At 48.6% G+C, this 57,671-nt stretch carries 50 protein-coding genes (2 of these 50 cut by a window edge); 20 read left to right on the top strand and 30 right to left on the bottom strand.

Annotation, left to right across the window (positions count from 1 at the left end; all coding sequences use genetic code 11):
• The 3 genes from GJR95_RS19015 to GJR95_RS19005 all read left to right on the top strand — a co-directional run.
• A protein-coding gene (locus tag GJR95_RS19015) for an SMP-30/gluconolactonase/LRE family protein (protein ID WP_162387365.1) crosses the window boundary here: on the top strand, nt 1-793 show its 3' portion. 20 nt of this gene lie to the left of the window's left edge; only the last 793 of its 813 coding nucleotides appear in the window; the start codon falls outside the window, past its left edge; the stop codon is at nt 791-793.
• A 299-nt stretch (nt 794-1,092) separates the two neighbouring features.
• Nucleotides 1,093-1,905 (top strand): alpha/beta fold hydrolase, encoded by an 813-nt coding sequence (locus GJR95_RS19010; protein ID WP_198424864.1) that lies wholly within the window; start codon nt 1,093-1,095, stop codon nt 1,903-1,905.
• Nucleotides 1,906-2,225: 320 nt separating this feature from the next.
• On the top strand, nt 2,226-2,663 hold the full coding sequence (locus GJR95_RS19005; RefSeq protein ID WP_162387364.1) for an acyl-CoA thioesterase: 438 nt from the start codon (nt 2,226-2,228) through the stop codon (nt 2,661-2,663).
• Nucleotides 2,664-2,720: 57 nt separating this feature from the next.
• Here the strand turns inward: GJR95_RS19005 and GJR95_RS19000 are convergent, their stop codons facing one another.
• Complete coding sequence (locus tag GJR95_RS19000; protein WP_162387363.1) at nt 2,721-3,356, bottom strand: HAD-IA family hydrolase; 636 nt, start codon at nt 3,354-3,356, stop codon at nt 2,721-2,723.
• 490 nt (nt 3,357-3,846) lie between these two features.
• On the opposite strand from GJR95_RS19000, the gene GJR95_RS18995 reads away from it, so the two are divergent.
• On the top strand, nt 3,847-4,038 hold the full coding sequence (locus GJR95_RS18995) for a hypothetical protein (protein ID WP_162387362.1): 192 nt from the start codon (nt 3,847-3,849) through the stop codon (nt 4,036-4,038).
• Between the two features lie 93 nt (nt 4,039-4,131).
• Here GJR95_RS18995 and GJR95_RS18990 read toward each other — a convergent pair whose 3' ends face one another.
• A complete protein-coding gene (locus GJR95_RS18990) occupies nt 4,132-5,061 on the bottom strand; it encodes an aldo/keto reductase (RefSeq protein WP_198424863.1) in 930 nt (309 codons plus the stop codon).
• A 31-nt stretch (nt 5,062-5,092) separates the two neighbouring features.
• Nucleotides 5,093-5,467: a response regulator gene (locus GJR95_RS18985; RefSeq protein WP_162387361.1), complete on the bottom strand. Its 375-nt coding sequence runs from the start codon at nt 5,465-5,467 to the stop codon at nt 5,093-5,095.
• 549 nt (nt 5,468-6,016) lie between these two features.
• Between GJR95_RS18985 and GJR95_RS18980 the strand changes: the two genes are divergently transcribed.
• The 5 genes from GJR95_RS18980 (at nt 6,017) to GJR95_RS18960 (ending at nt 11,794) form a co-directional block, all read left to right on the top strand.
• A complete protein-coding gene (locus tag GJR95_RS18980; RefSeq protein ID WP_162387360.1) occupies nt 6,017-6,208 on the top strand; it encodes a hypothetical protein in 192 nt (63 codons plus the stop codon).
• Between the two features lie 177 nt (nt 6,209-6,385).
• Nucleotides 6,386-6,967: a DUF4468 domain-containing protein gene (locus tag GJR95_RS18975; RefSeq protein ID WP_162387359.1), complete on the top strand. Its 582-nt coding sequence runs from the start codon at nt 6,386-6,388 to the stop codon at nt 6,965-6,967.
• A 273-nt stretch (nt 6,968-7,240) separates the two neighbouring features.
• A complete protein-coding gene (locus GJR95_RS18970) occupies nt 7,241-8,818 on the top strand; it encodes a M81 family metallopeptidase (protein ID WP_162387358.1) in 1,578 nt (525 codons plus the stop codon).
• A 146-nt stretch (nt 8,819-8,964) separates the two neighbouring features.
• Nucleotides 8,965-11,124, top strand: coding sequence for a hypothetical protein (locus GJR95_RS18965; protein WP_162387357.1), 2,160 nt, complete (start codon nt 8,965-8,967; stop codon nt 11,122-11,124).
• Nucleotides 11,125-11,281: 157 nt separating this feature from the next.
• On the top strand, nt 11,282-11,794 hold the full coding sequence (locus GJR95_RS18960) for a hypothetical protein (RefSeq protein ID WP_162387356.1): 513 nt from the start codon (nt 11,282-11,284) through the stop codon (nt 11,792-11,794).
• 56 nt (nt 11,795-11,850) lie between these two features.
• On the opposite strand, the gene GJR95_RS18955 is transcribed toward GJR95_RS18960, so the two are convergent.
• Nucleotides 11,851-12,363 carry a dihydrofolate reductase family protein gene (locus GJR95_RS18955; RefSeq protein WP_162387355.1) on the bottom strand — a complete coding sequence of 171 codons (513 nt, stop codon included), beginning with the start codon at nt 12,361-12,363 and terminating at the stop codon, nt 11,851-11,853.
• Nucleotides 12,364-12,420: 57 nt separating this feature from the next.
• A complete protein-coding gene (locus GJR95_RS18950) occupies nt 12,421-13,287 on the bottom strand; it encodes a helix-turn-helix domain-containing protein (RefSeq protein ID WP_162387354.1) in 867 nt (288 codons plus the stop codon).
• 167 nt (nt 13,288-13,454) lie between these two features.
• Between GJR95_RS18950 and GJR95_RS18945 the strand changes: the two genes are divergently transcribed.
• From GJR95_RS18945 to GJR95_RS18930, 4 genes are all read left to right on the top strand, one after another.
• Complete coding sequence (locus GJR95_RS18945) at nt 13,455-15,383, top strand: sensor histidine kinase (protein WP_174260214.1); 1,929 nt, start codon at nt 13,455-13,457, stop codon at nt 15,381-15,383.
• A 67-nt stretch (nt 15,384-15,450) separates the two neighbouring features.
• Nucleotides 15,451-16,704, top strand: coding sequence for a DUF819 family protein (locus tag GJR95_RS18940; RefSeq protein WP_162387353.1), 1,254 nt, complete (start codon nt 15,451-15,453; stop codon nt 16,702-16,704).
• A gap of 81 nt (nt 16,705-16,785) precedes the next feature.
• The gene (locus tag GJR95_RS18935; RefSeq protein WP_162387352.1) at nt 16,786-17,151 is read left to right on the top strand and encodes a glyoxalase superfamily protein; all 366 of its coding nucleotides are present in this window, start codon (nt 16,786-16,788) and stop codon (nt 17,149-17,151) included.
• A gap of 4 nt (nt 17,152-17,155) precedes the next feature.
• On the top strand, nt 17,156-17,716 hold the full coding sequence (locus GJR95_RS18930; protein ID WP_162387351.1) for a DUF6624 domain-containing protein: 561 nt from the start codon (nt 17,156-17,158) through the stop codon (nt 17,714-17,716).
• Nucleotides 17,717-17,753: 37 nt separating this feature from the next.
• Here the strand turns inward: GJR95_RS18930 and GJR95_RS18925 are convergent, their stop codons facing one another.
• From GJR95_RS18925 to GJR95_RS18910, 4 genes are read right to left on the bottom strand one after another with little or no spacing between them, the layout of a single operon-like run.
• Nucleotides 17,754-18,260 carry a hypothetical protein gene (locus GJR95_RS18925; RefSeq protein WP_162387350.1) on the bottom strand — a complete coding sequence of 169 codons (507 nt, stop codon included), beginning with the start codon at nt 18,258-18,260 and terminating at the stop codon, nt 17,754-17,756.
• Complete coding sequence (locus GJR95_RS18920; protein WP_162387349.1) at nt 18,257-18,784, bottom strand: hypothetical protein; 528 nt, start codon at nt 18,782-18,784, stop codon at nt 18,257-18,259. The genes GJR95_RS18925 and GJR95_RS18920 overlap by 4 nt, the downstream gene beginning before the upstream one ends.
• A gap of 54 nt (nt 18,785-18,838) precedes the next feature.
• Nucleotides 18,839-19,318, bottom strand: a complete 480-nt coding sequence (locus tag GJR95_RS18915) for a hypothetical protein (protein WP_162387348.1) — start codon at nt 19,316-19,318, stop codon at nt 18,839-18,841.
• A 12-nt stretch (nt 19,319-19,330) separates the two neighbouring features.
• Nucleotides 19,331-19,882 carry a DUF4468 domain-containing protein gene (locus GJR95_RS18910; protein WP_162387347.1) on the bottom strand — a complete coding sequence of 184 codons (552 nt, stop codon included), beginning with the start codon at nt 19,880-19,882 and terminating at the stop codon, nt 19,331-19,333.
• Nucleotides 19,883-20,169: 287 nt separating this feature from the next.
• On the opposite strand from GJR95_RS18910, the gene GJR95_RS18905 reads away from it, so the two are divergent.
• Together GJR95_RS18905 and GJR95_RS18900 are read left to right on the top strand one after the other, a co-directional pair.
• A complete protein-coding gene (locus GJR95_RS18905; RefSeq protein ID WP_162387346.1) occupies nt 20,170-21,939 on the top strand; it encodes a purple acid phosphatase family protein in 1,770 nt (589 codons plus the stop codon).
• A 131-nt stretch (nt 21,940-22,070) separates the two neighbouring features.
• The gene (locus GJR95_RS18900) at nt 22,071-22,721 is read left to right on the top strand and encodes a hypothetical protein (RefSeq protein ID WP_162387345.1); all 651 of its coding nucleotides are present in this window, start codon (nt 22,071-22,073) and stop codon (nt 22,719-22,721) included.
• Nucleotides 22,722-22,746: 25 nt separating this feature from the next.
• On the opposite strand, the gene GJR95_RS18895 is transcribed toward GJR95_RS18900, so the two are convergent.
• The 8 genes from GJR95_RS18895 to GJR95_RS18860 all read right to left on the bottom strand — a co-directional run bounded on the left by GJR95_RS18895 (nt 22,747) and on the right by GJR95_RS18860 (nt 33,566).
• On the bottom strand, nt 22,747-24,786 hold the full coding sequence (locus GJR95_RS18895; protein ID WP_232541240.1) for an alpha/beta hydrolase domain-containing protein: 2,040 nt from the start codon (nt 24,784-24,786) through the stop codon (nt 22,747-22,749).
• Between the two features lie 140 nt (nt 24,787-24,926).
• Entirely contained in the window at nt 24,927-26,324 is a 1,398-nt protein-coding gene (locus GJR95_RS18890; RefSeq protein WP_162387344.1) for an FGGY-family carbohydrate kinase, read from the bottom strand.
• A gap of 104 nt (nt 26,325-26,428) precedes the next feature.
• Complete coding sequence (locus GJR95_RS18885) at nt 26,429-27,703, bottom strand: TIM barrel protein (RefSeq protein ID WP_162387343.1); 1,275 nt, start codon at nt 27,701-27,703, stop codon at nt 26,429-26,431.
• 54 nt (nt 27,704-27,757) lie between these two features.
• The gene (locus GJR95_RS18880; protein ID WP_162387342.1) at nt 27,758-29,878 is read right to left on the bottom strand and encodes a bifunctional aldolase/short-chain dehydrogenase; all 2,121 of its coding nucleotides are present in this window, start codon (nt 29,876-29,878) and stop codon (nt 27,758-27,760) included.
• 354 nt (nt 29,879-30,232) lie between these two features.
• On the bottom strand, nt 30,233-30,613 hold the full coding sequence (locus GJR95_RS18875) for a hypothetical protein (protein ID WP_162387341.1): 381 nt from the start codon (nt 30,611-30,613) through the stop codon (nt 30,233-30,235).
• A gap of 40 nt (nt 30,614-30,653) precedes the next feature.
• The gene (locus tag GJR95_RS18870; RefSeq protein WP_162387340.1) at nt 30,654-31,622 is read right to left on the bottom strand and encodes an extracellular catalytic domain type 1 short-chain-length polyhydroxyalkanoate depolymerase; all 969 of its coding nucleotides are present in this window, start codon (nt 31,620-31,622) and stop codon (nt 30,654-30,656) included.
• A 115-nt stretch (nt 31,623-31,737) separates the two neighbouring features.
• Complete coding sequence (locus GJR95_RS18865; RefSeq protein ID WP_162387339.1) at nt 31,738-32,535, bottom strand: LytR/AlgR family response regulator transcription factor; 798 nt, start codon at nt 32,533-32,535, stop codon at nt 31,738-31,740.
• Entirely contained in the window at nt 32,535-33,566 is a 1,032-nt protein-coding gene (locus GJR95_RS18860; RefSeq protein WP_162387338.1) for a sensor histidine kinase, read from the bottom strand. Before GJR95_RS18860 ends, GJR95_RS18865 begins: the two co-directional genes overlap by 1 nt.
• A gap of 230 nt (nt 33,567-33,796) precedes the next feature.
• Between GJR95_RS18860 and GJR95_RS18855 the strand changes: the two genes are divergently transcribed.
• The gene (locus GJR95_RS18855; protein WP_162387337.1) at nt 33,797-34,465 is read left to right on the top strand and encodes a hypothetical protein; all 669 of its coding nucleotides are present in this window, start codon (nt 33,797-33,799) and stop codon (nt 34,463-34,465) included.
• Nucleotides 34,466-34,587: 122 nt separating this feature from the next.
• Here the strand turns inward: GJR95_RS18855 and GJR95_RS18850 are convergent, their stop codons facing one another.
• The 4 genes from GJR95_RS18850 to GJR95_RS18835 all read right to left on the bottom strand — a co-directional run bounded on the left by GJR95_RS18850 (nt 34,588) and on the right by GJR95_RS18835 (nt 41,437).
• Nucleotides 34,588-35,136, bottom strand: coding sequence for a DinB family protein (locus tag GJR95_RS18850; protein WP_162387336.1), 549 nt, complete (start codon nt 35,134-35,136; stop codon nt 34,588-34,590).
• A 92-nt stretch (nt 35,137-35,228) separates the two neighbouring features.
• On the bottom strand, nt 35,229-37,955 hold the full coding sequence (locus GJR95_RS18845; protein WP_162387335.1) for a M14 family metallopeptidase: 2,727 nt from the start codon (nt 37,953-37,955) through the stop codon (nt 35,229-35,231).
• Nucleotides 37,956-38,012: 57 nt separating this feature from the next.
• A complete protein-coding gene (locus GJR95_RS18840; RefSeq protein WP_162387334.1) occupies nt 38,013-39,479 on the bottom strand; it encodes a serine hydrolase domain-containing protein in 1,467 nt (488 codons plus the stop codon).
• Between the two features lie 86 nt (nt 39,480-39,565).
• Nucleotides 39,566-41,437, bottom strand: a complete 1,872-nt coding sequence (locus tag GJR95_RS18835) for a CocE/NonD family hydrolase (RefSeq protein ID WP_162387333.1) — start codon at nt 41,435-41,437, stop codon at nt 39,566-39,568.
• Between the two features lie 272 nt (nt 41,438-41,709).
• Here GJR95_RS18835 and GJR95_RS18830 point away from each other — a divergent pair, with 272 nt between their 5' ends.
• Entirely contained in the window at nt 41,710-43,608 is a 1,899-nt protein-coding gene (locus GJR95_RS18830; RefSeq protein ID WP_162387332.1) for an AAA domain-containing protein, read from the top strand.
• A gap of 125 nt (nt 43,609-43,733) precedes the next feature.
• Here the strand turns inward: GJR95_RS18830 and GJR95_RS18825 are convergent, their stop codons facing one another.
• Nucleotides 43,734-45,104 (bottom strand): amidohydrolase family protein, encoded by a 1,371-nt coding sequence (locus tag GJR95_RS18825; RefSeq protein ID WP_162387331.1) that lies wholly within the window; start codon nt 45,102-45,104, stop codon nt 43,734-43,736.
• Nucleotides 45,105-45,390: 286 nt separating this feature from the next.
• Here GJR95_RS18825 and GJR95_RS18820 point away from each other — a divergent pair, with 286 nt between their 5' ends.
• Nucleotides 45,391-46,014, top strand: a complete 624-nt coding sequence (locus GJR95_RS18820; RefSeq protein ID WP_162387330.1) for a hypothetical protein — start codon at nt 45,391-45,393, stop codon at nt 46,012-46,014.
• 26 nt (nt 46,015-46,040) lie between these two features.
• The gene (locus GJR95_RS18815) at nt 46,041-46,703 is read left to right on the top strand and encodes an NAD-dependent epimerase/dehydratase family protein (protein ID WP_162387329.1); all 663 of its coding nucleotides are present in this window, start codon (nt 46,041-46,043) and stop codon (nt 46,701-46,703) included.
• Nucleotides 46,704-46,878: 175 nt separating this feature from the next.
• On the opposite strand, the gene GJR95_RS18810 is transcribed toward GJR95_RS18815, so the two are convergent.
• The 7 genes from GJR95_RS18810 to GJR95_RS18780 all read right to left on the bottom strand — a co-directional run bounded on the left by GJR95_RS18810 (nt 46,879) and on the right by GJR95_RS18780 (nt 56,308).
• Entirely contained in the window at nt 46,879-47,652 is a 774-nt protein-coding gene (locus tag GJR95_RS18810; protein WP_162387328.1) for an SDR family oxidoreductase, read from the bottom strand.
• Between the two features lie 177 nt (nt 47,653-47,829).
• Nucleotides 47,830-48,714, bottom strand: a complete 885-nt coding sequence (kduI, locus tag GJR95_RS18805; RefSeq protein ID WP_162387327.1) for a 5-dehydro-4-deoxy-D-glucuronate isomerase — start codon at nt 48,712-48,714, stop codon at nt 47,830-47,832.
• A 604-nt stretch (nt 48,715-49,318) separates the two neighbouring features.
• Nucleotides 49,319-49,687: a DUF1801 domain-containing protein gene (locus GJR95_RS18800; RefSeq protein ID WP_162387326.1), complete on the bottom strand. Its 369-nt coding sequence runs from the start codon at nt 49,685-49,687 to the stop codon at nt 49,319-49,321.
• A gap of 2 nt (nt 49,688-49,689) precedes the next feature.
• A complete protein-coding gene (locus GJR95_RS18795) occupies nt 49,690-50,148 on the bottom strand; it encodes a GyrI-like domain-containing protein (RefSeq protein WP_162387325.1) in 459 nt (152 codons plus the stop codon).
• Between the two features lie 195 nt (nt 50,149-50,343).
• The gene (fucP, locus tag GJR95_RS18790; RefSeq protein WP_162387324.1) at nt 50,344-51,588 is read right to left on the bottom strand and encodes an L-fucose:H+ symporter permease; all 1,245 of its coding nucleotides are present in this window, start codon (nt 51,586-51,588) and stop codon (nt 50,344-50,346) included.
• Between the two features lie 358 nt (nt 51,589-51,946).
• On the bottom strand, nt 51,947-54,835 hold the full coding sequence (locus tag GJR95_RS18785; RefSeq protein ID WP_162387323.1) for a M16 family metallopeptidase: 2,889 nt from the start codon (nt 54,833-54,835) through the stop codon (nt 51,947-51,949).
• Between the two features lie 102 nt (nt 54,836-54,937).
• A complete protein-coding gene (locus tag GJR95_RS18780; protein WP_162387322.1) occupies nt 54,938-56,308 on the bottom strand; it encodes a glycoside hydrolase family 88/105 protein in 1,371 nt (456 codons plus the stop codon).
• Between the two features lie 429 nt (nt 56,309-56,737).
• On the opposite strand from GJR95_RS18780, the gene GJR95_RS18775 reads away from it, so the two are divergent.
• The gene (locus GJR95_RS18775; protein ID WP_162387321.1) at nt 56,738-57,544 is read left to right on the top strand and encodes a GNAT family N-acetyltransferase; all 807 of its coding nucleotides are present in this window, start codon (nt 56,738-56,740) and stop codon (nt 57,542-57,544) included.
• Between the two features lie 36 nt (nt 57,545-57,580).
• On the opposite strand, the gene GJR95_RS18770 is transcribed toward GJR95_RS18775, so the two are convergent.
• Nucleotides 57,581-57,671: the 3' portion of an SMP-30/gluconolactonase/LRE family protein gene (locus GJR95_RS18770; protein WP_162387320.1), read on the bottom strand. 908 nt of this gene lie beyond the right edge of the window; the window shows 91 of its 999 coding nt (coding positions 909-999); the start codon falls outside the window, past its right edge — the gene reads right to left on this strand; the stop codon is at nt 57,581-57,583.

The raw sequence follows: 57,671 nt of genomic DNA, 5'->3' as shown, positions 1-57,671 counted from the left end.
GTGCTGCCTGCTGTTTGGCATCAATAGCCAGGGCCAACATCAACTGAAAAAAATTTGGGAAAGTGATAGCACACTGGCCATTCCTGAATCAGTATTACCCGATAAAGATGTTCTCTATGTATCGCTGATTGATGGTAGTCCCTGGGACACAGATGGTAAGGGTGGAATTGCCAAGCTGGATAAAAATGGCAAAATTATAAATCCAGGTTGGGCCACTGGCTTAAATGCTCCAAAGGGAATGGGGATCTGGCGTGGAAAATTGTATGTAGCCGATGTATCGGAGGTCGCTGTCATTAATCTGTCCAATGGGAAGGTAGAATCAAAAATTCCCGTTGAATCGGCCACTGGATTGAACGATATTACGGTTGATGATAAAGGCACAGTCTATGTATCAGACAGCAAGCTTGGCACAGTTCATCAACTGAAAAATAACCAGGCAACTCTTTATCTAAGCAATTTAAAAGGAGTGAATGGTTTAAAAGCGGTTGGTACAGATCTCTATATTCTGACCGCTAAAGAAGTATACAAAGTGGGTACTGATAAACAGCAAACTGTGGTTGGAATGATGGAGTTAGGTGGAGATGGTATTGAGCCTGTAGGTAAAGGAGACTTCATCCTCTCTACCTGGGCCGGTGTCGTTTATTACATGGGCAAGGATGGAAAAATGGAAACCTTATTGGATACGCGTGCTCAGAAAAAGAATACGGCTGATATTGGTTACGATCCGGCTCAGCGCATCATTTACATTCCCACCTTTATGGCTAAGTCGGTCGTTGCTTACCAACTTAATTGATTCAGGATTAATCGTTCTACCCCCTGTTTCAAAAATCGGCCTTACCCGGATCGTTGATGACAATTGCCAGCTTAGCTGGACGTTGCCGTCAACGATCCGGGTATCCTATTTTTACACAAAAGACCTCTTCTTTGAGCATTGGACTGGAACAGGTAGTATCAGTATCATTCTGCAACGAACCGCTTAGATGGCGTGAGTACCCCCGCACATTGTCGTATTTGCAACCGCCCGAGTTAGCCTCAGGCAACTACTTTTGAGGAACAGATACTAATTCAATTTAGCTAGCCAATCGGATTGTAATGATGGAACTTCATGACGACGACCTGAAGAAATTCGAAGCCTATGGTGCGCCACCGCTTCCTCAGGCAAGTGTAGAAGGCTACGTCGACCATGACAATGCTCGAATCTGGTACGCCGTTTACGGGTCTGGTCCGGCGGTGATCTTATTGCACGGAGGGTTGGGTCATAGTGGCAATTGGGGTAATCAGGTACCCAGTTTGATCAGTTCGGGTCGTAGTGTTGTACTCATCGACAGCCGCGGCCATGGTCGAAGTTCGCGCGATTCGAGACCCTATACCTATGAGTTAATGGCCACCGATGTGCTGGCTGTCATGGACACATTGCGGTTGGAAAAGGCACCCCTGGTTGGCTGGAGCGACGGTGCCTGCATCGCATTGATCCTTGCCATGAAAGTTCCGGCGCGTATTGCGGGTGTATTCTTCTTTGGCTGTAACATGGATCCTGGCGGCACTCGGGAGATCGAATGGCCTAATCCAGTTATCGACCGTTGTCTGGCCCGCCATACCAAAGATTACCACCAACTGTCGACTACTCCGGACCAATTCGAGGTATTTTTCGAAGCGGTCGGCCTGATGCAGCGGACCCAGCCTACTTATTATGAACACGACCTGGCGGCTGTCGAAAGTCCAGTGGTAATCGTACAAAGTGAGTTTGATGAGTTTATCAAAGCCGAACACGCTCACGATCTGGCCCGAAGTATTCCCGGAGCCGATTTAATCATCCTGCAAGGGGTAAGCCATTTCGCTCCTTTACAACGACCGGAGTTGTTCAACAAAGTAGTAGAAGCCTTTCTGCAGAATGTCGCTTCCTGACACGTTGAACCTATCAATCTTTCTAATTAATACGCATCAATAAAAAAACTCTGCAAGGGAAAGGGCATAAAAAATGCCTTTGTAGTTAGAATACAGAGGCAGAGAAGCGATAACAAATTTAAAACGCAGTGAAAAACTTTTTATTGTGTAGTCTGCAACCAATTAGACCTAATTTTTCACTTTATTTTTAAAAAGGTTGGTTCTGGCTAAACGATGAATGTACCCAAACTAGCCAGTTATTATAAACAGGCGTTTTTTGTAAACTTGGAGCTGAAAGCTGGTCAACAGCCGAGTGTGTTCTAAACTTTTGCCCGGTCCTGATGCGTACAGCAGCCAAAACACGTAGCGATTTCTGCTATTTTCAATCCATAACCACGCGATGGATGGACAACGATATGTATGGACATGTCAACAATGTAATTTATTACAGTTGGTTTGATACCGTTGTCAATCAATTCCTGATCATAAATAAGGCGCTTGATCTTCAGAAGAGTCCTATTATCGGTTTAGTTGCCGAAACCCAGTGTTCCTATCTCCGTTCCGTTTCATTCCCGGATCGCATCACCGTAGGGCTTGCCGTTTCCTATATCGGAAATTCCAGCGTACGCTATGAACTGGGTATTTTCAAAAATGACGATGATCAGACCGCTGCCCACGGACATTTCGTTCATGTTTACGTGGATGGGGATACCCAGCGCCCTACACCGTTGCCCGAATCACTCCGTATTCTGTTAGAAACCGTTCAGCTTCCCGGTTAAAATCACCGGTTTACCGCTTGGTGTTAATAGTAAAGGATATTTATTGAAAAGTACGACTCAGTTGATACCAAGCACGGCCCTGGATATAGCAGATGCTGTGTAGAAAATGGAAATATCAGTATGAGCTTCCAGTACATCAGGGCGGGTATACCCCCAGGCAACTGCCCCAAAGGCAATAGAAGCTTCCCGAGCGGCTTCAATATCCCGGATCTCATCGCCTACGCAAAGCGTTTCAGCAGGCAGAACACCACACGTTGCCATTGCCTTTCGGAATTTGGGCTGCTTGCCGAAAATCGATGTGCCACATCCATAAAACGTAATCAACGAGGCACATTCCCGACCTAAGACCTGGCGAATATTTGCTTCACTATTCGAGCTGACAATGGCTAGTCGGACCCCAGCGTCAGTCAATTCCTTCAATAGTTCAGCTATATTCTCGAAAAGTTTGATCTGGTCAATATCGCGGGCCATAAGCCGGATAAATGATCGGGCAATCAGCGGAATTTTCCAGGCAGGCAGCCTGGCCTGCTTCATCATCTGTCGGGCGTCAAGTCCACGCAACTGGTCAACGTTTTCTGGATCGATTTTTGGGAAATTGTACATACTGGCCAGCGTGTTAACTGTACGTAGAAAATACGGAAAGGAATCAGCTAACGTACCGTCAAAATCAAAAATTACCAGCTTGTAGATCATAAGTGCGATGTGTAATCTGGGTTGGTTTGGGTTCACCTGAATCGGGCAATCAGGCTGGCTGGCAATTTAGCCAGATTCAATTTGATCAGACTAATCTTTATCGCACGAAAATTTTTATTGCAGGCCTTTGTGCCACGGTTTTACACCGTGGCACAAAGGCCTGTACTATTGAAACTATGAATGACAGTCGTCGATGAACGGCCAATCGCTGCGATTGGCACTAACTTTGTAAGTATATGATTTATTGTAATTTGTACATCTTTTTTTAGGAACTACTTTTTACGATTCAGCAAAGCTCAGGTTTGGCAGAAGAGGGCATTGAGGTCATGGTCTAATGCTTACCGTTGACAGCCAGTGAACTAATATAAAGCTGGAAGAAAGCTATGGGCTCTTCCTTTTATAGCCAGGGGGGACATGGCTCGTTTCGGATCTTTGTAAATGGCATAGCTATTGCTTATTTGGATTGATTCACAATACAATAATTCACCGTATGGATCCAACGAACTACGAAACTCTTCAACTAAAAGGTGAAAGCACGCGCCAATATTGCTTTCGGCTTCTTCACTTTGCTATCAAATACCGTATCAATAAAGCCAGTAATTATCGATTCGTTGCCGATCAAATCGTAAAACAGGATCTGATTATCCAATTTACCCAGTTTGTTCCCCCGCCAGTCCATTAAATGGACAGTTTAACGGTTAGAAACCTCATGCTGCTCTGGCTGAATCAGTCGGTTACTACCAGGTTCATGGCTGAGAATCTAACCCCATTGTATTTACAAACTGGCCAGATAAGCAGCCAGCTTAGCCTGTCCTTTTTCATCAGGTAATCGACCGTAACCAGCCCCCATATTATCGAGGAGGTGTTTGGGGTCGGATGTGCCAGGGATCACGCAGGTAACAGCGGGATTGGACAGGATAAACTTGAGAAAAAACTGTGCCCAGCTTTTGATATCATACTCTGCCGACCAGGCAGGTAATGCTTTTCCTTTGACCAGCTGAAACAGTGAACCGCTTTCAAACGGTTCATTGATAATAACGGCCACTCCTTTTTCGCGGGCGGTCGGTAGCAGACTTCGCTCGGCATCACGAACGCGGATGGAGTAGTTTACCTGCAAAAAATCAATAACATCGCTTTTAATGACGCGTTCGAGTTGATCATGGGCCAGGGTTGTGTAATGAGTCACCCCAATGTATCGAATTTTACCCGACCGTTTCCATTCCCGGAGTGTCTGTAGCTGAGTTTGCCAATCCACCAGATTATGCACCTGAACTAAATCCAAGGTTTTTCGGCGCATCTTACGAAACGAATCGTTTAACTGATCGATACCCGCCTGCCTGCCAGTAGTCCAGACTTTAGTGGCGAAAAAAAAGTTCGTATTTAAGCCTGCTGTTGTGGTTAGATCACCGATCACTTCCTCGGCTCTACCGTACATCGGAGAGGCATCAATCAATTTGCCGCCCTGCTGCTGCATTAGGGTAAGTACCTGACGAAGAGGTTGCCGTTCGGAATCAGATGAGCCAACATCGAACTGTTGCCAGGAACCCAGGCCAACAATGGGCAGTAATTCCTCCGAAGAGGGAATAGGTCGTTTCAGCATCAATTGATTAGTAATTGCCTGGTGTGGAAACGGATCAAACAACCCACCTAAGCCTGCTACTATTGTCTGCTTGAGCATAGCCCGCCTGGAAAGCTGCTTTTTCATGGCATTTACGTCAATAACCTAAGTTACACGGTTAGTTAAACTGGTCAGGCAATTCGATTCCCAGCGTACGATCGGAGTTGCCGGTTTGGCGAAACAGGCTTGTGTACTTCTTCTCCGTGCCGAGCTCAATTGAGGTTTTTTGCCGGGTAGCAATAGCCCTTAACATCAGAACCGGCACGCTGCGTAAAACGGGATGCGCCTTTAGTTCTTTCAAAAAAGAGAGACTATCAACACATGAATCGACAAGAATCATTAGTGGGGGAAGACCATTCAGTAAATCCGTCAAAAGACTGGCATCGATCTGTCGGACTTTCAGGGTAAAGCGGGCATAGATCCGTTGAAACGTTGGGCCAAGCTGCTCATTGAACTGCTCGCGATTGTCAGTCAATACCAGTATCGTTTCCATGTCAATTGCCCCAAACGTTCAGCCCAACCACCTGTTATTTTGAGTAACTAATTAGTCGTAATAATGTTTGCTAATTGATCGAAATTCTGCGAAAATTATCTCTGGTACCCACAAGACTTTACATTCTAGGACTTTCGCATCGAGCCGTGCCACCGCACGGCGGACCGTGGTTTGTATGCACATCACTAGTAACCACCATCCGCGGCTCGATGCGAAAGTCCTAAATTGAACAGGAGTTTCAGTATCTGGAAACATACGTGGCTCTGCCATGTGCCCGATTCTCTCGTACGATGTCTTTCAACTTAAAATCTGGCTGAATTGGGATGGAAGCCTATCCGGAAGAAACACGGTAGGTACATAAAATTTAGTATTCTTTGCTAAATACAAATGACTTACCCGCTTCAGCTTAGTCATAATACTGACATCGTTCTCCAAATAAGCTAGTTAATCCCAACAGTTAAATATTATTGACCTTATCACACATGACCAAAAACCTACGAGGTCTGATCTTTCTGGGTTTTGTTATAAACGGGTGAGGCAACTACTGCTATGAGTCTATTCATTACCTTCTATGTTGCCCCAATGCTTTTCATCCTGATATGTGGTTGGCTGACCGATTCTCAGGAAGCAACCATGCAAATAGCCATACCCATCGCCATTATACCCGTTCTAAACGTTTTGGCTACCATTGGCTGCATAGGTGTTACAATTCGCACAATGATGGATTGGGTTAATCGCTAGAAACCAGTACTTTAGCTGACTGGGCAATCGCGTTCACGGACAATTGAATGCCAGAAGTCTCAGAAAATGGGAGTTGGTAGAAAGACCCTTTTTCTACCGGTTAAAAAGTGCTTTACGCCCGGTGCACGATTTAGTACGTTCTTTATCGACGAATATACCTGATAAAGAAATTAGCTGATGAAGCACTATCTATGGTTGGCTTTTTACCTGCTGGCAGGAATTAGCTATGCCCAGAAGAGAACCTATACACTCGCCGATATGCCGTTTGAGATTGATTCAATAACGGGTGGGGTCGTCTACAAGGGTGTTATTAAAACTCCGGGGGTTACTGCCGATCAACTTTTTTCCCAGGCGAAATTGGTTTTATCGACCCTTTATCCGAAAGATAACCAGATTAATCAGGCTGAAGATCAGGCGAAGGGATTGATAAGAGGCAGAGGCCGGGTATTTATTCCCATGAATAGCACACGAGTTGGTGAAACCAATTGGAAGGCCTATTACGAAGTACCTATCGAAATACAGGTGAAAGACGGCGAATACAGCTACCTTATTTCGTCTATTGATATGGTAAATAAAGGGAAAAAGACCAGCCTGAATACGGAGATCAGTAAGGATTTGCCAACAATACGTCAACAGGTTCTTTCGCTGGAGGAATACGATCGATCCCTCCGCAGTGTAAGGCCATTTATCAAGTTCATAAAAGAATTAAAGCGGGGTATGAAACCTCATTCAAGTGATCTTTTTAGCTGGCTTCGCTAAAAAAAACGGCTGAAATTCTTTTCTCGGATGTAATGTCGGTTTCTCGGATGTAATGTCGGTTTCTCGGATGTGGTGTCGGTTTCTCAAAACCGACACCACATCCGAGAACGGTTCGACGATGCAACGATTCACCGTTACGATTCTCAAAATCTCGCTGTTCATACCAGGGTCGGTTTGGCGTGAGGTCAGGTTCTTCAACCTGACCTCACGCCAATGCCTGCTAAACCTTCTCAAACGAATTGCCTACTCTACAGAATGAATTAACTTGGGGGCATGAAACTTGTCCTCTTTACTCTGATAGCCGGGTTTACGTTCGCTGGTTCGGCAGTTGCCCAATCAACCAGTAACCCTGGAGTAACCCGATTGCCACGAATTGCAATCGCTGGTTTAGGCATTGAATCCAGTACATTTTCTCCGGCGGTTACCAATGAAGAAGCATTTCACGCCCGTTATGGCGCTGAAGTATTCAACGCGTATCCATTTATGGTAGCCATTGCTCCATTACGAAAAAAGGCAGTCTGGCTACCGGCCATCGTGGGTAAATCATTGCCTGGAGGGGCCGTAACAAGGGAAGCCTATGAGTCGCTGGTTAACAAAATGCTGGATTCTCTTAAAAAGTACGGCCCTTACGATGGCCTGTATTTTGATATTCACGGCGCTATGAGTGTCATCGGCCTCGACGATCCGGAAGGCGACCTGATTACCCGAATCAGGCAAGTGATCGGCTATAAAACCCTCATTTCTACATCCATGGATTTGCATGGGAATGTCTCCTGGCGATTGGCTCAAAATACAGATTTAATGACCTGTTATCGTATGGCCCCCCATGAAGATGCCATGCAAACCAAGGAACGGGCTGTGGTCAATTTGCTCGAACGAATTAAGAGCGGGAAAGGGAAGCCTGCTTATAAAGCCTTGATTACGGTACCAATTCTGTTGCCGGGCGAAAAAACGAGTACACGCATCGAGCCCGGTAAGAGTCTTTATCATGAGGTTGAGCCCCTGGCCGATCATCAGCAGGGCATTGTTGATGCAGGCATATGGATAGGCTATGCCTGGGCAGATGAACCGCGCAATCATGCAGCCGTCATGGTGGTCGGCGATGACAAGTCCAGCGTAACCCAGGCCGCGGAGAAATTAGCCCTTAATTTCTGGAATGTACGCTCAAAATTTGATTTTGTAGCACCTACTGGTACACTGGAGCAATGCCTGGCTAAAGCCATACCCAGCCAGAAACGTCCTTTTTTTATCAGTGATACGGGCGATAATCCGACAGCTGGTGGCGCTGGCGATGTGACCTGGACACTCACCCAGCTACTGTCAAAGCCGGAGTTTCGGCGGGCAGATGGCCCCTCGTTAATCTATGCATCGATCCCTGATCCGGGATTAGTGAAAAAGGCAATGGCAGCGGGCGTGGGCGGCCAGGTAGAGGGTACGGCGGGAGCCATTGTCGATCACCGTTTTGCCGCACCGGTTCCGCTCAAGGGTACGGTAGAGTCGATTGTCGAGGGCGACAAAGATGCTGAGGTGGAAGTAGTCGTGAAAGTGGGTAGTATTCACGTAATCGTTACCCGGAAACGTAAACCGTATCACAAAGAAAAGGACTTTACCCGCTTAGGTCTGGAACCAAGAAAATCGGATATCGTAGTGGTAAAAATTGGGTATCTCGAACCTGAACTTTACGCCATGCAAGCCGACTGGATTATGGCCTTGACGCCCGGTGGCGTTGATCAGGATTTATTTCGTCTACCGTACAAACGGATTGAGCGTCCGATGTTTCCGTTCGATAAAGACATGAAAACCCCTGACCTTTCGGCCAAATTTGTGCCTTTGTCCGGTACAGCGAAGTAGGTTTCGATTGTGGATCTAGAATCGAAATGAATATGTATCCCGCGATTCGAACTGTTAGCCCGGTATAAGATCGGGCTGAAAGGAACGCGTTACGTTCACGCCTGTCGGGAGTAGGGAAATTCCTGCCCACCTGCCTTTTTACAACTATGATCTATCGTTTTTTTTTGCTGATTCTGACCGGATTGTTTGGCCATTTGATTGCGCCGTCTACGACAACATTCCGGCCATCCAACACGCGCATTGACCGAAAAGCGGTCGTAGCACGTCATAATGTTGTTGTGACCCGCTTTGATTCGATGCAGTCTGTATCGGTCGGTAATGGCGAGTTTGCCTTTACAGTTGACCCAACCGGTCTTCAAACCTTCCCAGACCTGTATCAGCATGGAGTGCCGCTCGGTACCCAGTCGCAATGGGGGTGGCACAGTTTTCTTAATCCGCAGCAGTATCGGATTGAGGAAGTATATAAAGACTATGAATCACATGGTCGTAAAATACCCTACACGTATGCCTATTCGCAGCCGGAACGGAAAAAGCTTGCCTCTGACTGGTTTCGTGAAAATCCGCACCGCTTACACCTGGGGCAAGTTGGGTTTGGGTTGACGAAAGCGGATGGAAAGAGTGCCAAACCCCAGGATTTGAAAAACAGTCACCAGGTGCTTGATTTATGGACTGGCGAAATTCGAAGCCATTTCGAGCTTGACGGACAATCGGTAGATGTGTTGACCGTTGCTCACCAAAATCAGGATCAACTCGCGATCCGTGTCAAATCGCCCTTACTGAAAACCGGGCGATTGACCGTGACGTTCCGTTTTCCGTACGCTTCCGGCGACTGGGAAAACAATACGGACTGGGAAAGCACCCAACGGCACATATCCCGACTGCAACCACTAACCAGTAAGTCGGCCGTGATCGAACGAACACTCGACACAACGCACTATTCGGCCAGTATCGGCTGGAGTTCATCCGCATCGCTGGTACAGGAAGGTGCTCATGCGTTTGTGCTGAAACCAACAGGACAACTGACTTCAATTGATGTAAGTTGTCGCTTTTCGAGTCGCCCCACCGGCGAAACACCCGCTTCGTTTACCGATACACAAAAGAACAGTTACCGAAGCTGGGAACAATTCTGGACGTCGGGGGGCGCTGTTGATTTTTCGGGGAGTACCGATCCGCGGGCTTCCGAACTCGAACGACGGGTTGTTCTGTCCCAATATTTAACCCGGATTCAGTGTGCAGGTTCGATACCCCCACAGGAAACGGGGCTAACGTATAACAGCTGGTATGGGCGACCACACCTCGAAATGCACTGGTGGCATGCCGCCCATTTCGCCCAGTGGAACCGGATCGATTTGCTGGAACGAAGCCTCGGCTGGTATCAGTCAGTACGGAAAAAGGCGAAGGCAATTGCTGCCCGTCAGGGATTTAAAGGCGTACGGTGGCAGAAAATGACCGATGCAGAAGGGAACGAAAGTCCATCGACCGTTTCTCCATTTCTGATCTGGCAACAGCCTCATTTTCTGTATTTTGCTGAGTTGTGCTATCGCCATCATCACAATCAGGCCATTCTGGAAAAATATAAGGAACTGGTATTCGATACGGCCGATTTTATGGCGTCGTATGCGTACTGGGACCCCGCTACGAAGCGGTATATTCTGGGCAAAGGCTTGATTCCGGCACAGGAGCGGTTTAAGCCCGAAGAAACCTATAACCCAACCTACGAACTGGCTTACTGGCATTGGGGGCTTACGGTCGCGCAGCAGTGGCGGCAGCGGCTGGGGCTGCCCCGTAATCCGGAATGGGATGATGTGCTGGCTAAACTATCGCCACTGCCCGTGCAGGAAGGCCTGTATCTGGCAGCGGAGAGCGCCCCGAATTCCTACACATTTGAACCCTACATTACCGATCATCCAACGGTGCTGGGAGCATACGGCTTTCTGCCGGCATCGGCTCAGCTTGATGTGCCGACCATGCAGCGCACCTTCGACAAGGTTATGTCTGTATGGCATTGGGAAGATACCTGGGGGTGGGATTATCCACTGGTAGCCATGTCTGCCGCCCGGCTCGGAAGGCCGAAACAGGCCGTGGATGCCCTGATGATGAAGGTTACCAAAAATACCTATCTCCCGAATGGGCATAACTACCAGCGGAATAATTTGCGAATCTACCTGCCCGGCAATGGTGGTTTATTGATGGCCGTTTCGATGATGTGTGCGGGTTGGGATGGGTATGCCGGATCGACTACGCCCGGATTCCCGACCGATGGTAGCTGGAACGTGAAATGGGAGGGACTCAATCGAATGCCGTAAGGTTTGGCCTTGATAAACTGCAAATCAGGACATGATTTTGTTGGTTGATACGGCGTTCTGGCCGCTTGATCCAGATGTTGGTTGATGAGGGTGGCTTAGGAACAATAACTTGCCCCTTTCCAGAACCATAAACCAGCCGAATCGGCGGTTATTCTATATGATACGTTTTTATCTAAATCACATCGATGAAATCGTGCTGATCCTTTGCCTGGTATTTACTTTTATCAATACCATTCGGCTCGTTCGACGCGCTACCGTTTCTGTACGAAAAGTACCTGCCTATTTTGTCGTTTTTGGTGCTACGGCCATTGCCACGTTTATCGGTGGTGGGCATTTGTTTGAAATCAGCTACCGGGCCATCGAGCGAGCTAACAATGGGACATTTGTATACGATTACCGATTCTATTCGCTGATTCTGATGGGCATGGTCCTGTTGTCGCTCAGTATCCGTATGCTTCGTGAAATCGGAGCTTGGTTTCGGGGAATTCCTGGTAGTCAGCGCAGCGCCATCAGAACCGCACTGTTGATCATTGCTATCAGTGCTCCTACAGGGGTATTTACGCCCATTGGCTATGTGCCATCAATCGGATGTGCCATCACGTTGCTGTTCTTTCCGTTTGCGGTCAGAAAAAGAGTTGCTGATGTAAGAGAAGACGTAGTAGTCTGGTAATTAATATTTTATGGTCAGGCGAAGAGCTAGTAGATGGCCTTCGCCTGACTAGTCATTTACACTTTCAAATACTGTAATTCAACCAGTCCACGCTCATAGGCTTTGCTGGCAACAAACGTCCAGTTATGTCGTGTTTCGGTTGGTTGAAATAGGGGTATACCGTTTCCCAGAATAATCGGATGGACGAAGATCTGGAGCTCGTCGATCAGTCCTGCGTTGAGCAGAACGGTGTTTATGTAGCCTCCGCCGACTAAAAAAATAGCCTTGCCACTCTGTTCTTTCAACGATTGAACAAAAGCAGCAATTTCGCCCGTAATAAACTGTACATAAGGCTCCTCCGGATGCGCTGTGTTGCGCGTAAAGACATAATTTTTCAGGTCTTTGTATGGAAAGTCGCCGAATGTTTTTGTCAGCTTGTAGGTTTCGTTGCCCATCAGAGTTGTATCAACACCCTCTAAAAAAGCATTGTAGCCGTATTCACCTTCAGTAAACAACCAGTCAATTTCGCCGTTGGGTCCGGCAATGTAACTGTCCAGGCTGGTAGCAATGAACAATTTTATCGTTCGCATGTCGGTTCGTTTTTGCGCAAAACTACCGGAACGGGAATCCGTAAAATTGTATAAAAGTTACGTTGTCTGGCGAATGTAACAGGGATCGTTTTTGTCGATCGTTCCGGCCAGAACCTGTTTCTGATATTGGCCAGGTGTCAGGTTAGTTAAGGATTTGAAGAGATGGTTCAGATGGGCCTGATCAAAGAAGCGATGGCGATGAGCGAGTTCCGTTAAGGATTGGTTTGGGTTGTTGGCCAGATCGGCAGTTACCTGATTTAGAAGTCGTATGTGCAGAAATCGACCGGGCGAAACCCCAACGTATTTGTTGAATGCCTGCGTTAATGATTTGGCGCTAATTCCAATTGACCTAGCCAGATCCCGAACGATTCCGTCGTGCCACGGCCGTTTTTGCAAGTAATCCACCGCGAAAGGCAGGTAAGCGGGCAGGTCTTTGCCCGAGAAATGATTCAGCAGAAAACATTCGAGCAAGGCAAGTTTGCCCTGCATGTCATTTGTTTCCCGCAACTGTTCGGTCAGGTCTTTAATGGGCTGGTGAAAAATCAGACTGCTTTCAACAACCTGATTGGTAAATTCTGAAGCCGGAATATTCGTCAGGGAATAAAGAGCCCACGGTTTCAGGAAAATGCCAAACGTTTCGTGTCGCCCACGGGTTGCGCTGCGTTGTGGGTGCGTATAAAGGCTGTTGACCCAGGTTGTCTGATCGTCAATTAACGGTTTACTGTCGGTTTGGCAAATCGAAAAATGATCCGAAAAGTTGAACATAAACTCGTGCCGCATCACGGGTAAACCAATGTCCTGCTGGTCGAACTTTTCGGCTGAAACTGCCCAGAATTTGTCGATAAACAGCCGAAGCGGTGCAGAAGGATGGCGGGCAATAATGTTCATAAACGAGATCGAAATCTGTTTTGACAACAGCTTCACAGGGAGTTGAGTTTCGGGCTAGTTCCTGATTTTTATCGGAAATTTCCTACTTATACTCTATGGTTTATCGATGAAAAAAAGTAACTAGTGACGTTTCCGTTGGTCCCTCCACAGATCTTCGATAATTTGCCCTGGCAATCTCTCTATTTTTAGATACAATCGTACGAATGAAACGGTGCTCTCGCTTTACTATCCCGATTGGCTTTATGGTGCTTTTGTGGGTAGTTGTCGTTCCTGGCTGGTCGCAGGTCGTTTCGGATAACAGCAATCCCGTCGATACGCAGCAGTTGGAAAAGGGAAAAGAAATTAGTCGACTGAAAACGGCCTTACAAAAAAAAATGAGCACCGTTGGTGAGGCCGATTCGCTGTTAAATGTGGCTCGCGAGCTGAATTATGCACCCGGACAGGTCATCGCATTATGCCACCTGGCAACGCTTCATATTCAGCAGGAGCAGACTGAAGAGGCAATGAAACTTTTCGCAAAAGCCGGGGAAGCCGCCGGACAGATTCAGGATGTGGAAGAAGCAGGCTGGGCACTGGGATATATAGGACGTATTCAGCACGATTATCGCCGAACATCGCCTGAGATAGCCGTTGCGTTGAGTAAGGTGATGACTGCAACAGGGGAGGCTATGAAAAAGGCTTCGAAGCGACTGGGCAGGAAGTCGTTGCGGACAGACCGAACGATTCCCGTTGATATAACGATAGAGGCTAATCCGATGGCCCTAAAAAAACGGTTTGATAATCGATCGTCGCCTGCTATTTCGACTGATTATCTGAGTTCAATTCCCATCCCAACCTATGATCCTGGCCTGAATCGGCACATTCGAATTAAGGCGGAAACGATTGATCGATGGGTCGATACATTAATCAATTCGGCCAGAAGCAATCCGAAGGTTGTGGAGCAACTTACGACCCGCAAGAAACTTCGCGATTCAACCAAAGCGTTAAGCAAGGCGTTTGCAAAAGAGGGCGATTATGCGCAGGCTTACCGGTATTTTTTGCAGTACAGTGCCTATAAAGATAGCTTAACCGCCGAAGCGACCACGCGTCGACTGGCTTCGCTGGAATACAGGCAGAACCTCCTTAAAAAAGAAGCCCAGATTCAGCTATTGACAAAAGATCGCCAGCTACGGGATCAGGAGTCGCATCGGCAACGCCAGTATGTTTTTATCCTCATTGGCTGCATCGCGCTTTTGGTGGCTTTTTCGCTGATCCTGACCCGTAACAACCGGGCAAAGCAACGAGCGAATCGTCAGCTAAATGAACAGAAGGAAGCCCTTCAGCAAACGCTTGTCAAATTGAAATCAACCCAGGATCAGCTTATACAGGCGGAAAAAATGGCTTCGCTGGGTGAACTGACGGCTGGCATCGCTCATGAAATACAGAACCCCCTGAATTTCGTCAATAACTTTTCGGAGGTCAGCACCGAACTGGTCACGGAACTGATTGAAAACCGCCAGAGCGACCAACACGATGAGGAACTGGATACTGAACTCATTAACGATCTACAGCAGAATCTACTGAAGATAAACCAGCATGGTGGCCGGGCTTCGGCGATCGTAAAGGGCATGCTGGAACACGCCCGTACGAGTAGTGGTGAGCGACTGCCTACGGATCTGAATGCGTTAACCGACGAGTATTTTAAGCTGGCTTATCACGGCATACGGGCGAGAGAATCTACATTTGAGGCCAGGTTGATTACCGACTATGCCCCTGATTTGGGGCCGGTTACAATCGTTCCGCAGGAAGTGGGTCGGGTACTGCTCAATGTGTTCAATAATGCGTTTTATGCTGTCCAAAAGCGGCAGCAAAGTAATGAGCCAGACTACCAGCCAGTCGTTGCGGTATACACTAGCCAGGAAGCGGATCGTGTCAAAATACGAATTCGCGACAATGGCACAGGTGTTCCTGAATCGATAAAACAGAAAATATTTCAACCATTCTTTACAACCAAACCAACCGGACAGGGCACAGGTTTAGGCCTTTCGCTAAGCTATGATATCATAACCAAGGGTCATGGTGGAACCTTTACGCTGGAAAGCGAGGAGGGGGAGTTTACAGAACTGATCCTGACCTTACCAATGTCTGTTTAAGCGCCGTAGGGCTTTGGCTTAGTCAATACCAGAGAGCAAGTAACCCAATGGATTTGTCCAGATTCTGATGCCGAAAGAACCTCTGATTACTCACGATGCCATTATTGTGGGTATCCTGCTTGCACTGCTGGCTCTCATCTTTCACACCTCCCGATCTGAACATCGGGGCTGGCAGAAATTCTATAACTGGGTTCCTGCTCTCCTGCTTTGTTACATTTTTCCGGGAGCGATGAATAGCTTTGGTATTATTTCGGGTGAGCAATCGAAGCTCTATACAGTTGCCTCGCAGTATCTGCTGCCTGCTGCGCTGGTATTGCTGACATCTACCGCCGATCTGCGCTCTATACTACGGTTGGGCAACAAAGCATTACTGGTTTTTCTAGCTGGAACATTCGGTATCGTCATAGGAGGTCCAATCGCGTTGGCGCTGGTCAGTTCGTTATCGCCGGAGTTTCGCCAGCAGGCCATTGACCAGCAACTCTGGAAAGGGCTGGTCACAATTTCGGGTAGCTGGATAGGGGGTAGCAGTAGCCAGATCGCCTTAAAAGAAATTTATGGTTGCAGCGAAGCCCTGTTTGTCATTATTCTGGTCGTTGATGCGATCGTATCAAACGTCTGGACGGCTTGTCTGATCTATGGAGCAGCCTTTTCGGAGCGAATAGATCGGTTTCTGAAAGCCGACACATCGAGTATCGAAGAGGTAAAAGCGAGGATTTTAAGCTACCGGGAAGAACGCGATAAACCGGCCGATTTAACCGATTTAACGACCATTCTGGCCCTGGGTTTCGGCGGAGCAGCAGTTGCCCATGCCCTGGCTTCCTGGCTAACCCAAACGTTTCAACCGCATGCCGACTGGATGCGGGCACACGGGCTGGAACCGTTTCTGTCGAACTTCCTGTGGGTGGTGATTCTGTCAACGACACTGGGTATTGGGCTGTCGTTTACCCGCGCCCGACAGCTCGAAAAACTGGGTACAACGGACCTCTCGACCTTGTTTATTTACTTTCTGATCATGACAATCGGCATGCGGCTCGATCTGTCAACTATCAGCGGCAATCTCGGATTATTTGCTGTGGCCATAATCTGGATGCTCATCCACATCCTGATCATGTTTATAGCTGCCCGCGTCCTGAAGGCCCCTTATTTTTTCGTAGCAGTGGGCAGTCAGGCCAATATTGGAGGGGTTGCAACCGCTCCGGCGGTCGCTTCTGTTTTTCACCCGGCGCTGGCACCGGTTGGCGTTTTACTGGCCGTACTTAGCCATGTGCTGGGCACTTATGGAGGTATAGCCTGCGCCTGGATGATGCAACTTGTACAATAAAGTTAGACCAATCGGAGTGTACGGCGTAAAAAGATTACGTTGAGTGGAATTTAGTATTGCGTCTGCTAAACGACAATACGCATGAAACTAGCGAAAACCGTACCTATTCTATATTCGGCCAGCGTGACCAGGAGCCTTGCCTATTACGTCGATGTGTTAGGCTTTGATAATAAATGGGAGTGGGAAAATCCACCCACCTTCGGGGGCGTGGTGAAAAATGACGTGGAGATTTTCTTCTGTCTGGACGGTCAGGGTCATCCTGAAACATGGATTTACCTGATCATCGATGACGTGGATGCCTACTATGAAACCATCAAAGCGAAAGGGGCTCTGGTTGTGTCTCCACCCGAAAGTATGCCGTGGAACATGCGGGAGATGTTCGTCAACGACCCCGACGGACATATCATTCGGATTGGTCATCGGATAGAATGCCACCCTATTCCGTAAGGAGATGGAAGTCAAAATCGCTCAGGAACTCATTCAATTGGCTACCCATGATTTGGCCGTTCGGGAGCAATTGCTTCAGGAAAACAAGCTGTCGAACGGCTATAATCCGAGCATGGAAGCCGTTCATCGGGCCAATGCTGTCCGGCTCAGGGAGATCATTGGTCAGATTGGCTGGCCAACCCGATCGAAAGTAGGCGAAGAAGCCAGCGAAGCCGCCTGGCTCATTGTGCAACATGCTATTGGCGAGGCTTTGTTTATGAAATCCTGTTATGAGTTGATGATCGTTGTTGGCGATGACATCAATCCGCAGCATTTGGCCTATCTATATGATCGAATCTGCTTTTTTACCGGCAAGCCGCAACGGTATGGCACCCAGTACGATAAGGATAAACTATTTCCCGTTGAGGATAAGGCAGCGGTAAATAAGCTACGGGCTGAAATCAGCCTCCCGATCATCACCGAACAACGTATTGCTGAAGCAATTGAAGCGGGCAACCCGGCTGATCTTCACACCGATGCAGACTTCCGTGAATGGCGTCGGAAAGCCGGGTGGCTTTCTGAATGAATAGGTTCTTACCAGACCACACTGTGAAATCGTCAGGTTAGGAAGCTTTGCCTGTTTTCAGGGATGCCAGCCAATTAATGGATATGCCAAACGCAATGAGAATGCCGACAATGATTAGTAGCCATTTTAATACTGGTAGAAACGGCCATTTAGTTAGTAGAAAAATGGCGCTAATAAACATCATACCAATAAGCGCCATTATCCCCAGGCTGAAAAACATAATCCAGGCGGTTCCAACACCCGAATCGCGGCTGTCGTGATACTGGACCGAACTGCATAGATAGGTGACAAGGAAGGCAATGCCGAGGCTACTGACCAGGCCAATACGAATTAACCATAACCAATGGTTACCAGGCGCCCAGAATAAAGGTATAAAAGCCATGACCACACCAATGAGCGGCAAAAACCAGCCATAGTTCAGTAACTGCTCTTTAGAGGAGTCGGTGGCCAGCGGCTGATAGAAGGCAACAAGCCCCATTGTCAGCAGAAAGAGGATGAGCCAGCTTAGTTCAGGACCAGCCAGATAAGCAGCGGTGCGGTTCATGGCTTAACCAGTGTTATTATGAAAACAATCGATCCGCCGATGAACAAAACGCCCGAAAACACGACGCCCAAAATGGATAAAACGCCCGTAATTCCAGCCTTGGGCCTGATGAGTAGTTTATCGGTTTGATTAAAATCGTCGTTCGCCGGGTTGAAAAGCCTGAATGTGCTGGGTTGGTCGATCGTAAACTCTGCAATTGGGACAATCCGGTTGCCAGACATATCCCGGCGGCCGGAAAGCAGAAAGTTATAGTTTTCGACGGCAATACTTTTTTCAGCCTGACGATCGAGCACCTCGAAGGGAATTTGTTTAGGAATTACGCCAAATATGGAAGGGCGCATCACCGAGATTTCATAGATACCAGGATCGCGGAGGTCAAAATAACAGGCAGGAGATTGAGCAATCCACTCAACTTTAGGAGCCGTTGCATAGATATCCATGAGCCGGGTGATACTTTTTATCAGTAATATAAAACCGACTACCGCCAGAGTTGCGAATAAAACGGTTGATGGAAGGGTGTACATGGGCGTACGAATAATAATTTTCTTAAAAAGAGGAAGGACCGTAGTGACGTTGTTTCAGGGGTTGTCCCACTTGAACTTCATCACGAGCAGAAAGAGGCTAAACAGAACCAGCAAACATTTTAGGGCGGGCAGGAATGACCAGTTCGCTAATTGAAAAAGGATAGCGATCAATCCTATGGACGCTAACAGTGTCCAGCCGATAGCGACGAAAAACAGAAATCCCATGCCAACGCCCAGATCGCGGATATCTGAATAGCTGGCCGATTTACACAAATAGCCCACGAGCAGAACAACACCAATCAGACTTGCCAGACCTATCCGTACCAGCCACCACCACAGGTTGCCCGTTGCCCAGAACAGGGGTACAAAGGCCAGCATGACGCCAATGGCGGGTAGATACCAGTTCAGCCAGATGATCTTCAGGTGACTCATTCCCGTTACGGGCTGGTTCTGGGCTACAAGAATTCCAGCTAAAGCGAGCAAAAGCAGCCAGACCAATTCGGGGCCCAGCAAATACGTGACAGTTCGGTTCATGGAGCCGGATTCCTAGAAACCTTTATAGTTTTTAACGTTTTCCTGAAGCAGTTGCAGCGTGCCTTTAAGCTGCTTATCAAGTTCCTGATAGATAAGCTGAAGGTCTTTTTCGTTGCGTTGCGAATAGACCTCGATCGGTGTTAATTTATCACTGTTCCCATCTTCTACGTCGATCTGCGTAATGGTTGCCCGGTATTTACGGTTGCTGCATTCGATGACGAAACTATAGCGGAAGGAAAACACACCACCGGCAAAACTCTCCGAACGGGGCATACTGACGACCTGTTTTCCCCGACTTACCAGATCGCCGGTTTCTTTGTCGTTCAGTGAAAAGGTACTGGTCGACGACGACGACGACTGAGCAATCCATAATCTGGCGCGCCGGAACAGGTCGACCTGCGACACACTGCCACAATCGACGACCTCGGAATACGTCACTTTCTGGTTGACTACTGGTAGTATGCCGTGCAATTTCCCATCAGTTACCGACGATGGGCTTAGTGTGGTTGCGAAAACAGAGCTTAGTAAACTGGCCATCAATAAGCCAAAGGATAATGTATGCATGGTTAAAGATTGATTTATAGTAGTGATTCTTTATTTAGGCTCAACTCTTACTAATGCAAGGCTCCTGAGGAATATAAAGAACACCCAAAAGTAGACGAGCGAAGGGGAGACATCCAGCCAGAGTTGACAACAGGTTGCCTCTGGTTAACAAGTGGTCGCGAAAAGGAAATAGTCTACTTACCGGAAGCAGACCTTATTGGTTTTCCCGTGCCTGCGGTTCCCATTTTTGCTGTATGTCCGAAGTGTCATCAAAGTTGTGTACTTTTAATGAAGCCAACTAGTAGTATATGATCCGTCTAACTCTCCTTCATGTCATTTGGATTGTCAGCCTGACAGTGGTTGTAACGGCTTCGGTGGCGCAAACCGTTACGCGTTCACCTTATCTGCAGACGGTTACACCAACGGGCATAACGATTCGCTGGCGTACCGATCAACCGACCAACAGCCGCGTTCGCTTTGGTAGTAACGCCGGTCAGCTTAATCAGGAAACTACCGATCCCACTGCAACGACTGAGCACATTGTTACACTAACCGGCTTACAACCGGCGAGTCGTTATTATTATGCCATCGGCTCGTCGGCGGGTGATTTAATGACCTCCAGTGATCAGTATTTTCAAACATCACCAACTTCAGGGTCTACGGTTCCTGTCCGTATCTGGGCGCTGGGCGATTTTGGCGTTGGTACGGCCAATGCCAACCAAAATGCCGTTTTAAATCACTACCGGCAAGCCGCGCAAAGCCATCCCGCCGATATCTGGCTCTGGCTGGGCGATAATGCTTATAATCAGGGATTTGACGCGCAGTACCAGCAAAACCTCTTTGATATCTATACCGATATTTTGAAGCATGTTCCGGTCTGGTCTACACCGGGGAACCATGAATACATCGATAACCCCAACAATTTAAATATTGACTATTTCAATCTGGTCAGTGTTCCGCAGCAGGCCGAAGCTGGTGGGGTGCCTTCCGGATCGAAACTCAACTATTCGTTCAATTATGCGAATATTCATTTCGTTTCGCTGGATTCTGAAGGAAATGATGGTTCACGACTCTACGATCCGGCGGGTCGGCAGGCGCAATGGCTTGTCAGCGATTTAGCCGCTAATCATCAGCCCTGGACAATTGTTTTTTTTCACCATCCGCCCTACACCAAAGGCTCGCATAATTCGGATACCGAAAACGATTTAATTCAGATACGCCAGCAACTGCTTCCTATCCTGGAGCAGTATCAGGTCGATCTGGTCTTATCAGGGCATAGCCATCTTTATGAGCGCAGCTATCTCATGAAAGGACATTATGGTCAGGCCAATACATTCGATCTAAACCAGCATGCTGTATCGACAAGCAATGCCCGGTATGATGGTTCGCCCAATTCCTGCCCGATAATCAACAAACAGGCCGGTACGATCTATGTGGTCAGTGGCAGCGGTGGGCAACTGGGTGGGCAGTCGGTTGGTTATCCGCACCAGGCTATGGTTTATTCGGATAATCAGGTGGGCGGTTCAATGCTGATCGATGTAAACGACAATCGACTCGATGCACAGTGGTTGGCTGCCGATGGAACCGTACGAGACAAATTCACCGTTTTTAAAAAGGTTAGCCAGCGCCGTTATTTCCTGACAATTCCCGATAAACCGCTGACACTGGCGGCTTCATGGCCCGGAAATTATACGTGGAATTCCGGGCAAACCAGCCGAACCGTCAGTGTGTCGCCCGCGGTGTCAACAACCTATACCGTCACCGATCAGTCTGGTTGTTTAACGGATGTTTTTACAGTCGATGTCGACAATTCGACGGATACGAACCTGAAGTTTGAGGGACAACTGACGATCAATCCAAACCCTACCACAGGAGCAACGGCCATTAAGGTGTCGATTCCCGCTCCCCAGACTATTGATTTGCACGTGACCGATAATCAGGGGCTTGTCATCTTCGAGAAACAATACGTCAACACCGCCGAAGTCAATGAGCAGATTAACCTTACGGTTCCTGGTGACTATCTGTTCATTGCGCGTGTTGGATCGCAGGTGCTCGCCCGAATGAATTTCAAGCTATAAGGCAGTTCTTCAGGGGTCATAAACGGCCTTCGATCCAGTTCAAACGCCCTATTTGACGGTTCAATCAGAATTGTTTATCAGAAACAATCCGGTGCTGGTAGCTTCGTTGCCACAAACGATCAGCGACCAGAATGAAAATTTTAACTGTACTTATTATCCTGCTGCAGAGTTCCCTTGGCCTGGCCCAGTATATACCAGTGGGTGCCATCACGATGTGGACTGATGGATACGTCGTCACGATGACGAACGATACGATCCGGGGAGAAATGCGCATTGGAACACTCGTAAATGATTCACCGGCTGGTGTCATTTTCCGCAATGCCGACAAGGCTAAAACCAAACTGAAAGGCGATGATCTTCGTCTTATTGCACAGCGCATTCCTGATTTCGCTTATTCGAGCGGGTATATTTCACGTGACCGGGAAATGGTTATTTTTGAACGGGTGCCCAATCCACGACGAAGCAATAAGCCGATGTTACTGGAACGCCTGAGCCCGTTGGAAGGACGAGTGGCGCTTTATTTCGATGTATCGGGCTGGAAGAAAACAACCGAGTATACATTCGGGAATTTCGTTCTGGAAAGTAATCGGCAGGAGTTGAGCTACATTGTTCTAAAAAACGGGCAGGAACCGGTGCTTGCAAGGCGTGGTGATCTGGAAGCTGTTCACGAAAAACTGTTTGGCGATTGCCCAACTTTCATCCGTAACTACCCGATAGCCACCCGTCGCGACTGGAATCAATTTGGCGAAATGGTTGCCGCTTATAACGAGCTTTGCCAATAAGTACCGGTTCGTTTTCTGATGCCTCCTACTTCAACACGTTACTTGCCGCTGCGGTATGAATATACAGCTCGACATCGTCCTGTAGCAAAAAACGTTGCTCGGCTAGTTTTCTGGCTGCTTTCTCCACTGCTTTCACGTAGCCATCGTGTGTCTGGTAACGCTCCAGTAACGATAAGCGAGGATCATTGACCGACAGCCGTTCGGCTTGTGTTGATTTAAAAGGAATATACTGACCGGCTCCTTCGCAGCCTTCATTTTCACCGTAACCAGCCCGACGCAGCGCCCAACCCGTTGTTGTAGCGATGGGCGCGGCAACGGGTGGCAACCGAATCCCGGCTATCTCATTCCCATCCTGATCAACCTTAGAAACAAAGTTTATGTAAACAGGCCGCTCACCGATACTGGGCGGATACTGGCTCATGATTCCGTGTCCAAACGAAGAACCAAAATCAAGCTGGTAGCGAGTGGTGATGAGGCCCGTATACGTCACGCCCGGAATCGTAGGCCAGCCGAGTGCTTCCTGTGCAATCTGTCCGGTTTGCCAATTCTGATGAGCATTGGCGACAACTGCCGTGCCCGTTGATCGCCGGGGAACTTCACTTTTGGGCGGAGGAGTGCCTTTCGTTACCCAGTCGTCCAGGGCAATAAACAGAGCCCGTAGCATTGGTTCGGCATTCGTAGGATTCTGGAATTGCTGGCATAAACCACGGTTATTCACATTGCCCGCACCATGCTGGGCACCTGATACGAGGAAGAAACGAACATTTTCCGGGTCTGGCAGGTCATTTCCTGTGGCATCGGTATGCAGTAGCGAAGCCGCTTTTACCCAATATTCGTTGGCCGAATTGATTTCGAAAACGTTGGGGCACGTATGGCTGGTTGAACAGGCGGCTATCCGTCCTCCCGTTTTCCCCGTAAATGGGTCCTTGGTAACGGGATAGGCAAATGGAAAAACGCCTTCCGGATAAAGGTGGTTTTGCCGATTACGCTCGGTTCGTGAGGGTTGGGCAAACCGAACGTTCAGCCCAATACCACTGCCACCGCCCAGCCAGTTTTCGATGCCATCGATGACCCGCCGGTTATTTTCATCGGCATTGAAGCCAAGGGTCTGAAAGTCATTTAAATAGCGGGCCGGTTGCGAAACGGCGTACGAGAAGGTATACTGCAAATCGCCAGCCAGTGGATTAACGTTGCCAAAATCGTCGGCTCTTGCGTACCGTAAGAACGAGACAAAATCACGCGTGGCCGCAAAACCAATTCCGGCCGCAATGGGATCGCGGGCCGGATAGACAAATTCATAAATCGCACTTTGCCGGAAAGTCGTTCCGGCGGGCAACAACCGGATCGTACGCTCATTGACATACTCCCAGCCTCCTGCCGGAATAACAGTAGGCGAGTCCTGCAAATGGTCGCGCACGGTGAGGGTTGCCTGTGCGGTGTTCAACGTGGTTGCTGGATAAGCGAGCGAATATGTTGTTGACGGTTTATCGTCGAAAACGATGTATTCGTAGGATGGCCCCGTGATCGGTGAACCGTCCGGGTTCCTGACAGTCGGAGCGCTGATTGTCAGGTTATTATTGGCGGCTGAAGCCGAGGGGTCCCAACCGTTCCACGCGATTGTGTAGCCCCTGTTCATCAAAAAGCCATCGCCCGCGTGTGCGGCTGTGGTAGGATCATTGCCACCACTGCTGTTGTTGAAACCGCCGAACAATTTCCCGCCACGATTATTGACTTCCAGAAAGAGTTTATGGTTGCCATTGGCCAGATTGATCGGCTTCAGGATGTAAATGTCCATTACATACTCCACTTTCCCTCTGGCATTGCGAGGAGCTAGCTGGATGTCGGTAATGACGGCATTTTGTGGAGCCGTCGGATCTAGTTCGCCATAGGCTTTTCCCCGTAATTTCTCGTAAACGCCCACCTTTCCAAAGACCTTCCCCTCGAACGTTGGCGATTGAACACTGGTAATTTCAATCCGAACAATCCGCGCCTGAAGTTGTGGGGCTTTGCCAACAAAACCGAGCACGAACAGAAGTACTCGGCTAAAGCGAAATGGTACGTTCATAGGTGTTTGAATGAGATGAAGAGTTTGGTCACGAAAAGCACAAAAGAGATACGAAAGCCTCCGGTTCGCCAAGTACGGGTAGAGGCCTTCGTATCCCAAAAGGAGCTTATGAAATCTCGAAAATCAGAACAAATTCCGGGTTAAATGGCCACGGAATCTGTTGAATATAACTTCAGATCAACAATTTCGGCAGGAATAGCCTTCGTGTTCCAGTGCTGGTGAATAGACAGGGCTGCCCCCAGCGCCGTTGCCTGGGCCACCGACGCGGCAAAGACTTCGGTTTGCGGAAAGGCGGCTGCCAGCAATGACATATAAATTGGGTTCTTGCTGAATCCTCCATCCACGAATAGCCGCTTGACGGGTGAGTTTTCCAGCACCAGATCCGTTGAAATCAATTGTTGGGCAACCAGATCCAGCATAAGCTGATGGTAGGCTTCTTCGTAGTTCTGAAAATGAGACAGATTCCGGTGGCCAAACAACGACTCCTGCATGGGCGGGTTTTTTACCAGATCGAAGTTGGTTCCAGCGTCGGGTCGGTGCATCCTGAGCGACTGGATCAGCAGGGGATCATATGCAACCGTTTTGTAGTAATCAGCGGGCGTTTTGAAATGCTCGGCCAATCGTTTGGTTTGCTGTTCGTGTTCATAACCGGCAAATAAGCGCGATGCCTTCACGGGCTGACCTTTGTAATGCAGAAAACACAAACAGTCATACTGCAACTCTTCGGGTGTAACGGGACTGGCATTGAACGGATTCATGCTAATCGACCAGGTGCCCGTCGAAATCAGAATAAAGGGTTCACGAAACGACGCCAGATACGGAATAAGAGCCGCCGAACTATCGTGCAGACCGATGCCGACCGGATAAGGCCGATTGAGTTCTTCCGGGCTAATGACACTATCGGACGGGAATGTAGGAGCGAGAATCTGGTCAATGCCTTCATTCAGAACCCACTGGTGATAATCGTTTCGCTGAAAATCCCACAACATGGTATGACAGCCAATGCTGGTCAAGTCCGAGAAACACTTTCCGGAAATGAGATAGCTCACAAATTGCGGTAAATGAAGCGAATAACGGATGCGTTCGTATAGCTCGGGCTTATCATACTTGAGCCTGTACAGCATCAGGCCAGAGTTCAGGCTATCCAGCGCTGGTGAAGCCGTTTGTTGGGATAGATCGCTCTGGGTTCCGTAGGTGTCGTAAAATTGCTGCCGGATAGCTGCCGGAAAAGGCTTGAGGTAATTATATAAGTACCCAACCGTTTGCCCATCGGCACCCAGGTGGACAAAACTGGCCCCGTATGCAGAAAAATTGACGGCCTTTACCGAGAACTCGGGTAATTGTAAAACATCGTTCAACGATGATTGTACCCAGTCACTTAGCTGAATGACATCTTCGCAGGGATCGCCATCATCGTCGGTTGTTTCAGGAAATTGCGTCGTCTTTTCCCAAACAATTTCATAGTCTTCATTGAAGAGAAACAGCTTCTTGTTTGTCTTACCGACGTCAAAAATGGCGATAACAGGCCTTTGGGTCATGGGAAAGGGAAAAATTAGATAGAATGTAGCATGTAGGCTATAGCGTGTATGATATCAAACAAAAGAATCATACACGCTATAGCCTACATGCTATATTGCTTCGCTTACAGTCCTGTGGCAATTGTTTTGGTGCCGCGTTCGCCAATGAGCTTCTGCCGAACGTTTAACTGCCGGTATAGAGCCAATGGCTGAATGGCACCACCAGCCCGCAAACGGGCCTCGGCTACGAGCGGCCGAACGTCGGTGCGGAAGGCTTCCTGAAGAATTTCCTGCGCCCGAACGACATCATTGGCTTCCCGTGCTTCTTCCAGCGCAACCCGGTCAACCAGCAAGGCCTGAGCATAGGCAAGCTGAATGGCTTCTACTGACTGGAGCAGATCTTCGAGCGGATCTTTTACGTTGTGCGATGCGTCGATCATCCAGCCGAGGCTAGTCGCATGGTTCAGGCCGCGTGCATCCAGACCATCGACCAGTTCGTTGAAAATCAAAAACAACTGGTATGGTTTTACACTGCCAGCCGTCAGGTCATCATCGCCGTACTTGGAATCGTTGAAATGGAAGCCGCCTAACTTCTTTTCGTTCAGCAGAATGGCAACGATTTGCTCGATGTTGGCATTCGGCAGATGGTGGCCCAGATCGACGAGCGTATACGCTTTCGGCCCCAGTTTTGTCGCGTACAAAAAGGACGAGCCCCAGTCACCAATCGTTGTCGAATAAAAATTGGGTTCGTAGGCTTTGTATTCGACCAGCATCTTCCAGTCGTCGGGCAGTGCTTTGTAAATAGCCTGAAGGCTATCGAGCGTCCGTTCAAACGCTTTGCGGAAATTCAACTGACCAGGAAAGCAGGAACCATCGGCCAGCCAAACCGTCAATGCGTCAGACCCCAATGCTAAGCCATGCCGGATTACCTCGATATTGTGCTCAACGGCCTGTTGACGAACCGCTGGATCGACGTGTTGCAGCGAGCCAAATTTATAACTGAGGGGCTGGCCGGGCTGATCCTGAAACGTATTGGAATTCATGGCGTCGAACCGAATGCCATACTGAGCTGCCAGTTGTTTGATGGCCTCCGGGTCCGTTGGAATATCCCAGGGAATGTGCAGGGAAATGGCTCCGCTCGACTGGTTCAGGGCATGGAGCAAACCAATGTCTTCGAGTTTCTCTTCCAGCGAACGGGGTTCACCACCACCCGCAAACCGACCAAAGCGGGTTCCGCCCGTACCTAATGCCCAACTAGGAATGGCGATCTGAAAATCGATCAACTTACCGATAATAGTTTCGGCATTGGCTACTTCTTCAGTCCAGTAGGCCAGCTTGCGCTGATGACTTTCCTGTAGGCTGTTATTATGGTCAGCTATCTGATACGATTCGAGTTGCATAATGTTACTAGGGTTTAATCGATTTTGGTTTACCGGATTCGGTAAACCAAAACCTTATCGAACAAACGCCATGGCTACACCGCCGTCAACGTTCAGCACGTTGCCCGTCGATTTATTCAGCAGGCCGCCAACAAAGGCAAAGCAGGCGCTGGCAATATCATCCGGCAAAATGATTTCGTTCAACAATGTCCGTTTTGCGTAGTAAGCAGGCAGTTCTTCAACCTTCACACCATAGGCTTTGGCGCGCCCTTCGGCCCAGGCACCAGCCCAGATTTTACTGTCTGAAATCACCGCATCGGGGTTGACGACGTTCACCCGGATATGATCTTTTCCTAGCTCGGCAGCATTCAGGCGGCTCAGGTGTAATTGAGCGGCTTTGGCAGAACCATAACCCGCGTTATTTGGACCCGATACCAGCGCATTCTTGCTGACAATGTTCAGCACATCGCCACCAATGTCCTGTTTACGCATGATCTCAACGCCATACTGGGTAACCAGGAACTGACCTTTAACGAGTACGTCGTACAGTAAATCCCAGTCTTTTTCGGTATGCTCCTCAATCGGTTTCGAAATCGACAGACCAGCACAGTTAACGACAATGTCGACACCACCAAAGGCCAGTGCGGCTGTTTCATACGCTTTCCGGATGGTTTCGGCATCGGTAACGTCCAGCAGGGCAGCGGCATGAGCATCTTTGCCATACTGCTGTTTGAACTCATCATCAGCTCCTTTCAGCCGGTCGGCGTCGTTGTCATTGATCACAACCACAGCACCCTCCGCCTGGAAGCGTTTGGCAATGGCCTTCCCAATACCGCCCGCACTACCCGTAATGAGCGCGATCCGGCCCGATAGAGGCTTTGGTTTTGGCATTCGCTGCAACTTTGCTTCTTCCAGAAGCCAGTACTCAATATTGAACGCTTCCTGACGGGGTAGTGACGTATATTCCGAAACCGCTTCGGCACCACGCATCACGTTGATGGCATTCGTATAGAATTCGGCGGCTACGCGGGCGGTCTGCTTGTCTTTCGCAAACGTGAACATACCGACTCCCGGATAGAGAATGACGACCGGATTTTTATCGCGAATCGCCGGACTGTTTGGGTGTTTGCAGGTATTGTAATAATCCTCGTACATGGCCCGGTACGACTCAAACGCCGACGTCAGTCTTTCTTTCACCGCTTTAGTGTCTGACAGATCTTCGTTGGGAGCCAGTTCCAGAACGAGCGGGCTGATTTTGGTGCGCAGGAAGTGATCAGGACAGGATGTTCCCATTGGAGCCAGCCGATCGAGATCTACCGAGTTGATGAATTGAAGAACGCGATCATCGTCAGTAAAATGGCCAATCATGGGTTGCTGGTTCGAGCAGAAACCGCGAAGAATCGGAGCGAGGGTAGCAGCCTGTTTCAGGCGGGCGTCTTTCTCGATAGATTCCAGTTTCTGTCCGCCGAAAATCGGGCCTTTTTTGCCGTAATTTTCTTCGAGGTATTCCGCACACCGTTCAATGACTTCCAGCGTGTTTACGTAGCTTTCATAAGCCGTATCACCCCAGGTAAACAATCCGTGCGAACCCAGCATGATACCGCGGATACCCGGATTTTCCTGGAGACATTGCTCCAGTTGCAGGCCTAATTCGAAACCTGGTCGCTGCCAGTCTACCCAGCCAAGCGTACCGCCGAAGAGGTCCTGAACGATCTGTTTGCCATCTTTTGCAGCTGCAATGGCAATGGCGGCATCAGGGTGGAGGTGGTCGATATGCTTGAACGGTAGAAACCCGTGAAGCGGTGTATCGATGGATGGCGCTTTCGACGCCAGATCAAAAATACAGTGGTTGAAGAGCTCAACCATTTCATCTTCGAATTCAAGACCCCGATAGATGGTTTTCAGGCTGCGAAGGCGATCCACATACAGCGCTGCCAAACCACTGCGTTTGAGGGTGCCGATATCACCACCCGACCCTTTGACCCACATCACTTCGGTATCCTGACCCGTAAGCGGATCTTTCGCCAGTGCTTTGCAGGAGGTATTACCTCCGCCGTAGTTGGTCAGGCGCAAATCAGCACCGAGTAAATTAGACCGGTAAATCAATAGACCTACCTCATCGCCGGCCAGTTCTGCCGCTTTGGCTTCGTCCCACAAATAGCTGACGTGCTGAAACGTTTTTGTCGTACTTGACATAGTTTAATAGTTATGCTGCTGTTTGGCAGGTGTGTATTGTTGCGCTCTTAATTTGATCCAAAATTATTTGACATCGAAATAAGCTCTTTCCTGTACTGTCCTACTTTTAGTTGTATTTGTGAAAAAAAATCCGTTGTCAAAGGAGATATGTTCGGTTAGCGCAACCGATACGTCATGAAAGCACAAAAGAATGAAGTGTCATGAAACTAATGTATGCATCGTGCGAAGTTCTATGCTTCACTACTAATTTAAAAAAAACTGGCCGAAAATTACATTATCGTAAACTAAAGTAGGTGCCCTGATCAGGGCACCTACGCAAAAAATTAACTGTATGAGCCGTCGACGGCTTACCCGCTATTGCCGTTGCTGACGCCGTTCTTTCATCTGACTCATCATCTCTTCTTTGAGAGCCAGGTATTTGTTGAACTGGTCCTTGTTCAATACTTCTTTTAATTCATTATCCTTACTTTTCATACTTGACTTAGCCGCTCGCGCTGTTTTTAAATTTCGCCCGCCGGTTTCCAGTAAAGACTGCATCTGTTTGGCGTATTTCAGGTTAATATCGGCTACCGAAGTTTCCTGTTCCGCCGACAGATTCAGGGCTTCTTTCATTCGGGTTGTTTGGCGGGTAGCTCGTTCTTCGGGTGTGCCGAGCTGACCGCGTTGAGCAAACGACGAGATGGAAATAAGTACCAGAGTCACTGATAGAATGACGTTTACCAGGTTGCTTTTCATGATGATCTACTTGTTTGATTGTTGGTTTATTCGACTCGCATTAGGGCAGCGACAGTGTTTTGAAAAATTGCCAGATGATATCGTTATTCACGAACGCTTCCGACGGGGTATCGCCGATGAAACGTGCTCCTTTTTGGCCACCGGGCCAGGCGTGCCCACCATCTGTGGTCAGGTAATACTGAATCTCGGTGCCGCCTACGCAATTCGTCCATTTATAAAACGTGTATTTGTCGGTCGTACGAACAATCTGTTTCTGACTCTTGCATTGCGCTAGTTGTGCGAAAACTGTGAGTGTACTATCCACCGGGGCATTCCATTGTTTGTTGATGCTCTTAGTGCCAACGCCACCCATATACGGTACGTTTCGATCCAGTTGCGAATGGATATGCAGAATCGGCATGATTCGGGTAGGCTGACAGGCTGTTTTTAGCTGCATGGTTCCTGCGTTCGCAGCGATGGCTGCCAGTTTATCTGACAATTCACAGGCCAGCCTGTAACACAGCATCGCACCGTTGGAGTGGCCCGTGGCATACACTTTTTTGGGATCGATGCGGTATGTAGCGGTCAGTTTATCGATTAATTTTCCGATAAATCCGACGTCATCGGTTTGCTGCGTTGATGCACTCTGTCCGCAACATGCGCCTGCATTCCAGGTACGTAAATGCAGGATGCCGGCGTTTTGTATGCCATCCGGATAGACGACAATAAAGCCTTCCTGGTCGGCTTTTTCGCTCCACTTCGATTGGGATTCGAATTGCTGCCCACTACCACCACCGCCGTGTAACGCAATCACCAGGGGTAGCGGATTTGTGCCCTGTTTGTAGGCAGGCGGCACATGCACCCAGTAAATTCGTGTCTGCCCTTCATGCCGAACGGTATCACGAACACTAGATTCGGCTACCGGAGCGAATGAAGCCTGCTGCGTTTTGTTTAGCGAACATAGCCCTAAAGTCCTATCTCCCAAAAGAATAAGGCCCACTATTAAAATCGTTACAATCAATTTGGTCATTATTGTTTAGTCGTTTTGACAACACAAACCTACGGTCTCGATGAAGCGACCAGGGGAAAATCAATGTGAAGGCGGCAGATTGAGCAGTTAAGCCGCCGATGGGTCAGGTGAAAAATCAAAACTCCTCCATCCATTTTTTAAACAGATTTGCCCGGTCTTTGCTGATCAGCACCTGCTGGCTGGGGGCAGGCTTGAGTTTAAGCTGCAAGCGCCCGTTGAAATACAATTCGGCCTCGCTGATACTGTTCCGGGCTACAATAAACTGGCGGTTGGCCCGAAAAAACTGATTTGGATCAAGTTGGCTATCCAGATCTTCGAGCTTTTGCTCAATTGGGTAACTGATCGACCGGTCCGACGCCCGATTATCCAAAACCCGGTCATAAATCGTTGCGGAAACGACTCCCCCTTCAATCGAGAAATAAGCAATATCCGACACCTTGATGGGTAGTAGTTTATCCCTGAACTGAATTAAAAAACTAGTCCGGTAGGTCGGAGGCATAAATGCGTGTTTGCTTAGCATATCCTGCATCTGGCGAACCAGCTCATCACTGGCCGGGCGGGCGAGGGACCGATATTTCTGAAGGCTGGCTTCAAGGGCTTCTCGTTCAATGGGTTTCAGCAGGTAGTCAATGCTGTTGTGCCTGAAGGCTCGAATGGCGTATTCGTCGTAAGCTGTGGTAAAAATGATGGGGCAGGGTACAGATACCTGCTCCAGTAACGAAAATGATAGACCATCGGCCAGTTGAATATCCGACAGGATGAGATCGGGCGTTGGTAGTTGAGACCACCGCGCCCTGCCTTCCTCAACACTGTCGATGACAGCCACTATCGTAAGTGATGGTTCGAGTTCACAAAGCAAAGCGGCCAGATGGTTGGCCGCTGTCCGTTCATCTTCTAGTAATAACACACGCATCAGGTTGCAGGGATAATGGGTAACTGAACGATAAATTCGCCATCCGTTCGCGATAGTTGAATTGACTTACTGGTCAGCAAACGAAACCGGCTATCGAGATTTGACAATCCGCTGCCCATGCCGTCGGCGGGTTCGGGCTTTGGTTGATAGGCATTCCGGACAATAATGAACTCATGGGCCGTATCCGTAGCCAGACTGATCGTCAGCGGTCGGGAACTGGACACGATGTTATGTTTAACTGCATTTTCGATCAGTAGCTGGAGCGACATGGGTGGGATTTTCCAGGGTGCATCGGCAGGGAGCTGATTGTCGATACGCAGGTTATCGCCAAACCGAATCGTTAGAAGAAAGGAGTAAGCCGACGTAAACTGCATCTCCTCCGCAAACGGCACCAGCGATTGTTGCTGAACCTGTAACGAATACCGCAACACCTGCGACAGTTTGGCCAGATACTGTTGGCTTTTGGGACCTCCTTCCCGGATGAGTGAACTTAGTGCATTGAGCGAATTAAACAGAAAATGCGGGTTAAGCTGCGCCCGGAGGGTGTCCAGTTGAGCCTGTAGGTTTTGCTGTTTTAATAGTTCATTCTCCAGTTGAATGGTTCGGTTTTGTTGGAGAACTGTGAGGAAGTTTGCCAGCAGCAGCGCCGTTACCCAGACGAAAAAGCTTCGGAAATAACTGGTTGTGATCAACAGAATGGGTCGCTCTGGATACCAGGGTAATACAATGACGACGAATAGACCTGTTAGTGCCAGAAATAACAGAAAATTAAGGGCATACCAACCCAGTAAGCCAAATCGGGGAGCATATGATTTCCGGGTAAGCACATGACGATTCAGCTCAATAAAGAAAAACGTGAAGGCCAGGTGAAATGCCAAACGGCTTAGAGCAAGCCCTACATCAGGAACACCCGGCGGCACGACCGCAAGCCGGGATCGGGATGTTAAGCCAAACAACGGTAGATTAACCAGCGTAGCCACAATCAATGCGGCAATTCCGGCAATCTGTCGCCACGAAAAACGAATAGTCATGTGCCAAGATAAGAAGCAACGAATGGTTTACGGAACATCAAAACCTGAAGCTGTAAAAGTTGCGGGTGAGGGCGAGGAAATGGGGAGTGAAATGAGATTGATCATACGTAGTTCCGGGCTTATACACTGACTGGACGCAACCATGGGCGAAATTCCTCCGTACTATGGATAACGACCAGCGCTGACAGTATTCGGTTTTTACCTACTCATTCTTACTTCTTAATTTCCTCATGGCAAAACTTTTCGTTCTCCTCCTGTGTGTTTGTTTACAAGTTCATGCCCAGGACACGTCGTATGTCCGCCAAACAACTGCTGCAACCCTGGATGCAACGGTTGATGATCAACTGCTGAAAGCGTCCACTGATTCGGATGCTCAGCTACTTTTACCTCATAAAATGATGTTCACCCAACGGGTTTTCTGGGGCCCTAACGGGCTGCTTCGGGTTTTTCAGGTTGCACCGCTTACGCAGGAAGGGCGGAAGAAAGAACTCAAGGTGCGTGCGATCATGCTATTATCCCACAAGGTTACAGGCTATGCAACGCTGGCGGGTTTTGTAGCACAGGGTATTCTGGGGCTTAAAATGAATAATGCCACGGGTAGTGAGTACGATCAGCTCCTCAATGCCCAGCAGACTACGAGGACTATAACCAACATTGCTTATGGTACCACTGCGCTGCTTTCGCTAACGGCTCCTCCTAAATTACTTGCCGATCAAAAAGCACGGAGCGGAGTTCGGTTGCACAAATACTTATCCATTATTCACCTGGCAGGCTTTATTGCAACCAATGTTCTGGCAGGCAAAGCGAACCAGCATACCGAACTCAGACCCTACCAGCAGGTTGCTACTTTCACAACAGCCGCAGCGTTGGCTCCTGCCTTGATTGCCCTTAAATTCTGACATATTCGTTTAGACAAGCTGGGAAAGGGTGCATGTGAGATTCGTCAGAGCGATATTATACGCAACCAAAAAAAGCGCCAATCCAATCGGGTCGGCGCTCTTTTTGGGTAGAATTATTTGGTCTAAAACAACTTTTCGTTGGGGGGCTTGATGCCTTTCGCCCGAATGTAGATGGTTGCCTGACCGCGATGATGAGTTTGGTGTTCAAACGCTTTCGCCAGAACCAGTTCGCGGGTCATTTCGCGCTGGCCCATCTTCACATTTTCGGCCAATTGAGCGTCCGTTAGCCCTTTTACGCCATCGAGCATAAAATCATAGCTATCCAGAACGGCTTTTGTGAGCGCTGCCTTCGTTTTAAGTTCGCTCATTTCCTCCAGCTTTTTGCCTTGAAATGGGTTCGCTTTCCCGCTGGCCAATGCACCAAAATTGTAGTTAGCTGCGGCAAGGTGTAGCATTTGCTCGGCAAAGCTGCGAATTTCGGGGGTTGGTTTAAAGCCCATGCCATCTTCGGGCATTGTATCTAAATATTCTTTGGTGAATTCGCGGGCCCGTTGCCAGTCGGCCGTTAGCTGAGCTATCGTAGTCAGCGGTTTCGCGGCCTGAACCGCCGAAAGTGTCATGAGCAGCCCCAGAAGTGCCACCATGAATCGGAAAGGTAGTTTAGTGATCATAGATAAATGGTTGATTGGTACGATGTTACTTGTAAAAGTTATAGGCGCGACGAAGCTACTGCACACTCGATCGATAAACTACATGTACTCCCTTATTTTTTCTCCTCTTCTTTCTGTTTCATTGACACCGAAGGTGATTTCCAGAACTCAGCGGTGCCGAATTTACTCTTTGCCAGCTCACCACCATAAAGGACAGAATTCAACAGAACGCGATACGTACCCAGCGGTTGACCGCGCCATTGCGGCCGGAAACCGTGCAGAATGACGTGTCCTTTACCGTGTTGTACATCCAGTGAAGCCGCATAACCCTGTAGGTGCTTTTCACCCAGTAAATAACCCGACCGCAATGGCGATCCTGCCGGAGCAAATTTGGCCAATGCCTGACCTTTAAATCCGTCGAGGGTAGCAAATACGGGACTATTCTCGACAAAAACAGCGGCTTTGGCAGGCATACCGGCCATGACCGGATGGGTCGCATCCGTTTCTACTTCCAGCAGCGAACCACCGGTAAAGAAATCTTTGCTGTTAATGCCCGCGACTACATTTTTTACGGGTAAATGAAGCGCGTCGATGGCATAGTCGCTGCTCGAATTCAGGCAAACGAGCGTTCCGCCCTGGCGCACAAAATTATCCAGATTCGCAGCGCCCTGCTCGCCCAATCCACCTTCGTAAGCGGGTGGGACCGATCCTTTCGCGAACCCATCTTTGATATTCCTTGGCCGATCAGAGGCAAACAGAATCACGTCGAATCGATCCGTCAGATCTCCCGCCAATACGTCGGCATTACTGATGTTCACGAACGAAAACTCGAATTGCTCCAGTACCCAGTGGCTCCACCCTTCGTCCATGCTTGCCGTCCAGGGTTTGTAGACCGCAATCCTTGGTTTTACAGCTGCCCCAGTCGTATTCGCCGTAAGTTCAGCGATTACTCCTAAGTCCTTTACCCACGGCTCCAGCGTCGTTCTTGGTATCCCACTAATCGCATACCGTTGGCGGTCTTTGTTGTAGCTGACCGTTCCACCCGCTTTTAGTGACCGGTTTAATACTTTAAACGCATTATTCTCGGCCGGATTCACCAACATGATCGTACCTGAACCAGTCAAACGGCCTTCCGGCGCTTTGATCCCTGCCGAAACCGGATTGGTATCAAACCCGATTCCACCAACAAAATCGGCCGGATTGGCATCTTTACGATCATCCGTTTTCCAGTCTCTCGCAGTTCCGGCAACCAGTTGAATTGCCCCTTTTACATCGAAGGTCAATGGTGTCGTAGCTGGAATCACGTTCAGTTCAAATTGCAGCGGAAGCGTCCAGCCCGCAGCGTCATAGGGCTGTTCGGGTGGTCCACCCGGAAATTCGCGCAGGTCAGGATATGACTGTACATCGAGTAATTGTTTAGTTAACTCGCCATATTCCTGATTCATCGGTATTACCCAGGTTCCTTTGGGATAGTTGCGGCCCTCAAACGCAACATCTTTCGTCAACTGGCCAATTCGGATACCGTGAAATGCCAGTCGACGCAACAGTTCAACCGGGCGTACGGGGTCGCGTTGTTTCTGGGGGATGAAATAAGCATAGGGCGGTTCCTGCTCGTATTTTTTGATGGTGTTGCGGCCGGCCTGATACCGGTTATACAACAGTACATCGCCGTATTTGGCCGCATAATCGAGTGTGGCCAGCGAAGCCGTTTGCATGTAGGCAATGGCATCACTGATTCGCCACCAGCCACCCGGCCACGGGCTTGAATACAAGGACTCGACGCGAAACTCATTCTTATCTTTGGGGAAGTCGCGAACGGTGTAGAAATGCGGTGTAGCATAATTATACAAGGCCGTTTCGGTCCAGAAAGCCGGTATGTTTTGCAGAACCGGCATATAATCGATGTAGCCCGGATACCAGGCATCAAAGCCCGTTCCCATGTGAGTGGCTCCTTTTTGTCCATTGCTTTCGAGTGCCTGCGCCATCGCCATGCCAATCATGTTTACCTCTCGGGCAATAATGGGTGGGGTTTGGGAAGCAATTGGTTCGGCAAAGGGCGGCAACCAGATCCTCGTTGGAAAGGGCGAGGTCTGATGGTGGACAAAAATGATATTCGGTTCCCAGTCGCGCCAGGTTCGGGCTACCACCCGCGACTCGATCATGTTGAGCATGTAGGCATCGCGATTGTTGTCGTGCCCAACGTATTTCTGATACAGGAATGGGGGAGGGGCTACTTCATAAGGTGTACCCACATTTGATTTATACCAGTCACCGATCATGGTTTGTCCATCGGGGTTAAGCGATGGCCACAGCAACAGAATCACATTGTCCAGGATCGCCTTCATCTTAGGATCGTCGGCCTTACTGAGCATGTCATACGCCAGCGAAATCGTATGCTGAGCACCCGCTACTTCCGATGCATGCAGACCGCCATCGATATGCACCAACGGTTTGCCTTCCATCGCTAGTTTTTTCGCTTCGTCGTCGGTCAGGCCCGCCGGATGGGCCAACCGCTGCGCAATGGCCCGGTACCTATCAATGTTGTCGAGGTTCTTTTTTGACGAGATCAGGGCAAAATACCAGGGTCTTCCTTCCGACGTTTCGCCAACGTGAACCAGCTTGATCAGATCGCTGGCTTCGTCGAGTTTCTGGAAGTATTTCAGCGATTGTTCGTAGGTAGCCAGTTTAAAATCAGCACCAACCGCAAAGCCGAGGGTTTCTTCGGGTTTGGGAATTGCTTTTTGCTGGGCGTTAGCCAGCACATTTGTCAGCCAATAACCCAAGAGGAATAAATTGATCACAGGCAATGAAGCCCGCTTTATCAGGTGAAGTGGGTACATGTTAATTGGTGTATAAGTCAGGTTGCACGTGAAATCAGGTAAGTTTATCAAGCCAGCTTACTTCCCGGCAACGGGCGGTTTGCCGTCATCAAAGCCATCGGGCAACCGCTTGAACCACAGATTGCGAACCCGCCCGTTCGATACGCGTAGGCCAATCACGGCATTTTTAGTATCGCGCACGATATCGACCGACGACATAAACCACCAGCCCGTCTCGAAGTGGTCTTTCCCGGCATTCTTTAGCAGTACGTTCCCGTGATGTACATGAACCAGTTCCAGTGCATCGCCACGCTGTCGGATCGAATAAATGGTTTCCAGTTCCGGGCTATAATATCGGCCTCCATAGTCGGCTGCGACAATCGGAATGGGCTTGTTATCAGGGGTTGAAGCATTGGGCGGTGGCGGTACGTCTCTGGATTTTTTCTGATAGGGACCCAGATAGATGTCTGCCATTTCCAGCGCTCTGGCACTTGGATTCGACTCGGCCTGATTACTCAGTACAATAAATCCATAGTCTTCCTTTGGAAAATAGCCGATGTACGAACGGAAACCGGCATCAGAACCACCATGACCATAATACGCTAATCCTTTGTGGGTTGCATGGGACAGTGCAAACGCATACGGAATGGTATCTCCCTTCGTTAAGCGGCCCCGCTCCAGCATTTGCGTCATGGTTGCGGCATTACCCACAACGGGGTTTTTGAAGTTGTTGATCCAGAGAGACAGATCCGTAACCGTCGTGAATAAACTGGTCGCACCGGCATTGGAAAAACTAAGTATGCTTTTCTTGTAGCCTTTCGAATAATTGTCTTTATGAAATGAATAGGCCCGCCCTTTTACGATGCGCTCATCATCGTCGTAGAAGAGCGTATTTGTCATCCCCAACGGCCCGAACACGCGCTGCTGCATCCACTCCCGAAAAGGTTGCTTGCCTACGCGGGCAACAATTTCAGCAAGCAGTGTATAACCCGTGTTGCAATACAGAAACTCCGCTCCCGGCGAAAAATTCAGCTCTTTTTGCCGGCGAACCAGGTTGAAAATGTGCTCTTTCGTGATCACGTCACTCAATCCCCAGCCCGCCATGCTCAACAGAGCCCACTGATCGCGCAGACCGCTCGTATGGTGAATCAGGTGGCGAATCGTGATTTTCTGACCAAAATCCGGCACTTCAGGGAGGTAGGTATGAATATCGTCGTCGATGGACAGTTTCCCGTCCTGAGCCAGTAGCACAATGGCGTAGGCCGTGAATTCCTTGGAAATAGACGCTACGTGAAAGATCGTTTCCGGCGTAATAGGCGCTCCGGTTTCAACATCAGCATTGCCAAATCCTTTGGCGTAGATCAATTTTCCGCCGTGGACAACGCCCACAGCAACCCCCGGCCGATCGGGACCATTCCATTCAGCAAACAACTTGTCTGCTTTCGACGCTAACGAGTCAGTTGGCATTTGGGCTAACAAATCGCAGCCACAAAGAAGGGCAAAGACGAGTAAAAAAAAGCGTTTGGGAATGAAGAAGTAGGCCATGACCGACAAGTTCGATGGTATAGAATATAGTCAGATTTTTAGGTCTGTTCATGCTGCCTGTCAGGACGACAGATCAGGGACAGACCTTACTTACTCACAGGCAAAATGATTTTACTGGCAGTCGTTGCGCTGTGATACACTTTTATGGCAGCTTTCTGAAAATCACTATCCTTGGCGTGGTAAATATCTACATACTTCTGCGGGTTTCGGTCAACCAGTGGGAACCAGCTGCTCTGAACCTGGACCATGATCCGGTGGCCTTTTTTGAACGTATGCGCCACATCAGGCAGCGTGTATTTTACCTCGCTAATCTGACCTGGTACAAAAGGCTCCGGCTTTTCGAAACTTTTCCGGAAACGACCCCGAAATACTTCACCCCGAACCAGCATCTGGTAGCCGTTCATGATATACGCATCGGTTGGGCGATACTGAAAATCATCGGGAAATACATCGATCAGCTTCACGATAAAATCGGCATCCGTACTGCTGAGGCTCACCTGTAAATCGGCCACGAGCGGTCCCGAAAGCGTGAGGTCGTCGGTCAGCACATCTGTTTTGAAAACCAGCACATCGGGCCGATTGGCCGCAAACCGCTGATCGTCGGTCATGTATTCGCGGGTGCGGTTTGCTTTAATGCCGTCTGTATACGGAACGGGTTTGGCCGGATCACTTATGTATTCGGAAAAAGCCTCACTACCACTGGCCGACGGCTGGGTAAAGCTCAGCCCACCTTTGGGTTGGAGATACAAGGCACGTTCGGTAACGCTTGCCGGTGGCCATTTATCAAACTGGTGCCACTGATTTTCGCCGGTGAAGAAGATGTTCGCTTCCTTGATATTGTCGATGCTGCCTTTGCCTTTCAGGTAATAATTAAAAAAGGGCACTTCGACATTTTCGGCATAATACGCACTGGTTGGGCTCCCAAACTGCACATTTCCCAACGACGACCCATCGCTGCCACGACCTGCCCATTGGCCATGAAACCAGGGCCCCATGATAATTTTGTTGTTGTTCTTCGCTTTCCCTTCAATAGCGGCATAAGTTGACCAGGCACCGAAACAATCTTCGGCATCGAACAGGCCACCAACTACCAGCGTTGCAATTGTCGGCGAAATAGCGCTGACGAAATTCCGGACGTTCCGGGCTTTCCACCATGCATCCAGGTTCGGGTGCTGCATCATGTCGTTCCAGAACCGAACGCTGTCGCCTGCAAAGTGGGTCAGGTTAGGCAGGGCACCGCTCCGCAAAAAGAAATCATAACTGTCTTTGGTCGGAACCGGAAACCCCTTAGGGCCAACAGTAGTAGGCTTAGGGCGCGGAAAGCCAAACCCACGACGGAGGTAGAAATTAAAGCCATCCATTTCCATGAAGGCACCATTATGGTGAAAGTCATCACCCATAAACCAGTCGGTAACCGGAGCTTGCGGGCTAACGGCCTTTAAGGCTGGATGATTACTGAGTGCAGCCATTGTTGAGTAGAAGCCTGGATAGGAAATGCCAAACACTCCAACATTTTCGTTGTTGTTGGGCAGGTTTTTAACGAGCCAGTCAATGGCATCGTAGGTATCACTGGCTTCGTCGAAATCGTTCGCTTTTTTATCGGTCTTGTATGGGCGAACATCTTCAAATATACCCTCGCTCATCCAGCGGCCCCGCACATCCTGAACGACCATGATATAGCCTTCTTTCAGGTATTCTTTGTAATGATTGCTCCAGAAATTCCGATACACATTTTCGCCATAGGGAGCGCAGGAATAGGGCGTCCGGGAAATCAGGATTGGATGTTTTTCGGAATTGTCTTTCGGCAAATAGATGGAGGTAAATAATCGGGTGCCATCCCGCATCGGAATATACTGCTCTTTTTTTGTGTAGTTAGTCCGAAACCAGGTCGAGTCTGGGTTCTGTCCATACGAACACACGGATATAAGCACCAGTAACAGGCAATAGAGTCGATTCATGATTGGGTTGTATTCTGGCTAGTAGAGGATTCTTCAACAAGTATAGGCACAACAGGCGTAATTTCCCTCTAAAACAGATCAGAACAGCTAAACCGCCAGGATAGCCGCTGAAAAATTTGGCTTTTCTGGATTTTTTCAATAGAAAATAGACGAGTTCGCTCGGGGTCAGCGGAGAGATTCAGAACCAATGGAAGGAGCCACCTGGATTAAACCCCTGCCGACAGAAGTATAAGCCAGGCAGGGCCAGTCCAAAGAAGTAGCTACTTTTGTGAATGGATTATTTTAAACAGCTGCTTGATCTGCTCAGGATCGAACGGGAAGAAGACCGCACCCAATATCGAAAACTCACCGAAACCACATCCATTGCTGAGCGTCGGGCCAATGGTCTGACCTGGTATCCAATCGCTATCCGGGGTTCTGAAATGAGTAGGGGTGATTACCTGACGGTAGAGGTTGAACGGACCACGCATCAGGACATACCCCATCAGCTTCGTTTTGGCATGCCTGCTGTGTTTTTCAGTAATCACGACCCTAAAACCGACCGGGTCGAAGGTACGATTTCGTTTCAGGGTGGCAACCGGGCCAAAATAACCCTGCGCACGGATGAATTGCCCGACTGGTCGCGCGATGGCAAACTGGGTATCGAAGTGCTTTTCGACGACAATAGCTACGACGAAATGGAGGAGGCATTGAAGACCGCCACTTCATTGGCGGAGAAACCCGGTAATCGTCTGATCAGCATTCTGACCGGCTCAACATCGCCCACTTTCCATTCCGAAACGCCAAAGCTATTTCTACCTACCCTGAATTCCAGTCAGGTATTGGCAGTCGAAAAAATAGCGAGCGCCAACGAACTGGCTATTGTGCATGGCCCGCCGGGTACAGGTAAAACAACGACGCTGGTGCAGGCCATAAAAGCCCTGATCAATCAGGATCATAAGAAGATTTTAGTTGTTGCGCCAAGTAATACTGCCGTCGATTTGCTGAGCGAAAAACTGCACAATGAGGGACTAAATGTACTTCGGGTGGGTAACCCCGCCCGCGTGTCGGAGCATTTGATGGCGCTCACGCTGGACCATAAAATGGCCGAGCACCCGTACATGAAAGAAGCAAAAAAATTGAAAAAGCAGGCGAATGAGTTCAAAAACTTGGCTCATAAGTACAAGCGAAATTTTGGTAAAGCCGAGCGGGATCAGCGCAAAGCCCTGTTCGATGAGGCTCACCGAATCATGAAGGAAGTCGGAAATTCGGAGCAGTATATCATCGACGATCTGATTGCCAAAGCGCAGGTGATTACGGCGACACTGGTCGGCGCGAACCACTACACGGTCCGCAATCTTACTTACCATACTGTTGTGATTGACGAAGCGGGTCAGGCGCTCGAACCTGCCTGCTGGATTCCTATTCTAAAAGCGCAGAAGGTGGTGCTGGCTGGTGATCATTGCCAGCTTCCACCGACAATCAAATCACCAGAGGCCGCCCGAAAGGGATTGAGTACGACATTGCTCGAAAAATGCGTTGCGCTGCATCCCGAAGCCGTTACGCTGCTGGACGAACAATACCGCATGCACGAACACATAATGGGGTATTCGTCGCAGGTGTTTTATGAGAATAAAGTGAAAGCACATGCGTCCGTAGCCCGTCATTCGCTGTATGATGGCGATACCTCGCTGGTGTATGTGGATACGGCCGGTTGTGGTTTCGACGAAAAACTCGAAGGCACCAGCTCAACGAACCCGGAAGAAGCGTCCCTGCTCATGCGGCATTTATCGCAACTGGTAGCCGACCTGAGTACCCGCTATACACGGCAGGATTTCCCGACGATCGCGATCATTTCACCGTATAAGCAGCAAATAAATGTACTGAAAGAACAACTGCTTCAATACCCTGACCTATTGGCCTATGGCGATAAAATTTCGGTTAATACCATCGATAGTTTTCAGGGGCAGGAGCGGGACATTGTCTATATATCGATGACCCGAAGCAATGCTGAAGGTGAAATTGGGTTCCTGTCGGATATTCGGCGCATGAATGTTGCCATGACCCGCGCCCGAAAGAAATTAGTTATTGTGGGCGACAGTGCTACGTTGGCCAGTCTGCCCTTTTACGCCGATTTTATTGCGTATTCCGAACGTCTCGATTCGTATCAAAGTGCCTGGGAATGGATGTGATCCGGGTAACTTTCTTTCGTTAATCGAACGGTCCTCATGGTGTCGGTTTTAAGAAACCTACATCACGAGGACCGTTTTGCTGATGAATTCACGAATCAATAACTGGGAGTCAATGGTTTGGCTTACTACTTCTCCAGCTTCTTCAACTCCTGTTGAATATAGGCTTTCGAGAGCCAGTTCGTACCAATCATTACGCCTTCGATGCTACGAGTCTGATTGATGTCCTTCAAAGGATTTCCGCTGAGTAAAACCAGATCCGACACATTGCCGGTTTTGATAACGCCCGAATCAGGTTTATTCAAATAGGACGCAACGTTTACTGTACCTGTTCGTAAGGCTTCATAGGGCGTCAATCCGGCATCGACCAGGTACTTCAGCTCATTATGGATCGAGAAGCCCGGCACATTGAAGATCTGTGGCGCATCGGAGCCCAACAGGAGCTCAACGCCATTTTTCTGGCATTCGTAGATCAACTTCCGACGAATCTGGATTAGTTTCTCGGCCCGCTCTTTCGAGAACTTGGGGTTATTGTTATAGCCATTTTTTGTATTCACCCAACTCTTTATCTGTTCTGGTTTCATGTATTTCATCTCCGGGTCATCGGTAAATTCTTCTGCTGGAAATGGAGAAAGCCATCGCTCGGCCAATGCCTGCGTAGGTACAACCCGGATATGATTGGTACGCAACCCACTCACCAGTTTAGGAATCTGCGACGCATCGGCCCGGTCGGCAATCCAACTGGCGAACTGACCGGTTTCCTGCTCAGCCAGCGTATCGACGCCTGGTGTAATGGCTTCAATAAAACCGTCCAGATGATCGATGGACGAATACCGGGCATCGATGGCTCGCCAAACGCCCACATTAAAAGAGACGTGTCCAACGAATGGAATACCAACTTCATGAGCAGTTTTAGCAATGGCCGGAAAGGTTTCTTTCGTTAAACCCGGATGTAATTTAAGGAAATCATACCCAGCCGCTTTCTGTTCGCGGACCATGGCGGCACCTCGCTCGGCGGTTTTTACTGTTTGCCCATTGAAGGAGGGACCCGTTGCATAAAAATGGGGCCCAAGAATCTCACCACTTTTGATTTTACTCCGAAGTTCCAGGTGTTTGGGATGGCCGAGCATGCCCCGAATGGTAGTGATTCCGTTTGCCAGATAAAGAATCAGCACTTCTTTCATCGGCTCAATATCATCAATCGGTGGAACGTGCGCATGGATCTCCGCCCAGCCGGGCGTCAGGTATTTTCCCTTTGCATCGACTACTGTCGCATCTTTACTGAACTTCACCTTGTCGTTGTTACCCAGGGCAGTTATTCTGCCATTCTTTACAACAACGGTTTGGTTCTCAATAACCCGTTCCTGGTCCATCGGAATAACGTTGACCGATTTGAAGACGATTTCGCGCTGGCGATTGCTGGTTAATTCCTGTGCCAGGAGCGGGAGGCAGGACGTTACAAGCAGAGAAATGAGCACACTAAAAGAGAGAGGTCGCATTGGGGAGAAGGGTTTGGTTGATCGAGGTCGGTCCGATTACAACAGGTGGGTTATCTTAATTGAGTCGGCTTAGCTTTAGTTTTACTGGAGCAGGTCAGTAAATTTATTCAATTCGCCATAAATTGATCGTGTCATGTCGCCCAGTAACTCCGGAACCGTAATGATATTGACAACTTTAGACTATACAAAGCCAGTTATGAACAAATGGGTATCAAACCTGCCGTTTTACGAATAACTTGCTTATAAATAACCGATCACTGAATTTCCACTTTTTTAGTGTACAAACATGCTGCACCATCATCGAAAAATTTTCTTTTACGTAGCTGACTGGCTGAACTGCTGGATTGGCCTACGTGAACCGAATCCGCTTGCTGACCAATGGATTGGCAAACTCGGTTACATTCCTAAATCAGCCGCGTGTAAGGCAAAGACATCGGATACTGATGCGTCAAATTTCCCGTTTGCTGGCCTCGTTGTCGATCCAATTCTGTGTCCTGAGGGCTTTCAGGCTAATACGCGTAATGAAGCCATTGACAAGTGGATGAAATTTGCTCTAGGCAACAGGCTGCCACCCGGTTTTAGTCGTGCTGAAACAGGACCCGAAAAGGGACTTGTTAAATATGAAGGTTCCGCAATCCATTCTGATTATGACCTGATGTATGTTAGCAAAGCCGATCAGACTGGAAATCTGGCCTTTACAACGCTGGAAGAAGCAAAACAGCTCTTGAAATTGGCCCAACCCATGCTAAATCAGCGTTTGGGGGCGGCTATGATACAGCACGGGGCCGAGTTTGAATGGGATGGTGGGGTAGGGGCACGCGAACGAGAACTGGTTTTTCGGTTTGGTCCCAAGGGTAAGTATTATGAAGAAGAATCGTCCATGCCTCAGCGAAAAGGATTTATGCATTAACTTCCGAAATACTTTAGTAACCCTCTATGAAAATCAAAGCAATTATCACTGGCGCTACCGGTATGGTGGGCGAAGGCGTCATGCATGAATGCCTGCTGCATCCCGATGTCGAACAGGTTTTAGTCATTAACCGTAAACCAGTGGGTGTGTCGCATCCCAAATTACGCGAAATCATCCATTCCAATTTTTTTGATCTGTCGCCCATTGAAAAACAATTGACGGGATACAATGCCTGTTTTTTCTGCCTGGGTGTATCGTCGGTGGGTATGAACGAAGCCGAATACCGCCGATTGACGTATGACCTGACTCTCCGTGTGGCAGAACTACTGGCAAAACTAAATCCAGATATGACCTTCGGCTACATTTCCGGGGCTGCCACCGACAGCACGGAACAGGGTCGGAGTATGTGGGCCAGGGTGAAAGGAGCTACTGAAAATGCACTGATGCGGCTACCTTTCAAAAAAGCGTATATGTTCCGGCCGGGATTTCTTCGGGCGACCAAAGGGCTGAGAAATAAGTTGAGCTATTACAAGTATGTGGCCTGGTTATATCCGATTGGTCGTGCGCTTTACCCGGCTGGCTTTTCAACTTTACAGGAACTGGGCTTAGCGATGATTAAATCCGTAAGTCTGGGATACGAAAAACCAATTCTGGAAGTGAAAGATATTGTTGCTCTGGCGAAGCGCTAAACGGATTTGGGGCAACAAAGACCGCGAAGACGATAAACAGGGAAGCTGTTTTGTACTTTAAGGATTTTGGCCTGGAGCCGTGCCACAGTTACTGATGATGCACTTAGTTACCGTGGCACGGTTAAGCGAAAGACCTACCATTATTGGGATTCTGCGATGTCTTTCTTTACTAATTCTACCGGCCCATCCAGCCACCATCGACAGTTAGCACTGTGCCATGAACATAACGGGCCGCGTCGGAGGCAAGGAAAACAATCGGGCCTTTGAAATCATCGGGCTCACCCCATCGAGCGGCAGGAATCCGGTCGAGGATCGATTTGCTACGAACTGGGTCATTTCGTAATGCTTCAGTATTATCGGTTGAGATGTAGCCAGGAGCAATGGCATTGACGTTGACGCCTTTCGATGCCCATTCATTTGCAAACGATTTTACCAGACTACCAATTGCTCCCTTGCTGGCAGCATAACCTGGCACGTTGACGCCACCCTGAAAAGTGAGCAACGAGGCCGTAAATATGACCTTCCCGCTTCCTTTCGCAATCATGTCTTTCCCGATTTCACGGGTTAGAATAAACTGCGCTGTCTGATTGATGGCAATGACCTCATCCCAGTATTCATCGGGGTGCTCGGCGGCAGGTTTGCGTAAAATCGTACCCGCATTGTTCACCAGAATATCAATGGTTGGATGGTCTTTTTTTAGCTGTTCGATAAACGTATAGATGGATTCCCGCTTACTGAAATCGGCCTGATAGGCGTAGAATTTGCGGCCTGTCTGTTCAACGGATTGCGAGACGGCACTACCGCTTAACTCCAGATTGGCTGAAACACCAATAATATCGGCACCTGCCTCAGCCAAAGCCTCAGCCATGGCCTTTCCTATACCTCGTTTACAGCCTGTTACAAGTGCCAGTTTACCAGTCAGTGAAAAAGTATTAAGTACTGAACTCATGTGTTTTAGATGGTGGTTTTTAATCGTAAGCCCATTCGGTCTACGGGGGTCTAACGCGCGAAATTAACCTGTAGTACCATAGATCCAGGTAAACTAAATGCCAAAACTTATCCCCCAGTCATGACGACCAGCGGGTTTTTCATCAAATTCAGGACCCGAACAAACGTAAATCTTAGTCTATTTTAAGTCAGTAATTGGGCAGAAATCCATGTCGCTATAGTCAAGATTTTCACCTGCCATCCCCCAAATGAACGTGTAGTTGGAAGTACCGGCACCGGAGTGAATCGACCAGTTGGGCGAAATAACTGCCTGTTCGTTCTGCATCCAGATATGGCGGGTTTCCTGCGGTTGTCCCATGAAATGACAAACGGCCTGATTTTCGGGAACTTCAAAGTAAAAATAGACCTCCATCCGCCGATCGTGCGTGTGGGCGGGCATAGTATTCCAGACACTACCCGTTTTCAGCTCCGTCATACCCATTTGCAGCTGGCAGGTCGGCAGAACGCTATTGACGATCAGCTTATTGATTGTCCGATGGTTAGATGTACCTAGAGCGCCTAGTTCAACAACTTCGGCGTCTGCTCTCGAAACTTTACGAGTGGGATAGTTTTTAGTGGCGGGTGTCGAATTTAGGTAAAACTTAGCCGGAGCATTGGCATCATTAGAGCTAAATAGAATTGACTGCGTCCCCTGACCAATATACAATGCTTCTTTATAGTCCAGATCATATGCTATACCATCGGCCACCACTTGCCCAGGTCCACCCACATTAATGATTCCCAGTTCACGCCGTTCCAGGAAATAAGCGGCTTTTAACTGGTCTGGCGCAGTTAGTGCAACAGGGCCATCAACAGGCATAATCCCACCAGTCAGGTATCGGTCGAAAAACGACAGCACCCACCGGAACTGGTCAGCAATGAACAGATTCTCAATAAGAAAATTCTGCCGAAGCTGATCCGTATTCATCCCTTTCACTTCGGTTGGGGAGGTAGCATACCGGCTTTCAAAAAATGTTTCCTGTTCAGTCTGATTAGCTGCGTGTTTTGTCAGTTCAGTTTGCATACTTGTATGGATTGTCTGCCAATGTCAGGGTTGTAAATGGGTTTGAAAAGCGTACAGTAACAACGTAGTTTAATGGGCCAAATATGGGCCAAATTATTCATCAGATCGCCAAATTACTACTAAGAAATAGTCATCAGCGTTCAGACAATACCCTTTAATAGCAGAATTAGGATATACTCTACTCGAATAATTAGCAATTAGATTGATAGTGAGCCAGTTGCCTATTTATCTTTTAAATAGGCCATTTGCGTCGAGCCGTGGCACGGCTCGACGCAAATGGCCTGATAAGAAGAAACTGTAAAAAGATAGGCAGGAAGATTTGGTAGGGCAAAGTCATGAATTAGCCTGAGCAACCAGTGAATTGGTGCCAGGAATCGATAGTAAATCTAGTGCTCGGCCCATTTAAACCTAAAAGCCGGGCCGCCGATGCGGTTTTTGAAACCGCACGGCGGCCCGGCTTTTAGGTTTGTCATTATAGGTTTATAATCAACCCCATTCATGACTAGTACGGATAATATATAAATGGGTAGCGTAGTAGCTTGAGGAAGGGGGAAACTTTCACGATCCATTAGTTGATGGATCGTGGCCAGGGGCATATCACCCCTTACTTCCTGAGGGGTATTTCGCCTGATTTATAGAGATCAATGGTCTGCCCTAAAATAGTTTCAATGGCTTGTCGAGGGAGGTCTTCATTCGGGTTAAACAGCATTATTTTCATTCTTGAACGCTTTTCAAGTAGTAAGTCAGGATGGTCAAGTCGTTTTCCTTCGACAAGTCCAAGGTAAGGCAATTGACGTTTTTTATGAACCCAGAGATAACAAACCATTTTTCCTTTGTAACAAAAAAAAGGCATGCCATATTTCCAGGCACTTGTCAGGTCTATATCCTGCGAACAAATAATGTCTCGTATTGCTAGTAAACAGCTTTTTATTGATTCTTCTTTTTGCAGGTAAAAATTGTCTATTTCTTTCATTACTAATCAATTGCTATAAAAATAGCCACTTCAGCATCGTCGGGATTTTGCGCTTTTACACCATACACTTCAAAGTCGGCAGTATAGGCTCTGGGAATAGATGAACGCCAGATTTTTGTCCATGCATCGAATACTATTCCCTTTTGTAAATTCCCTGTTGTAGTAAATTCCATATATTTTCCATCGCCAATCGTTCGTCCGATCATTCCGTCTGGAATAGCTTCCAGCGTGCTTACTGCACAGGCCAGAATTGTTGTATAGGGCCTGGTGTAATCTTTTTCGTAGTCGGTATAAACACAGTAAATTGTATCATCAATTTTGTTGGGAATCTGTGACAAAATCCCTTCCGACATGAATTTATCCCAGAGTACAGGAATATCATTTCCTGCTTTACCATTTTCGTTTGTTGTTTTTACCGAGATGCCAATAATGTTGAATGGTTTTCCAGTCTGCGTGGCCATTTTGATACGTTTGCTGTAGGGTAGCAAATGTAAATACCTGTAGTGACAGCCCTATGTCAGGAGTTGATGAACCTATTAACTGCCAGAGCAGCTCAAAAAACACAATAACAGAGAGGCCCAACGTATCGACAAATTAATACGTTGGGCCTCTCTGTTATTCTGGGTTACTGCAATTAGCAAAGAGTGAGTATGCGGTTATTTCACCTTATAAAACTTAGCGCCGAACAGAAAAATAACAGCGTAACAAATGATTGGTAAGTAATATGCATTGGCCACATCTTTTTCGGCAGCCATACCCATCAAAAAGGGGAAAACAGCACCACCAACCACGCCCATCGAAATAAAGGAAGAAGCTTGCTGGGTATGGGAGCCAAGGTTTTTTAAACCCAGGCTAAAAATGGTCGGGAACATGATACTGAAGAAGAAATTGAGCATCAGTAAGGCAATAAATGAAGGCCATCCGAAACTTTGCGCAATGATGAGACACATGACAATGTTACCAGCCGCAAAAATGGCCAGTAACGAATGGGGGGCAATAACACGCATCAGGAATGTACCTACAAAACGGCCAGCCAGCATCAGCCCCATAAATAGCACCATGTAATTGCCCGCTGTAGCGTCTGAAAACCCCATTTTTTCGTGACCGTAATTAATAAAAAATGCCCAGGTACCTCCCTGTGCGGCCACATTGAAAAACTGAGCGATAACTGCCCAGACAAAGTGCTTATGCTGAAACAGCGTTTTTCCCGGCTCCACATCGACGTTTGCCGCTTCAGGATCGACTACGGCGTGTGGGTCCGTTAAAGCGGGCACTTTAACGAATGAAAACAGGATGGCGATGGTAGCGATCACACTGCCAATCACGATGTACAATGTCTTAACCGACGTCAGATCGGTGCTGCCCTCAGTATTATTGCGTAACAGAAAATAAGAACCGATCGCTGGTCCGATAATGGCACCTAATGCATTGAATGCCTGGGCAAAATTGATGCGTTGATCACTGGTACGCTGATCGCCAAGTGAAGCAACAAATGGGTGGGCAACGGTTTCAAGCGTTGAAAGCCCGCAGCCCAAAATGAAAAGAGCAATACCAAAATAAGTAAAGGAAGCAGCGGCAGCCGCTGGAACAAACAGAAAGGCACCCGTTGCAAAAAGTGAAAGCCCCAGTAACACCCCGTTTTTATACCCAAACCGCTTCATAAACAAACCAGCCGGGATACCCATCACAAAGTAAGCGCCAAAAATTGCAAACTGAACAAAGGCAGATTGGGTCTTGGTGAGGTTCAAAACATGCTGAAAATGCTTGTTCAGCACATCGCCCATCGTGATGGCAACGCCCCAAAACATGAAAAGTGACGTGACAAAAACAAGGGTGATCAGGTATTTACTGTCGGTAAAAGTGGCTGGCGTCGATTTGCCAGGTGCGGTTGTTGCCTGCATGAGTTAGGTTAATTAATTGCTGGTTGCGTATTCGAGCGATCTGATACTTCCTGAAGCAAGACGCACGCCCACGATTGTAAAGTCTTTTCCGGAGCCAAATTACCTCTTTCGGTTTTAATTTGCTCTTTCCGGGTAGTCATCGCGTGATGTTTTAGCTTCATTGTGTGTGCGCAATCAGCGTAGCTATGCTGAATCACTAGGATGAAGTAGTCCTTCGATGCCCTGAAATACTCTTTTGTATGCTGGAAATGCGTCTCTGCAGGAAAACTTCTCCGGCGTTACCTGTCCAAACATAAAAGCCACGCCCAATTAAATTGAGCGCGGCTTCTTTTGTGGACGTATGCTGGAAAACAACCCGTTACGGTTTAGATGATCCGGCGCGGGCGGGTGGCGCTACTACTGCTGCTGTAGCCACTGGATTCCCTTCTTTGTCTAACTCGATCAGTTCGTAGCCCAATCGTTCGAGACCGGGTTTTACCAATTCTTTGTTGCCTACTACCGTAATAACCATGTTATTGACCGGCAAACGCTTTTTAGCAATGGCATCGATCTGGGCTTTGGTTATGTTGCGGAGGATGTCGTTCTGTTGTTCCGTGAAATTACGGGGCAGATCATAATCAATTACCCGGCCCAGGAAAAATGCTTTCTGAAGCGATGTTTCGTACCGAAGTGCATCGACCTGACCAAGTGAGCTTTTCACAAATGCCAGTTCCTGATCGGTAATGCCAGCCTTGCCATAATTGGTGATTTCTTTGATAAACTCAACGACCGAGCTATCCGTTGCAGCTGCTTTTACACCCGCCTGCGCCGTAAACGGACCTGGTGTGTGCGTACTCGAAAAGCCTGAACGCGCTCCATAAGTGTAGCCCTTGTCTTCGCGCAGATTCATATTGATCCGGCTGTTAAACGCACCGCCAAGCATGTAATTGGTCAAGCCACTCCGGTAATAATCGCCCGTTGCGTCGTAGGGCATATCGGTCAGATAACCGATCCGAATTTCAGATTGAGCGGCTTTCTCCTTGTCGATCAGGTAAATGCGGGTCTTGTCGATTTTCCGGGCAACGGATGCCGTTGGAATTTTTACGGGTTTTGCTGTCCATTTGTTGAGGAAAGCCAGCTTGGGAAGCACCGCAGCCTGTTCAACATCGCCCACAATGACCAGATTCGTCACTGAGGGTGAAAAATAGTTGGTATAAAACGCCTTCACATCATCGAGCGTGATGGCTTCAACGGTTTTCGCCGTGCCACTCACGGGAATCGACCGAATGTTGTCGGTACCGTAAATGAGTTTGTTATACGCTTTGTTGGCAATGACCACTGGCTGAGTTCCCTGATTGGCAATCAGTTCCAGTTGTTGTTTCTTAAGCCGTTCGAAATCGTCGGGCGCAAACTTGGGTCGTAAGAGCTTTTCTTCAACCAATGCCAGTGTCGAATCAAGGTTTTTGGTCAGCGATTCAACCGAAACGTTAATTTCTTCGGTACCGGCCCGAATGTCGACGCTACTGCCTAATTTCTCCAGTTTTGTATTGAGCTGTTCGTTGGAGAAATTCTGCGTCGCTTCATTCATCAGCGCAGCGGTCAACTGGGCGATACCCGCTTTGGCCGGATCATTCGCTGATAAGAGATGACCGCCTTTAATCGAAAACAGCAGTGTTACCTCTGGAATTTCATCATTCCGGGTACCGATCATTTTTAAACCATTGGGCAGCTTATCGGTCCAGAATGGAGGTACTTTCAGGGTCGGATTCGGCCCTGGGCCTGGTTTGGTTTTCCGGTCGAAGCTATCGTTGGGCTTCGTATACGTCAGGCCATTATAGCCATAATCAGGTGCTTTGTAATTGGCTGTCGAGACCGTATAATTGTCTGGCTTTGCTACGATTTCGGGTTTCCCTTTCGGATAAACGGTCAATATAACGGCGTTTTTCCCTTTAATATACTGGTTATAAACCCGCATCACATCCGCCTTTGTAACGGACTTGTAGCGTTTCAGTTCCTGTGGCAGATAGTTTGGATTACCCAAATAGGTCTGGAATGCAGCCAGTTGCGATACTTTTCCGGACACACTCGACAACCCATCGATAAGTTGAGCCTCGCGGGTTGCCGTAAATTGGGCAATATCATCATCTGTAACTCCCCGTTTTTCAAACTCGCTCAGCGTCCGGCGAACCAGGGATTCGGTGCTGTCCAGCCGTTTGTCAGGAAACGGCAATACCGTCATGGTAAACTGACCGGCCAGCTCCGTTGCCGGATGCGATGCGTTGGCCTGAACGGCTAGCTGGGCTTTCACGAAGTTTTTGTAAAACAGCGAGTTTTTTCCGCCCCCCAGAATTTCGGCCAGTGCATCGAGTGGGGCTTCGTCGGGATGGTAGTTTGGCACCGTTGGAAACACAACCTGAAGCATTGGGAACCGAATGTTGTCTTCATAGGACACATACCGGTCTTTGTCGAGAACGGGAGTGGGCACCTGCGTTTTAGTCACTTCCGGGCCGCGTGGAATAGAACCAAAATACTTTTCGGCCAGTGTTACAACCTGTTTGGCAGTTACGTCTCCACCGACGGTCAGCACGGCATTATTCGGGCCATACCACCGCAGAAAGAAGTTTTTCAGGTCATTGACATTCACCCGGTTCAGGTCTTCGATGTAGCCGATCGTCAGCCATGAATAGGGGTGGCCATAAGGAAACAGGTTTTTGGCTACGTTTTCGCTCGCCAGACCGTAGGGACGGTTATCGTAATTCTGACCACGCTCGTTCTTGACGGTTGCGCGTTGAATTTCGAATTTTTTCTGGGTTACAGCATCCAGCAAAAAGCCCATCCGGTCGGCTTCGAGCCAGAGTGCACGCTCAAGCTGGTTACTCGGCAGGGTTTCGTAGTAGTTGGTCCGGTCGCGGTTGGTAGAACCGTTGAGCGTTCCACCCGATTCTGTAACGATTTTGAAATGTTCATCATCGGCAACGTGATCGGAGCCCTGGAACATCATGTGCTCAAAAAAGTGAGCAAAGCCAGATTTGCCGATTTCTTCGCGGGCAGAACCAACGTGGTACGTGACATCGACGTGAACAACCGGGTCGGAGTGATCTTCGTGAACCACGAGCGTCAGGCCATTCGGGAGTACGTATTTTTCGTAGGGTATGATGAGTTCTTTGCCCTGCCGGGTTACTTTCTCAACTAATTTAGTTTGCGAATGCGCAGAGTTTACCAGGGTCAGGGCCAACACAGCCGACAGGTAAACGGTGATCTTCTTCATGTTGATAACTGAAAAGTATAAGTAGCAAGTTACGCAGTTAAACTGGTTAATTGTGGTGGGATAAACGGGGAATTGGTCTTTTTTGACTACTAATTTGCCGGATTACTTTTTTTGGGTTAGCTGTAGCGAGCTGTCGTTAATCTCGAATGTTTTCTTTTTGATCAGATTAATCACTTCAGCGCCAGCGAGCAATACGGGGCCGTAGCCGTGAGCTGCATACAGATTAATGGGCCGGTGATAATAAAAAGCCGGATCGAATCCCATACCGGTTCCAACACAGGTGCCATCTACCTGCCCTTTATCAGTAACCTTGGTAGAAACAGCATTCCAGCCAAGCAACGCCATTGGCGCGTAAGCCAGTGGATCGAGCCAGCCCCGGTTGATGGCTCTGGCAATGGAATACACATAAATAGCCGTGGCCGATGTTTCTAAATAGGAGTCGTTGCGATCCAGCAGTTGATGCCAGAAGCCCGAACCCGACTGGCAGGCCGCCAATCCACGGGCATGGGCACGTAACAGGTCAAGCACCGCAGCGCGGCCCGGATGATTTTCTGGTAAAACATCCAGCAGCTCAACGGCGGTCATAATTCCCCATCCATTCGCTCTCGCCCAGTGAAACTCGGGGTGTACGGTCATTCCTTCGACCCAGCCATGCATGTATAGGCCTTTCTCCTTGTTAAACATCCGTTTGGAGAATTGGACTACCTGTTTAACGGCTTCATCATAGTAGGCTCGGTCGCCGGTGAGTTTTCCCATCTGCGCCAGAGCCGGAACGCTCATGAACAGGTCATCGAGCCAGAGTGTGTTCGGTTGGGGGCGATTGCGGGCCAGCGTTCCATCGGGCAGCCGAAATTCCTTTTTGGTAATGTAGTCGATATAAGTATTGATCTGGGGCCGAAGATCGGTTTTTATGCCACCGGCACGAGCCGCTTTGATCATGGCCGCGCACATGGCCCCTGCATCATCCAGCGCGTGGGGGGCCAGCATGGGTCGCAGGGATGTGTTGGCGTTTGGATCGGCCTTTACCTGATCACGAAAATACGGAATCAGGCCAGCCAAAAATGCCAGCCGTTTATTGGTGTACTCGGCATAGCGGGAATCGCCGGTAGCTTCGCTCGCCAGTAACATACCAGCATACGTAACGCCCCATTCGTAACTGGTTAACCGAAAGTCGCCGGGTTTGATAACCGCATTGGGATTGAATGTTGCCAGATTAGTTATCTCCTGACCGCTCTGGCGGTCAATGATTTGGGTGGGTGTATTGGCCTCCAGATACTCATAAACGCGGTTTATTACTTTCGTTACTTCATCGACGCGAGGCTGCCCGTAGGGAACCGGGTAGTCGGGCTGAAGCAGATGAAGTGGTGTTGTCGAATCATTCGCTTTAGGAGGAGTGGCCTGTCCAACAACTAGTGTCGACGTAATCAGTGCACAGAGCAGGGTGGCCGTAGATCGTTTAGCGAGTCTTGTCATAGAATCAATAAGAAATTTGAGTATAAATACTGGCTGGTAATTTTGAGTAGCTTACCTAAAAGCCCGATTGAACGGGTAGATACTCTGTGGTATGAATGTTACTCATGCAGAAGTTATACCCGTTCATCCGCAAATTCCAACAATTCAGGAATTATCGTACTGCATCCGTTGATTTTCTGCTCAAAATTTGGGCTTTTCACATGGCTCAGTCGAAAACACACATACACAAATACGGACGTAATTCATAAAACCTATCGTTCAGTTTCTAAGACAAACTAAAGCTATGCTTTAACCAGAAAAGAATATAGGACTTTCGCTCAGAGGTGGTTCAGATGCGTGCCACGGTTGTTAGCAACGGCATCTGTAACCGTGGCACGCATCTGAGCCACCTCTGAGCGAAAGTCCTGGAAAAGTAGCCCAATAAATTGTATGGACCACAAGCTGAGTACGATCGTTCGCAGAAATTTTATCGCCAAAGCGACCTACTTTGCCCGATTGCTTCCGGGTATGCATGTCGCTGACACGGAGACATTTACGGTGGTTGATTGCGGATTGCCTAGTGACACATTCAATGTAGTTATTCCAAAAACCACGAAGTTTGCGTCGTTAGCTGATCTTTTTGAAAACAGAGTGAGCGAGTTTAGCCGAAAACGGTTTCCACTGGCATTCTGGTGTTGGGATGATCTAGTCAATCCTGAACTGGCAACATTACTCCATTATTATGATCTGGTTCGTGATGAAACCAACGTGGCGATGTGGCTGAATTTACGCACTCGTCCGATTAACCCGGCCAGTAACAATCCATTGCTTATTCGGGGAATACAATCACCGGACGAATACGACCAGTTTGCCGACGTGATTGCCGAACTCTTCGGCGACTCACCGGAAGCCGACCAGATTCGGCAATACTACCAACTCATCAGTCGTGTACATGTGCCAACGCAGCCCATGCGTTTTTACCTGGGTGAGTATGAGGGGAAGATTGTGACAACGGGAACGTTATTTCTGGATGATGAATCAGCGGGGATCTATGATATAGCTACCCGGCCCGACTGGCGCGGTCATGGATTTGGATCGCATATGTTTGATTACCTGCTTGGGGAAGCCCACCGTCAATCAGCCAGGCAGGTGGTTTTGCAGGCATCGGCCGATGGGCTGGGAATCTATAAACGTGCCGGATTTGTGGAAGTTGGAACCGTGCAGGTTTATGATACAGTGGCTGAAACGCTGCGGTAAACTGGTCCTGTAAACCAGATAATTAGCTTAAATTAATCAATCCAGTGCCAGAACGAGTATCGTTGGTTTTTGTGCCGGATAATTCGGGACAGGCTTACCCGCATTATCGAAGGCATCCCACTGACTG

It is taken from the genome of Spirosoma endbachense, assembly GCF_010233585.1.
In the GTDB taxonomy this organism is placed as follows: Bacteria; Bacteroidota; Bacteroidia; order Cytophagales; family Spirosomataceae; genus Spirosoma; species Spirosoma endbachense.
The sequence above is the reverse complement of the archived record's forward strand: the minus strand, read 5'-3'. Positions and strand labels throughout refer to the sequence as shown.

What these genes read in the sequence shown, in the direction of transcription:
- GJR95_RS19010 (WP_198424864.1), top strand. Translation starts at nt 1,093, where the DNA reads ATGATGGAACTTCATGACGACGACCTGAAGAAATTCGAAGCCTATGGT.
- GJR95_RS19005 (WP_162387364.1), top strand. Translation starts at nt 2,226, where the DNA reads ATGCGTACAGCAGCCAAAACACGTAGCGATTTCTGCTATTTTCAATCC.
- GJR95_RS19000 (WP_162387363.1), bottom strand. Translation starts at nt 3,356, where the DNA reads ATGATCTACAAGCTGGTAATTTTTGATTTTGACGGTACGTTAGCTGAT.
- GJR95_RS18995 (WP_162387362.1), top strand. Translation starts at nt 3,847, where the DNA reads ATGGATCCAACGAACTACGAAACTCTTCAACTAAAAGGTGAAAGCACG.
- GJR95_RS18990 (WP_198424863.1), bottom strand. Translation starts at nt 5,061, where the DNA reads ATGAAAAAGCAGCTTTCCAGGCGGGCTATGCTCAAGCAGACAATAGTA.
- GJR95_RS18985 (WP_162387361.1), bottom strand. Translation starts at nt 5,467, where the DNA reads ATGGAAACGATACTGGTATTGACTGACAATCGCGAGCAGTTCAATGAG.
- GJR95_RS18980 (WP_162387360.1), top strand. Translation starts at nt 6,017, where the DNA reads ATGAGTCTATTCATTACCTTCTATGTTGCCCCAATGCTTTTCATCCTG.
- GJR95_RS18975 (WP_162387359.1), top strand. Translation starts at nt 6,386, where the DNA reads ATGAAGCACTATCTATGGTTGGCTTTTTACCTGCTGGCAGGAATTAGC.
- GJR95_RS18970 (WP_162387358.1), top strand. Translation starts at nt 7,241, where the DNA reads ATGAAACTTGTCCTCTTTACTCTGATAGCCGGGTTTACGTTCGCTGGT.
- GJR95_RS18965 (WP_162387357.1), top strand. Translation starts at nt 8,965, where the DNA reads ATGATCTATCGTTTTTTTTTGCTGATTCTGACCGGATTGTTTGGCCAT.
- GJR95_RS18960 (WP_162387356.1), top strand. Translation starts at nt 11,282, where the DNA reads ATGATACGTTTTTATCTAAATCACATCGATGAAATCGTGCTGATCCTT.
- GJR95_RS18955 (WP_162387355.1), bottom strand. Translation starts at nt 12,363, where the DNA reads ATGCGAACGATAAAATTGTTCATTGCTACCAGCCTGGACAGTTACATT.
- GJR95_RS18945 (WP_174260214.1), top strand. Translation starts at nt 13,455, where the DNA reads ATGAAACGGTGCTCTCGCTTTACTATCCCGATTGGCTTTATGGTGCTT.
- GJR95_RS18940 (WP_162387353.1), top strand. Translation starts at nt 15,451, where the DNA reads ATGCCGAAAGAACCTCTGATTACTCACGATGCCATTATTGTGGGTATC.
- GJR95_RS18935 (WP_162387352.1), top strand. Translation starts at nt 16,786, where the DNA reads ATGAAACTAGCGAAAACCGTACCTATTCTATATTCGGCCAGCGTGACC.
- GJR95_RS18930 (WP_162387351.1), top strand. Translation starts at nt 17,156, where the DNA reads ATGGAAGTCAAAATCGCTCAGGAACTCATTCAATTGGCTACCCATGAT.
- GJR95_RS18925 (WP_162387350.1), bottom strand. Translation starts at nt 18,260, where the DNA reads ATGAACCGCACCGCTGCTTATCTGGCTGGTCCTGAACTAAGCTGGCTC.
- GJR95_RS18920 (WP_162387349.1), bottom strand. Translation starts at nt 18,784, where the DNA reads ATGTACACCCTTCCATCAACCGTTTTATTCGCAACTCTGGCGGTAGTC.
- GJR95_RS18915 (WP_162387348.1), bottom strand. Translation starts at nt 19,318, where the DNA reads ATGAACCGAACTGTCACGTATTTGCTGGGCCCCGAATTGGTCTGGCTG.
- GJR95_RS18910 (WP_162387347.1), bottom strand. Translation starts at nt 19,882, where the DNA reads ATGCATACATTATCCTTTGGCTTATTGATGGCCAGTTTACTAAGCTCT.
- GJR95_RS18905 (WP_162387346.1), top strand. Translation starts at nt 20,170, where the DNA reads ATGATCCGTCTAACTCTCCTTCATGTCATTTGGATTGTCAGCCTGACA.
- GJR95_RS18900 (WP_162387345.1), top strand. Translation starts at nt 22,071, where the DNA reads ATGAAAATTTTAACTGTACTTATTATCCTGCTGCAGAGTTCCCTTGGC.
- GJR95_RS18895 (WP_232541240.1), bottom strand. Translation starts at nt 24,786, where the DNA reads ATGAACGTACCATTTCGCTTTAGCCGAGTACTTCTGTTCGTGCTCGGT.
- GJR95_RS18890 (WP_162387344.1), bottom strand. Translation starts at nt 26,324, where the DNA reads ATGACCCAAAGGCCTGTTATCGCCATTTTTGACGTCGGTAAGACAAAC.
- GJR95_RS18885 (WP_162387343.1), bottom strand. Translation starts at nt 27,703, where the DNA reads ATGCAACTCGAATCGTATCAGATAGCTGACCATAATAACAGCCTACAG.
- GJR95_RS18880 (WP_162387342.1), bottom strand. Translation starts at nt 29,878, where the DNA reads ATGTCAAGTACGACAAAAACGTTTCAGCACGTCAGCTATTTGTGGGAC.
- GJR95_RS18875 (WP_162387341.1), bottom strand. Translation starts at nt 30,613, where the DNA reads ATGAAAAGCAACCTGGTAAACGTCATTCTATCAGTGACTCTGGTACTT.
- GJR95_RS18870 (WP_162387340.1), bottom strand. Translation starts at nt 31,622, where the DNA reads ATGACCAAATTGATTGTAACGATTTTAATAGTGGGCCTTATTCTTTTG.
- GJR95_RS18865 (WP_162387339.1), bottom strand. Translation starts at nt 32,535, where the DNA reads ATGCGTGTGTTATTACTAGAAGATGAACGGACAGCGGCCAACCATCTG.
- GJR95_RS18860 (WP_162387338.1), bottom strand. Translation starts at nt 33,566, where the DNA reads ATGACTATTCGTTTTTCGTGGCGACAGATTGCCGGAATTGCCGCATTG.
- GJR95_RS18855 (WP_162387337.1), top strand. Translation starts at nt 33,797, where the DNA reads ATGGCAAAACTTTTCGTTCTCCTCCTGTGTGTTTGTTTACAAGTTCAT.
- GJR95_RS18850 (WP_162387336.1), bottom strand. Translation starts at nt 35,136, where the DNA reads ATGATCACTAAACTACCTTTCCGATTCATGGTGGCACTTCTGGGGCTG.
- GJR95_RS18845 (WP_162387335.1), bottom strand. Translation starts at nt 37,955, where the DNA reads ATGTACCCACTTCACCTGATAAAGCGGGCTTCATTGCCTGTGATCAAT.
- GJR95_RS18840 (WP_162387334.1), bottom strand. Translation starts at nt 39,479, where the DNA reads ATGGCCTACTTCTTCATTCCCAAACGCTTTTTTTTACTCGTCTTTGCC.
- GJR95_RS18835 (WP_162387333.1), bottom strand. Translation starts at nt 41,437, where the DNA reads ATGAATCGACTCTATTGCCTGTTACTGGTGCTTATATCCGTGTGTTCG.
- GJR95_RS18830 (WP_162387332.1), top strand. Translation starts at nt 41,710, where the DNA reads ATGGATTATTTTAAACAGCTGCTTGATCTGCTCAGGATCGAACGGGAA.
- GJR95_RS18825 (WP_162387331.1), bottom strand. Translation starts at nt 45,104, where the DNA reads ATGCGACCTCTCTCTTTTAGTGTGCTCATTTCTCTGCTTGTAACGTCC.
- GJR95_RS18820 (WP_162387330.1), top strand. Translation starts at nt 45,391, where the DNA reads ATGCTGCACCATCATCGAAAAATTTTCTTTTACGTAGCTGACTGGCTG.
- GJR95_RS18815 (WP_162387329.1), top strand. Translation starts at nt 46,041, where the DNA reads ATGAAAATCAAAGCAATTATCACTGGCGCTACCGGTATGGTGGGCGAA.
- GJR95_RS18810 (WP_162387328.1), bottom strand. Translation starts at nt 47,652, where the DNA reads ATGAGTTCAGTACTTAATACTTTTTCACTGACTGGTAAACTGGCACTT.
- kduI (WP_162387327.1), bottom strand. Translation starts at nt 48,714, where the DNA reads ATGCAAACTGAACTGACAAAACACGCAGCTAATCAGACTGAACAGGAA.
- GJR95_RS18800 (WP_162387326.1), bottom strand. Translation starts at nt 49,687, where the DNA reads ATGAAAGAAATAGACAATTTTTACCTGCAAAAAGAAGAATCAATAAAA.
- GJR95_RS18795 (WP_162387325.1), bottom strand. Translation starts at nt 50,148, where the DNA reads ATGGCCACGCAGACTGGAAAACCATTCAACATTATTGGCATCTCGGTA.
- fucP (WP_162387324.1), bottom strand. Translation starts at nt 51,588, where the DNA reads ATGCAGGCAACAACCGCACCTGGCAAATCGACGCCAGCCACTTTTACC.
- GJR95_RS18785 (WP_162387323.1), bottom strand. Translation starts at nt 54,835, where the DNA reads ATGAAGAAGATCACCGTTTACCTGTCGGCTGTGTTGGCCCTGACCCTG.
- GJR95_RS18780 (WP_162387322.1), bottom strand. Translation starts at nt 56,308, where the DNA reads ATGACAAGACTCGCTAAACGATCTACGGCCACCCTGCTCTGTGCACTG.
- GJR95_RS18775 (WP_162387321.1), top strand. Translation starts at nt 56,738, where the DNA reads ATGGACCACAAGCTGAGTACGATCGTTCGCAGAAATTTTATCGCCAAA.